This is a genomic window from Streptomyces sp. NPDC031210 (assembly GCF_055570395.1).
The window spans coordinates 4,241-60,057 of the sequence record NZ_JBVIHH010000023.1 but is presented as its reverse complement, the minus strand read 5'-3'; the positions used below and the strand labels follow the sequence as shown (position 1 = coordinate 60,057).

The following is a 55,817-nucleotide window of genomic DNA, read 5'->3' as shown; positions in this document are numbered from 1 at the left end:
CCCGCTGTTCGTGACCAACCTGCTGGACGGCAAGCAGGTCCCGCTCTACGGCGACGGCCTGCACATCCGCGACTGGCTGCACATCGACGACCATGTGCGGGGCATCGAGCTGGTGCGCACCCAGGGCCGCCCCGGCGAGGTCTACAACATCGGCGGCGGCACGGAGCTGTCCAACATGGCGCTGACCGAGCGCCTGCTGGACGCGTGCGGCGCCGGCTGGGACCGGGTCGACCACGTCGCGGACCGCAAGGGCCACGACCGGCGCTACTCGGTGGACTGGACGAAGATCCGCACCGAGCTGGGGTACGCCCCGCGCCGCGACTTCGACACCGCCCTCGCGGAGACCATCGACTGGTACCGCACGCACCGCGAGTGGTGGGAGCCGCTCAAGCGGCGCGCGGGACTGTGAGAGGGGCGGCGCGGCCCGGAGCGGGCGGGATCCCCGCGCCGCCCCGGCCGTCGCCGCCTCAGTTCCCGCCGGTCAGCGCCCGCCGGTCCAGCTTCCCGTTCGGGGTCCGCGGCAGCGCGTCCACCGGCACGAACTCCACCGGCACCATGTAGGCGGGCAGCGCGCTCGCCACATGGCCGCGCAGCTCCGCGGCGGCCGGCAGCGCAACCGCCCGCTCGGCCACGACGTACGCGACCAACTGCTTGTCGCCCGGCCGCACCTCCTGGGCCAGCACCGCCGCCTGACTCACCGCCGGGTGCGCCACCAGCCGCGCCTCCACCTCGCCCGGCTCGACCCGGAACCCGCGGATCTTGACCTGGTCATCGGCGCGCCCCACGAACTCCAGCACCCCGTCCTCCCGGCGCCGCGCCAGATCGCCGGTGCGGTACATACGCTCCCCACCCGGCCCGCCGAAGGGATCGGCGACGAACCGCTCGGCGGTCAGCGCCGGCCGGTTCACATAGCCGTGGGCCAGCCCGACACCGGCCACGTACAACTCGCCCAGCGCCCCGCTCGCCGCGGGCTTGAGCTCGTCGTCCAGTACGTAGGCCCGCTTGCCCGCGAGGGGCAGGCCGATCGGCAGGGCGCTGCCCGCCAGATCCTCCGGGACGACCGCGTGGTGGGTGGTGAAGCCCATGCTCTCCGCGGGGCCGTAGCCGTTGCCGACGCGCAGCCGCGGATGGTCCCGAAGGGCCTTGGCGACGTGCGGGACCGAGGCCGGCTCACCGCCGGTGATCGCGTAGCGCACCCCCTCGAACGCCTCCGGCACCTCGTCCACCAGGAAGTTGAACAGGCTCGCCGAGAGCTGGAGCATGGTGACGCCGTGCCGCGCCACCAGGTCACCGATCTCCAGCGGATCCGGGTTCTGACCGGACTGGAGCACACAGCGCGCGCCGAACAGCAGGGCGCCGAACAGCTCCAGACCGAAGGCGTCCCAGGACACCGGGGAACACTGCAGGAAGACCTCGTCCGGCCCGAACCCCGAGTAGTCCTGCCCGAGATAGGTGCCGGTCAGGGCGCGGTGCGGGGAGATCACGCCCTTGGGCCGGCCGGTGGAGCCGGAGGTGAACATCACGCAGGCGACGTCCTCCGGGCCGACCCGGCCGGCGGGATTCCCGGTGGGGGAGTCAGCCGCCTCCTCACCGTCGACGCACAGAGTGGTCCCGGCCGTGAGGCGGCCGCCGAGGGAACGCGAGGTGAGCAGCAGGGGCGCGCCGGTCTCCGCCAGCGCGAGAGACAGCCGCTCCGCCGGGAAGTGCGGGTCCAGCATGGTGTAGCCGCCGCCCGCCTTGAGCACCGCCAGCAGCGCCACCACCATGTCGAAGCCGCGCTCCAGATACACGCCGACCAGCGTGCCGGGCCCGACGCCGAGACAGGCCAGTCGGTGCGCGAGGTGGTTGGCCCGCTCGTTGAGCGCGCCGTAGGTCAGCTCGTCCGCTTCGTGGACGAGGGCGACGGCGTCGGGCGCGCGCTCGGCCCGCGCCTCGAACAGCTCGTGCACGCACCGTCCGGGGGGCGCCGCCTCCGCGCGGCGCCCGACGATCCGCAGATCGGTCGGATGACGCTCGATATGGGCCAGGCAGCCCTCCCGGGTGTCGGTGCCATGGGTCACCGACCAGCCTTCGGGTACGGCGATGCCGGCGGGCCACAGGCTCTGGTGGCCCAGGTGGTCGGTGAGGACCATGTGGCCGCCGTCGTACTCCTCGAACGGATTGCTCATGAGGGCTCCCTCGTCGCCGGCTCCGACCGCCGCTCGGCGGACGGCTGCGGCCATAGGTCCTGCGGGTCCAGGTCGGCCGCCGCGTACTTGCCCAACGCGCTCACCAGGAGCCGCAGTTCGATCTCCAGACAGGCGGCGAGACGGATCAGCCCGCGGTCGGGGTCCTCGTCCGCCGCCAGTAGCGCGGCCCGGCCCAGACCGGCCGCGCGAGCACCCAGGGCCAGGCTCCTGGCCACCCGCCCGCCCTCCCACATGCGCCCGCTGACCAGCAGCGGGTGCGAGCCCGGACCGATGCGGCGCAGGCACTCGCCCAGCGGTAGGCCGACCGCGTCGAGGAAGGCGTGGGGTGCCCAGCCGGAGCCGCCTTCGGCGCCGTCGACGGTCACCGCGTCGGCGCCGGCCTGCCACGCCACCGCCGCCGCCCGGTCCACGTCCCGGCCCGGGAACAGCTTCACCCACACCCGTACCCGCGGATAGTTGCTGCGCATGAAGCGGATCTGCTGGCGCAGGATCTCCTCGGTGACGGTCCCCGGCGCGCTGCAGCGCAGTACGTGTCCCTCCGCGCCGAGCGTGTCCTGGACCCGGTAGCGGTCGGCGAGGCGCCCCGCGTCCGCCGCGTCCACGACCGTCATCCCGCCCAGGCCCGGTTTGGCGCCCTGGCCGACCTTGAGCTCGAAGGCCAACCGCCCGGAGTCCAGCAGCGGTTGGGTGTGCGGGTCGCTGTGGAGGAGGTTCCACACCTCGGCGTCGGCGTCCTCGGTGCTCTGCTGTACGGCGACGCCGCCGGCACCGTCGGGCAGCTCGTCGGTGTACGCGCGGATGCGGCGCAGCAGGCCGGCGGCGGCTCCGGCGGTGTCGGGGGCCGCGCCCGGCCGCCCGTAGCCGCTGACCGGTACCACGTTCTCGCCGATGACCAGGGGCAGTCCCAGTCGCCCCGCCTGCCGGCCGACCGCCGATCCGAGGCCGTCGCCGGCGGCGCGGGTCGAGCCGAAGGCCGAGACGTACAGGGGCAGCGGCGCGCGGAAGCCCCCGATGTCGGTGGTCAGTTCCACATCGGAGTGCTGGGGCTCGCGGCCCAGCTCGATGAGCTTCTCCAGCCGCCGCGGCATGAACACCGGCGGTACCAGGCGCCCGGTGTCCAGCACGTCACCCGGCATGCCGTACGCGGCGCCCGCGTCGTGCGGCGCGGCGGCCGCGCCGAGCAGGGTGTGCCCGTACCCGGAGAGCGGCGGGAAGGCCGCGGCGGTGCCCGACCGCGCCCGCTCGCGCACCGCCGCCTCGGGGAACCCCGGCGCCGAGAGGCCCCTCGGCCGTGTCACAGCGACACCACGCCGGGAATCTTGGGGAAGGCGGTGGCCTCCCAGACCGCTTCCAGGCCGCAGACGTAGCGGGTCAGGCGCTCGATGCCGATACCGAATCCGGCGCTGGCCGGGAGGCCCCCGCGGGCCACGTCCAGGAACTGCGCGTACTTCCCCGGGTTCTCCCCGGTCTCCCGCATCCGCGTGATGATCCGCGCGTGGTCGAACTCCCGCTCGGCGCCGCTCATCAGCTCGCCGTACCCCTCGGCCGCCAGGAGGTCGAAGTTGCGCAGCGTGCCGGGCACTTCGGGGTCCTCGCGGTCGTAGAAGCCGCGGGAGCCCTTCGGATAGCTGGTGACGAAGAACGGGCGGGTGGCCTTGCGGGACAGCATCGCCTCGCCCTCCCAGTCGATCTCCGCGTCCGGGTTCTGCTCGTGTCCCAGAACGCCCAGGTCGGCTACGGCCGTGGCGTGGGTGATGCGGTCGAAGGGCCGGGCGAGCAGATCGGCGAAGGCGTCGGGGTCGCGGCCGAGGAGAGCGAGGTCCTCGGGCAGGTGCTCGGTGACCGAGCGCACCGCCGTCCGCACGATCTCCTCGGCGACGCCCATCGCGTCCTGCGCGCCGGCGCCCGCGATCTCCACGTCGAACTGGTGGAACTCCGCCAGATGGCGCTGGGTCGAGCAGCTCTCGGGCGGCTCCAGACGGACGTTGGGCGCCACACAGAAGATCTTGTCGAACGACAGCAGCGCCGCCTGCTTGTACATGATGGCGCTGGTCATCAGCTTGTAGCGGTGACCGTAGTAGTCGACGTCGACCTGCTTGGCGCCGCGTCCGCCCGGGTCGGTCGCCGGGCCGATGACGGGCGGCAGCAGCTCGACGAAGCCGAGCTCGCGCAGATGGTCGCGGGCCGCGCAGACGATCTGCTGCTGAACGCGCAGAACGGCGCGGGTGCGGGGGCTGTCGAGGTGCGTCCGGGGTGAGGGCGGCAACTGGCTCATGTGCCTTTACTCCGAGGGGTGCTGACGGGGCCGAGGCCCGCGCGTGGTGCGGCCGGTGGGGTGCGGAACGGGGTCGTGCGGGGCGCTCAGGGGCTGAGGGCGAACTCCGCCCGGAACCCGAAGAATCCGCTGGGCGCGTCCTGGACCTGGCTGAAGCGGACCTCGCCGCGGGCGCCGCGGTACTTGCCGGACCCGCCGGTGACCACCCCGTCGAAGGCGTAGTCGGCGGGCGGGGAGCCGGCGCTCTTCTCGGCGGCGCCGGTGACGGTGTCGAAGGGCAGCAACTGGCTCACGCTGAGCTGTCCGCCGGGCAGTCGCCACATGCTGGTGCACTGGGCCGCCCACATGCGGCCCTGGAAGTGGGCCTTGACGATGGCGCACTGGCCGCCGGTCTCACCGATCTTCTTCCTGGCGGTGTCGGTGATGTCGGCGTAACTGGTGAAGGACGTCCCCACCTTCGCGTCCGCCGGGATGGAGATATCGGTGATCTGCTCCTCCACCACCAGACGCGTCTTCGGGGCACCGGCTCGACCGGCGTGGGAGCCACCGGGGGCGGACCCACCGGGGTCGGCCACCGCCACACCGACGGTCGCGGCAAGGGCCAGGGCAGCGGCACCGAGGCCGAGGACGACTCGTTTCATGATTCCTCCGGGACGTCGAACAGGGCGTAGGGCGTACAGGGGCACGCCGCGAGCAGGCGGGGCGGGCACAGCGGGGGAGCGGTCGGGACGGTCGGGTCGGTCGGAGCGGTCAGGACACCAGGCGCGCCAGATGCGGCACCGTGTCGGCCGGCGCGGGCATGGCCTCGATCTCCGCCCGCACCTCCTCGGCGGCCACGCGGTACGCCGCGTCCTCCAGCAGCGCCGCAAGGTGGGCGGTGGTGAAGGCGTCCGGCTCGATGCCCACGCCGACTCCGCGGTCGGCGACCGCCTTCGTGTTGAGCAGTTGTTCGTTGCCGTGCGGCACGATGAGCTGCGGCACGCCCCTGGCCAGGGCGGTGAAGGTCGTACCGTCACCGCCGTGGTGCACCACCGCCGAACAGGACGGCAGGAGTTCGCGCAGGGGGATCCAGCCGGTCGGGCGGACGTTGCCGGGCAGATCTCCCAGCGCCGACAGGTCGCTGCCGCCCACGGCCAGCACGATCTCCGCGCCGGTACGGGCGGCCTCGTGCACCACCCGCTTGAGGTGGCCCACCCCTTCCACGCCGGGAACCACCGTGCCCAGCGTGAGACACACCCGGGGGCGCGCGGCCGGCCGGGTCACCCAGTCCGGGAGGACGCCGCCACCGTTGTGCGGCAGATAGCGCATGGGCCGGGCCGCCGGCTCCGGTGCGACGACGCTGGGCGGCGCCATGCTCAAGGAGACCGCGGGCGGTTCGATGGCGGGCACGCCGTGGTGCTCGGCCAGCCACTGGGTGAACCGCGGGTGGAAGAAGCGGTCCACGCCCTGCAGATGAATCTCGAGCTGCACCCGGGGAATTCCGAGCCGGGTGGCGATCAGGGGGGCGCCGATATGGGACGGCTCATGGACGATGATGTCCGGACGCCAGCGCCGGGCGATTTCCAGATCGCCGTCCAGGGTGAGCGCGGAGAAACCCGCGAAGGTCTCGGCGATACGGGCCGCATCCCGCGCGTCGATAATCTTCGCGGGGTCGAACATCCCCGCAAGATGAGCGATGCGCTCGCGTTCTTTCCCGCTTTCCCCTTCGGTTTCTCCGGGCGCCGGTGACCGCGTTCCGGGGCGGGTCAGGAGGACCGATTCCACGTCCGAATCCGGAGCCGTATCGGCCATCGAGAGCCCCGATTCGGCGACAACTCCCGTTCGTTGACCGGCCCCGGTGTAGAGAATCTCGTGGCCCGCCGACCGTAATGCCCAGGCCAACGGAATGGACGGAGAGATATGGCTGAAGCCGGACAGGAACATGAACAGCGCCCGCATTACGCCCCCGGAAAAAGATTGTCGCTCGTGGCGGCGCCGAAAGCGGCCGCGCACAATGCTGCCCCGATGTGTCGCCGACACTAGCAGCGATGTCAATACCCGGAATCTAGGGGTCATTAAGGGGGGCTAGGGGTTACGTCCATTGCGCACCCGGCATACCGTGAGTCCGGTGAATGCACGTAGGTACGCTATCGCTGCGAGAGGCCGATGACGACAGCCGATCCCCAAGCTCGCACCCTTTCCGCGACGCGGTGGCGCGTCCTGTTGCACGACGACTTCACGGGCCCGGCCGGCTCCCCGCCCGACACCGGACGCTGGCTGATACGCACCGGCCGGCCCTTCGGCGCCGGAGTCGAGACGCACGCCGACGACAGCGGCCATGTGGCCCTCGACGGCGCGGGACGGCTGAAGATGACCGCCACCCGCGACGCCGACGGCGGCTTCACGGCGGCCTGGCTCGAAAGCCGCCGGGAGGACCTGCTGCCGCCCAGCGGCGGCGCGTTGCGCATCCAGGCGCGGGTACGGACCGCCCCGGGCCCCGGTCTGGACTGCGCCCTGTGGGCCTGGGGCAACGCGATGCGGTATCCGGAGCCTGGTGAAGCGGAACTGGACCGCTGGTTCCGGGCGGGCGAGATGGACGTGTTCGAGGTGCTCGGCTCCCAACCGGACCGGGTCCACGGCTCGTTGCACTCGCCGGCCTGCGACCAGCTCCCGTCCTGCGGCATCGGCGGCCACGGCGCCTCTGTGGACGGCGTACCGCTGAGCGACGGCTTCCACACCTACTCGATGGTCTGGACCCGCGACCCGGACACCGTCACCTGGCACATCGACGCCCGCCCGTACCTCAAGCTGACGCCGCAGGACACCACGGAGGAGGGCTGGCTCTTCAACCAGCCGGCCCACCTGTGCCTGGCGATCATCATCGGCAGCCCGGGCGGCCCGGTGCCACCGGGCACCCCCGATCCGTCCGCCTTCCCCGCCGGCATGCTCATCGACGAGATCACCGTCGCCGAGCGCGGCCCCAAGGGCACCGACGCGGCCGAGGAGGCGGGGCGATGAGCGAGACGGCACCGGTCGCGGACGCCTTCGGCGACGCCGACTTCATGCAGGACCCGCACGGCGTCTACCGGCGCCTGCGCCGACAGGGCCCGGCGCACCGCACCACACTCCCCAAGGCCGTGCCGCTCTTCGGCGGCCTGCCGGTCTGGGTGGTCAGCACGTACTCCGCGGTACGCGCCGCCCTGACCGACCCCCGGCTGAGCACCGACCTCAAGCACACCAGCGCGCTGTTCGCCCGCCATGGCACCGACACCGCCGGCGGGGCGTTCGGCGCCGTCCTCGCCCGCCACATGCTCCACTCCGACCAACCGGACCACACCCGCCTGCGCAAACTGGTCAACAAGGCGTTCACCCCGGGCGCGGTGGACCGGCTGCGGCCCCGGATCGAGGACATCACCAGCGGCCTGCTGGACGCCATGAAGGGACGCGACCAGGTCGACCTGCTGGAAGAGTTCGCCTTCCCGCTGCCGGTCACCGTCATCTGCGAACTGCTCGGCGTCCCCGAGGCGGACCGCGCCGACTTCACGCGCTGGTCCCAGCTCCTGGTCTCCGGCCCCTCCGCCGAGGAGGTCGTCGCGGCCCAGACGTCGATGGTCGGCTATCTGACCGAGCTGACCGCCGCCAAGCGCGCCGCCCCCCAGGACGACATCCTCAGCGCCCTGGTACAGGCCCGCGACGCCGGCGACCGCCTCGCCGACAGCGAACTGGTCCCCATGGCGTTCCTGCTGCTGGTCGGCGGACACGAGACGACGACCAACCTCATCGGCAACGGAACCCTCCACCTGCTGCGCGACCGCGACAAACTGCGTGCCCTGCTCGACGATCCGGCCCTGCTGCCGGGCGCGGTCGAGGAGTTCCTGCGGTTCGAAGGGCCCATCAAGCACGCCACGTTCCGGTACACCACCGACGAGGTCGAGCTGGACGGCGTCCGCATCCCCGCCGGGGAACTGGTCCTGGTCTCGCTGGTGTCGGCCAACCGGGACGGCGAGCGCTTCACCGACCCCGACCGGCTCGACCTGACCCGCGCCCCCGGCGGCCACCTGGCCTTCGGCCACGGCATCCACTACTGCGTGGGCGCGCCCCTGGCCCGCCTCGAAGCGCAGATCGCCTTCCGCCAACTGCTGGAGCGCTACCCGGACATGGAGCTGGCGGCCGAGCCGTCCGAGCTGTACTGGCGGGCCAGCACCCTGATGCGGGGTCTGAACTCACTGCCCGTACGCCTGGGGGGCGGCGGATGACGACCACCGCCCCGCCGCGTCAGTCACCCGCCTTCCACGAGTGGTTCGCGGCCCGCGAGGGCGCCCACGAACACCGGGTCAGCCCCCTCGCACTGGACCGGCTCGACGGATGGCGGTTCGACCAGGGCACCGGCAATCTCGTCCACCGCAGTGGCGGGTTCTTCTCGGTGGAGGGGCTGGAGGCGTACGTCGCCGAGCAGGGCGGGGCACGCTGGAGCCGGCCGGTCATAGTGCAGCCGGAGACCGGCATCCTCGGCATCCTCCTCAAGCGGATCGACTCGGTGCCGTACTGCCTGATGCAGGCGAAGATGGAGCCGGGCAACATCAACACCCTTCAGCTCTCGCCCACCGTCCAGGCGACCCGCAGCAACTACACCCGTCTCCACCAGGGCAACCACGTCCCCTACCTGGAGCACTTCACCGCGCCCCGGCGCGGCCGGATACTGCTGGACGTCCTCCAGTCCGAGCAGGGCGCGTGGTTCCTCGGCAAACGCAACCGCAACATGATCGTCGAGGTGGCAGCGGACGAGGACATACCCGTCCTGGACGACTTCCGGTGGATCGAGCTGGCCGAACTGCGGAGCCTGCTGCACACCGACAACCTCGTCAACATGGACTCGCGCACCGTCCTGTCCGGCATGCCCCTCACGACACCGGCGGCGGCACCGGCCGGTGCCGCCGACTTCTTCCGGCCCGCTCGGGACGCCCGCGCACTGCACGACACCGCGTCCCTGCGGAGCTGGTTCACCGAGGCCAGGACCCGGACGCCGCTCGTGCAGCGCCGCGTCCCCCTGGCGGACCTGCCCGACTGGGAGTACCGCGACGGCCGCATCGTGCACCGGGACGGCGGACACTTCGCCGTCATCGGTGTCGACGTCGAGGCCGGCGGCCGCGAGGTGCCGCACTGGACCCAGCCCATGGTGGCCCCCGCGGACCGCGGACTGGCCGCCTTTCTCGTCCGGCGGATCGAGGGCATGCCGCATCTGCTGGTCAAGGCCCACACCGAGCCCGGCACCTTCGACGCGGTGGAGATGGGCCCGACCGTCCACTGCTTCCCCGCCCAGGGCGGCCGGGACGGCGCCGAAGAGCCGCCCGCGTACCTGGACCGAATCCTCACCGCCCCACCGTCCGCCGTCCTCTTCGACGCCGTCCACTCCGAAGAGGGCGGCCGCTTCCACCACGCCGAGACCCGCTACGTGATCGTCGAGGCCGGCCCGGACGTGGCAGCCGACGTCCCGGACTCCCACATATGGATGACGAGGGAGCAGCTCGCCGAGTTCGTCCGCTGCGGCGGCCATGTCAACGTCGAAGCCCGCAGCCTGCTGACGTGCCTGCACACCCTGGGATGAGCACCGTGGCCGATCCGCTGCACCACCAACCACCGCTCCGCTTCGGCGTCCTGGGCTGCGCCGACATCGCCCGCCGCCGGGTGATCCCGGCCCTGCTGCGGACACCGGGCGCCCGGCTGGCCGCCGTCGCGAGCCGCGACCCCCAGCGGGCGCGGCACGTCGCCGACGCGTTCGGCTGCGCCCCGGCGCCCGGATACCAGGACCTGCTCGAACGCGATGACATCGACGCCGTGTACCTGCCGCTGCCACCGGCCCTGCACCCGCGGTGGATCCGGCGCGCCCTCATGGCGGGCAAGCACGTCCTCGCCGAGAAGCCGCTCACCACGAGCGGCGCCGAGACCGCCGAACTCATCGCGCTCGCCCGCTCCCTGGGCCTCGTCCTGGCGGAGAACGTGATGTTCGTGCACCACCCGCGGCACCAGCGGGTACGCGAGCTCCTCGCCGACGGCGCCATCGGCACGCCGCAGACGTTCTCCGCCGCCTTCACCATCCCCCGACGGCCCCCGGGCGACATCCGGCACTCCGCCGCGCTGGGCGGCGGAGCGCTGCTGGACATCGGTGGCTATCCGCTGCGCGCCGCCCAGTTGATCCTCGGCCCCGCCCTGCGGGTCGTCGGCGCGGCACTGCGCACGGTCGAGGGCGCCGAAGTGGACTGGGGAGGCAGCGCGTTGCTGGTCGACGGCAACGGGGCGGCGGCCCAGCTCACCTTCGGCATCGACCACGCCTACGTGTGCGGGTACGAGATCCTGGGCAGCACCGGACGGATCACCGTCGACCGCGCCTTCACCCCGCCCGCCGATCACGCGGGCGAGATCCGGCTGGACCGCGCCGACGGCACCGAACGCCTGCGCACGCCCGCCGCCGACCAGTGCGTCAACACCCTCGCCGCCTTCCTGCGCGCCGTACGCACCGGTGACGTGACCGCCGGCCACGACGCGATGCTGCGCCAGGCGGAGCTGATCGAGGAGATCCGCCGCAGCGCCGGGACTCGGGACGGAGGACCGGACCGATGACGCGCCGTACGGACCCGGGCGGGCCCGGTACGCCCCCGGACGACCGCCCGCCCGGGCGCGTTCTGGTCCTGGGAGGCAGCGGCTTCCTCGGCCGCCACATCGGCGCCGCCTTCCACCGCTCAGGCTGGCAGGTGACCGCCGTCTCCCGCTCAGGGGGCGTCCGGCGATCGGCCGACGGCCTGCCGCCGGAGGCGGTGCGGTGGCTGTCGCTGGACGTCGCGGCCACCGACCCCGGAGCGCTGACCGAGGCCCTCTCCCGGGCCGCCCCGCACGTCGTGGTCAACGCCGCGGGCTCCGTGTGGGCGGCGACCGAGGAGGAGATGACCCATGGCAACGTCCACCTCGTCGACCGCCTGCTGACCGTCCTGCCGCGACTGCCCCGGCCGCCGCGGCTGGTCCAGCTCGGCACCGTTCACGAGTACGGGCCGCCTGCGGACGACAGCCCGGTGACCGAGGCGGCGGCCCTGCGCCCGGTCTCCGGCTACGGACGGACCAAGGCGCGGGCGAGCGAGGCCGTGCTCACCGCGGCGCGGGACGGCGCGGTCGACGCGACGGTGCTGCGCGTCTCCAACGTCGTGGGCGCCGGGCTGCCGCGGCCCAGCCTGCTGGGCGGGATCGCCGCCGCGCTGGCCGCGGCGCCGTCCACCGGCGCACCGGCCGTCCTCCGGCTCGGACCGCTGGCCACCCGCCGCGACTTCGTCGACGCCACGGACGTGGCCGAGGCCGTGGTCGCCGCGGCGACCGTGCCCGTCGCCGAACGGGTCGTCAACATCGGGCGGGGCACCTCGGTCGCCGCCGGAGACCTGGCACGGCGGCTGCTCGCGGTCAGCGGCCGGTGCGCCGAGATCGTGGAGCGGCCGGAGACGGCACCCGCCCCGACGGCACCGGGCGGCGGTGCCTACCCCCAGCGGATCGACATCACCCTCGCCGACCGGGCTCTGGGATGGCGACCGAGCAGAGAACTGGACGACTCCCTGCGGTGCCTGTGGCGAGCCTCCGGCGAGCTGCCGTGCGCGTCCGGACCAGGCGCGAGGAAATGAGGAAAAGGCCATGACCGACAGCAAGGCGCGAATCCTGGAGCAGGTGCGCGGCTACCACCGGGAGAACGAACGCCGGGGCTTCACACCGGGTGTCACCCCCATCTGGCCGTCGGGCGCCGTACTGGACGAGGACGACCGCGTCGCGCTGGTCGAGGCGGCGCTGGACATGCGGATCGCGGCCGGCGTCAGTTCCCGCAAATTCGAGAGGGAGCTGGCCAAGGCCCTCGGCCTGCGCAAGGCGCACCTGACCAATTCCGGTTCCTCGGCGAACCTCCTGGCGCTGTCGGCGCTGACCTCACCGCAGTTGGAGGACCGCCGGCTGCGGCCCGGTGACGAGGTGATCACCGTGGCGGCCGGCTTCCCGACCACCGTCAACCCCATTCTGCAAAACGGCCTGGTGCCGGTCTTCGTGGACGTCGAGCTGGGGACGTACAACACCACCCCGGAGCGGATCGCCGCGGCGATCGGTCCCCGCACCCGCGCGATCATGGTCGCGCACGCGCTGGGAAACCCCTTCGCCGTGGCCGAGGTGGCCGAACTCGCCGAGGCGCACGACCTGTTCCTCATCGAGGACAACTGCGACGCCCTCGGTTCCACCTATCGCGGGCGGCTCACCGGGACCTTCGGGGACCTGGCCACCGTGAGCTTCTATCCCGCGCACCACATCACCACCGGCGAGGGCGGCAGCGTCCTGACCGCCAACCTGGTGCTCGCCCGCATCGTCGAGCAGCTACGGGACTGGGGCCGGGACTGCTGGTGCGAACCGGGCGAGGACAACACCTGCTTCAAGCGATTCGACTACCAGATGGGGACGCTGCCGCACGGCTACGACCACAAGTACATCTTCTCGCACGTCGGTTACAACCTGAAGTCCACCGACCTCCAGGCCGCCCTGGGGCTGAGCCAGCTCGCCAAGCTCCCCTCGTTCGGCGAGGCCCGCCGCCGCAACTGGCAGCGCCTGCGGGAAGGACTGGAGGGCGTTCCCGGACTGCTGCTGCCGCGGGCCACCGACGGCAGCGACCCCAGTTGGTTCGGCTTCGCCCTCACCGTGCTGCCCAGCGCCTCTTTCAAGGTCAAGGAGCTGACCGACTTCCTGGAGCACCGCAAGATCGGCACCCGCCGCTTCTTCAGCGGAAACCTCACCCGCCACCCGGCCTACATCGACCGGCCGCACCGCGTGGTCGGCGACCTGGCCAACTCCGACACGGTGACCGAGAGCACCTTCTGGATCGGCGTCTTTCCGGGCCTGACCGAGGAGATGACGGACTATGTCGCCGCCTCGATCCGGGAGTTCGTATGCGGTACCGCGAACTGAGCGTCGAGGGCGGCCTCCTGCTGTCCCCCGACAAGATCACCGACTCCCGAGGCTGCTTCTACGAGGCGTACCGGCCCGATGAACTCGCCCTGCACGCCGGGCACCCCTTCACCGTCGCCCAGACGAACTTCTCCGTCTCCGCGCGCGGCGTCCTGCGCGGCATCCACGGCACGGTCACCCCGCCCGGCCAGGCCAAGATCGTCACCTGTCACCGGGGCGCCGTACTGGACGTGATCGTCGACATCCGCCACGGGTCGCCCACCTTCGGCCGCCATCACAGCCAGGTGCTGCGGGCCGAGTCCGGTGCGGCCGTCTACCTCGCGGAGGGCCTGGGGCACGCGTTCCTCGCCCTCACCGACGACACCTGTGTCGGATACCTGTGCTCCACCGCGTTCGTACCGGGCACCCAGATCGACCTCGACCCCTTCGACGCGGACCTCGCCATCGACTGGGGGCCGGCCGAGGACCTGTGCGTCTCGGAGAAGGACCGGCGGGCGCCGGGGCTCGCCGAGGCGGCGCGATCCGGGCTGCTGCCCGGCTACGACGACTGCCTGGCGCTCTACGAACAACTCCGCCGGGCCGGCGCCGAGGACCGGGCAGGCGCCCCCACGCGCCCCGACGGCGGCGACGCCCACGTGACGCACCGCCTTTCCCAGCCAGCACACTCCCGCCACCCGCGCGCCCGTCTCGCGTAGTGCGCGACATCACCGAACCGGAGGGTCGAAACAGCCGTGTCCCAGCAGCGCGTACCGACGCACCAGCCCCCGAACGCCCCCGAAGCGCCGGCGCGGGGCGATCACGAGGGCCACACCCTCAACTCCTTCTACGGCGCCTTCCCCTACCCCTGGTCACCGCACCAGTTGACCAGGCTGGACGATCCGGCCTTCTACACCCGCTTCCTGTGCCAGGACGTGGGTGACGACACCGCGACCCGCGTCCCCGTCGACGCCGACATCTGGGTCGCCGGCTGCGGTACGAACCAGGCGCTGATCACCGCCCTGCGGTTCCCGGGCGCCCGCGTCCTGGGCACCGACGCCTCCGAGAACTCCCTCGAACTGTGCGAGGCCAACGCCCGCAGCCTCGGCGTCACCAACCTGACGCTGCGTCATGAGGGGTTGACGAGGGCGTCGTACCGCGAGCGGTTCGACTACGTCCTGTGCACCGGCGTCATCCACCACAACCCCGACCCGTCGGTCTGCCTGCGGTCGCTGTCCGCCGCCCTGCGCCCGGACGCCGTACTGGAACTCATGGTCTACAACACCTACCACCGCCAGGAGATGATCGCCTTCCAGGAGGCGCTCACCCTGATGGGCATCGACGGCGTCGGGGAGCTGTCCCAACGGCTCGCACTCGCCCGCGGCCTGGGGGAGTCCGTACCGGCCGACGGGCTCCTCGGCCGCAAGATGGAGATGTTCGAGTACACCGACGAGGCGGCCTGGGCCGACAGTTGGATGAGCCCCCTCGAACACAGCTACACCGTCGAGCAGCTCGGGACGATGGCCGACGGCTGCGGCCTCGCCCTGGAGACCCCCACCGTCAACGCCTTCGACCAGGTCAGCGACACCAACCAGTGGGACGTCCCGGTGCCGGCCGGCGAGCTGCGCACCCGTTACGAGGCGCTGCCGGACCGGACGCGCTGGCAGCTCGTCAACCTGCTGCTGATGGACCGCTCGCCGATGCTGTGGTTCTACCTCGGCCGGGCCGGCCGGCCGCGCCGTACCGAGGCCGAGCGCGACCGCGCGTTCCTCGACACCGTCCACCGCCGCAGCGCCGCCCGCCAGCACCGCTGGATCCGGCAGCCCGACGGCGGCTACCAGGAGGCGGAGTTCACCACGGCCTTCCCCGCGGCCAAGCCGCCCACCGCCGTGCGCCCGCTGTACGAGGCCGTCGACGGCGAACGGACGATCCGGCAGATCCTGGCGGACCTGGGCGGCGAGCCCACCGCTCTGGAAGTCCGCCGGGCCCGGCTCCAGTTGACAACCAGCCAGTTCCCCTTCCTGGTCGCTGACCGGACACCCGCCCGGTGACGCCGCCGAGGAATGTTCGCGGAATGCGAAGAGCTGCCGAAGATCTCGAAGAACTCCCCCAGATGAGGCCCTCGTGAATACATCGCTGAACACGTCGGACGCACCCCGTGCGTCGGCTTCTCCCGCCCCGGACGCCTGGAAGGTGCTCAACGACGGTGGCCCCGGCGCTCTGGTGCTGGCCGTCGACTACGCCTCCACGGGCCGGCGCGAATCCAGCTTCCACGACATCGTCCCCCACCTGCCGGCGGCCCGGACCGTCTGGGAGACCACCCAGCCGGCCCTCGGGCAGGAGGCCGCGATGGGCGGAGCGGAGTACGTCGCCCGCTGGTCGCGTGCGGTCCAGGACTCCGGCCGGCGGGTCAGCGCCGTCATGGGGTACTGCGTGGGCAGCGTGTTCGCGGCGGCGCTGGCCGAGGAGATCGGCCGGTTCCAACCCGAGCCCCCCGCCGTGCTGATGTTCGACCCCTCCGTGCCCGTCTCCATCAACCTCCGGCACGACTTCTGCAACGTCATCGACCACTACGCGTCGATCCTCACCGAGGAGGAGGTGCGTCACTGCAAGTCCGAGGCGCACCGGCTGTTCGCCGAGGACGACGACTTCGACCGGCTCGGGGAGCGGTACTCCCGGATGTTCGAGGAGGTGGTGGAGACCGCCTTCCTCCGCAGCGAACTGGACGTCGAACTGGGCCGCGAACTGTCGGACACCTTCGTGTCGTTCGTCCGGTACCTGGTCGCCGCGCGGCAGGTGGACCCCAGCCGCGTCTGGGCGCGGGGCACCGCCGTCAGCTCACGGGACTCCACACCGGCCGCCGAACTCGCCGGCCACGAGATCCAGTTCGACATCGACCACCTCGACATCCTCCGCCACCCCGGCGTCGGCCGGGCGGTGACCGAGCTGCTGGCCGCACGCGACTGACCACCCCGCACCTCAACCGCACGTCACACACAGCAAGGAAGGGACCAACCGCGATGTCACTCTCGACGGGGGCCACAGCGCGCACCGCCTCCCCCAAGGAACGGTCGCTGTGGATGCTCGACCGGCTCGTACCCGGCGCGGGCGTCAACAACGTCCCAGCGGCCCTCCGCATCGGCGGACGGCTCGACCGCAGGGCCCTGCGGACGTCCCTGACCGCGGTGGTACGCCGCTACGACGCCCTGCGCACCGTGTTCCACGCGGACGACGACACCCTCACCAAGTCGGTGCTCCCACCCGGCGAGGCGGACGTGGACGTCCAGGAGATCCCGCCCTCGGCGGACGGCCCGCAGGCCGCCCTGACGTCCTTCGCCGCCAAGCCCTTCGCCCTCGACGGCCGCCCGATGATCAGGGCGGGCATCGTCCCGGACGGTGGCGACGACGTCCTCTGCTTCGTCGTGCACCACCTGGTCTTCGACACCGTCTCCGCGGGCGTCTTCACCCGCGCCCTCGCCGGGGCGTACGCCCGGGTGCTGCGCGGCGAGGAGCCCTACCCGGCCGAGGAGGGCGCCGGACCGGTCCCCGCACTGGAGGAACGCGCTCCCCGGCCGCAGAGCACGGATTTCTGGCGCGACCACCTGAGCGGCTTCGACCCGCGGGTGCTGGAGACGGGCTGCGGCACCGGCCACAACCCCGCCCACCCCACGCTGGCCGGTGGCCGGCTGGATCACACCCTCTCGCCGCAGGCGACGGCGGTGGTCCGCAAACTGGCCAAGGAGCTGCGCGCCCCCGAGGCCGTGGTGCTGCTCGCCGCCTACTACGTGCTGCTGGCGGCCCACGGCGCCGGCCCGGACCTCGTCGTGGGCTCGCCCGTCAACGTCCGCGGCGAGGGCGCGGCGGAGGCCATCGGCTACCACGTCAACACCCTGCCGCTGCGGACGGCGGTGGACCCCGACGAACCGTTCCGCGCGCTCGTCACCCGCACCCGCGGCGTCTTCTTCGGCGCCCTGACCCACGCGGACGCCCCCGTGGACGGACTGCTCGCACAGGTCGCCCGTCCCGGCGCGTCCTGGCGCGGCTCGCTCTTCCGCCATGTGTTCAACTACGTCCCCGACCCGGGGGACGCCGGACTGACCTTCGGCGACGCCCCCGCCCGGGCGGTGCCCGCCGAGACCGGTTACAGCAAGTTCGACCTGGAGCTGAACGTCCTCGCGGCGCCGGACACCCTCGGCATCAGGGCGGTCCATGGCACCGAGGCGCTCGGCGAGACGGACGCCCGGGCGCTGCTACGCCGCTACGACGCGCTGCTGTCCGGCCTCGACGAGGCGGCGGACCGTCCCGTGGGGGACATCGAGGTGGGCACCGAAGCGGACCGCGACGCGCTGCGGACCGGGTTCGAGCAGACGGTGCGCGACGGGGGAGTGGCCGGGTTCGTGGCCTCCTCGGACGGCCGGGAACTCCTGCCCGGCGTACGCGGCGAACTGTGCCTCGTAGGCGACGCCCTTCCCGAGGCGGCGGACGGGGACGCCGGGGCGAGCGGCGACGGCGAACACCCGGTGCACGGCCGCTACCGCCGCACCGGCGAACTGGCCCGCCGCGCCCACGACGGCACGCTGGAGATCATCGGACGGGCCGACCGCCGGGTCACCGTTCAGGGCACACCCGTCCAACTCGACCGCCTGGAAGCCCTGTTGGCCGCCGAGGGCGGCGTGCGCGCGGCGGCCGTCGTGCTGCGCCAGGGCGACGACACCGACGCGGGCGGACTGGTCGCCTTCCTGGCGGCCCCCGACGACCCGCAGCTCGTGGACCGGCTGCGCAAGCGCGTCCGCGCCGAACTGCCGGCCGCCGCCGAGCCGGGAGCCTTCGTGGTCCTGGACGCGCTGCCCTCGACCGCGGACGGGCGGCCCGACCTGGCGGAGCTGGAGCGCAGGGCCGCGGCCGGAAACGACACCGGCGCCGGTGCGCCCGACGACACCGACGCGCAACTGCTGGCCGACCTCGTCCAACTGTGGAAGGACGTCCTGGAGCGTGACGACGTGACCCCGCGGGCCAACTTCTTCGAGCTGGGCGGTCACTCCCTGCTCGCGGCGAAGGTGGCCCAGCGCAGCGGCAGGATGGCCGGCGTCCGGGTCCGGCTCGCCGATGTCTTCGCCAACCCGACCCCGCTCACCCTGGCCGAACATCTGCGCGCGGCCCGGTCCTGAACGGGGAACGGGGCGGCGTACCCGACCGGGTACGCCGCCCCGTGGTGGTTCCGGTCAGCACACGGGCCGCTCGGCCCGGCACCGCGGGCTGTCCGCCACCAGGTCCAGGTCCGAGGGAATCTCCGTACGGTGGCGCACATTGAGCTTGCGGTAGACCCGCGTCAGATGCTGCTCCACCGTACTGACCGTGATGTGGAGCTTGCGGCTGATCTCGCGGTTGGTGTAGCCGAGGGTGGCGAGGGTGGCCACCCGCCGCTCGGCACTGCTCAGCGAGGCGATGTCGGCCGGGCCGGCCTGGACGTGCAGCGGCTGGCCGAGGCCCTCCGCACTACCGCCCGGCTTGATCCTGCGCAGCAGCGGCTCGGCCTGGCAGTGCCGGGCGGCGTTCCACGCCTGCCGGGAGACCATCCGCGCCCGCCCGGAGGCCCCGAGCGCACGGTGCGCATCCCCCAGATCGGCCAGCGCCCGGGCCAGTTCGTAGGGGTTGTTCGCGGCCTGGAGTTCCTCCACCGCCTCGGTCAGCAGCGCCGGACGCCGCTGGAGTTCGAAGGTCGCGGCGAGCAGGCGCAGCGTGATGCCCCGGACGCGGGGGCCGTTCGCGCGGGGGCGGGCCAACTGCTCATCGAGAAGCTCGCGGGCCCGCGCCCGGTCACCGAGCTGGATCAGGACCTCCGCCGCGGCGGAGCGCCACGGCACGAGCGTGGGGACGTCCACCCCCCAGGCGGTCATCAGCTCGCCGCAGGCCAGGAAGTCGCCCAGGGCCGCCTGCAGGCGGTTGTTGGCGAAGTGATGCGCTCCACGGGCGTGGAGGTGATGCAGGCCGTACAGGGAGTCGAAGGCCGTCTCCGGCAGGGGCCCGGTGAGCTGCTCCGCCGCCTCCGCGTCCTTGCCCATGGCGGTGCAGGCGAGCGCCAGGGCGCTGGAGGCCAGGAAGCCGAACGGGCCCCAGGTCCGCCGCGGGATCAGGCGAAGCGCGGTGCGGGCATGCTCCTCGGCCGCCGACAGCTCCCCCTGCCGCAGCGCGATATGGGCCCGCAGCCCGGCGAACACCGCCTGCCAGGTGGGGGCCCGGCGTGCGGCCGCCCGCTCCTGGAGAGTCCGGCACCAGGCCGCCGCCTTGTCCTGCTGATCGGAGTGGAACAACGCCAGGATCGCGAAGGCCAGCATCTCGACGGTGCTGTCGCTCAGCGAGGAGTTCTGCAGGATGTGCTCGGCGTCGGTCACCACGTCCTTGCCGTGCTCGTCACTCAGCGCCGTGGAGAGCACCGTCGCCGCCAGGAGCTCCGGGTTGAGGGCGATCGTGGCCGGGGTGCTGCCGTCGGGGCCCGGCTCCACCGGGCATTCCGGGAAGTCCTTCAGCAGGGGCGGGAAGGTGCAGCCCAGCCAGACCCGGGAGATGTGCAGCTCGGTCGCGAGCTGCGGATCCTCCCCGGCACCGGACGGCCCCAGGCCCCGCAGCGCCTCGACCGCCTCCCGCTCCTCGACCGACCACAGCAGATGGCGCCGGATCACGGCGGTCACGCCGGCGGAGCGCAGGGCGCCGTTCTGTACCGGGGCCAGCAGGGACCGCAGATGGCGGGTGGAGGCGGGCAGGTTGACCCGCAGCTCGGCGCGGGCCAGGTCCGCGATGACGGCGGCACGCTGCCGGCTGTCCACGGCCGCACGGTGGGCGAGTTCCAGACAGCGGATGGCCGTCGCCGCGTCGTCGCCGGACAGCGCCTGCTCGGCCGCCTCGCGCAGCACGGGGACCGCCGCCGGATCGGGCTCGCCACCGGCGCCGATGAGCTGCCGGGCGATGGCCAGCGCCGGACTCCCGATGTCGTGCAGCAGCCGCGCGCACCGCTGGTGCAGCCGGGTCCGCTCCTCGGCCGGCATCCCGTCGAGGATCGCGGACCGCATCGCCGGGTGGCGGAAGCGCCCGGAGACCAGCAGTCCCGTCGCCTCCAGGATGCGCACCGCACGCTCGGCGCACAGCAGTTCGACACCCAGGGCCCGGCACAGCACATCGAAGGACCAGGCGTCGTCCAATACGGCCAGAGCCCTGGCGATCCGGCCGGTCTTGGCGTCGCCGCGCCGCAGACAGGTCAGTACCGCCTGCCGGAACGTCTCGTCGACCACCGGCTCGGCGGGCACCGGTGTCCGGGCCGTACGGCCCGCCCTTGCGGCCACGGTGGCATCGGCCAGCACGTTGGCCAGCAGAGGATTGCCGCCGGAGGCCGAGAGCACCCCCGGAGCCAGTCGCCGAGCGGCGGCGTCGTCCATCTGACGGCCGAGGAGTTCGGCGACCTCGGCCTCGCCCAGCGGCCGCAGTGGCAGATGTCCGACGTGCGGCTGCCGGGACATATCGGTGTAGGGCGTGAGGTCCGGCTCGGCCTCCAACTGCTTGCTCAGCACGACCATGATGCGGGCCGAGCGCAGCCGCCGGGTGAGGTGGGACAGACAGCGCATGGACGCCACGTCCGACTGGTGGACGTCGTCCACCGTGATCACCAGGGGCTTGTCCGCCGCGAGCCCCAACAGCACCTCGCACAATCCCTGGTCGATGTGCGCGGACTTGCCCACCGGGGCGACGCGGCCGCCGATCGCGGACGGCACCGCGCCTTCCGCCAGGAGCCGCTCGGCCCGTTCGGTCGCCGCCTCGTCCAGCGGCGCGCTCCGCAGCAACTGGCTCATGACCCCGAGGGACAGCAACTGTTCCGAGGAGCAGGCGGTGGCGCTGAGCCATCGGGCGCCGGACTCCAGGGCGTGTTCGGCCGCCGCGTGCAACATCCCGGTTTTTCCCAGAGCGGCGGACCCGGTGACAATGACGACGCTGCCTCTACCGCGTTGGACGTCCGAGAACATCCGTCGTAGGACGGTCATTTCTTCGTTCCGACCGATTAACGCCATCACGCTTCCCCCGACATAGTGCTTTTCGTTCAGGAGAACCTCGAGATGGCGTGATAATCCCCGCGCACCTGGTCGACGAGCATTCCCCCGAACGGCTCGGAATGATCAAACGATATCGAGCCACGTCCTTGGGCGGGTGACTTGTGACATAGGTAACAAGGGCGTATTGGGTGCAATGCGCAAGCCGCCGCGCGCCGCCGCACCACGCTGGTCATTGCCTTTGATACGGCGCGTCAGGGCCGGTAACGCAGCGAAAGGACCGCGGATACCTCCGGCGGCACGATCCGGTGGCCGCCCGGGCCGACGAGCTACCTCTCCAGGAGACCCCACGCCCCGCTACCTGGCGGCTCCGAACCCGGGCGCTTTCGGCCGAGCTCAGAGGTCGGGCGATGCCACGGATCCGCCGTACGCGCCGCGACCACCCACCTGGATACTGATCTCCATGCGCACAGACTTCGACCCCGCCGCCATGTCCCGCACCGAGTTCTACCGGCTGCTGACCGCGACGGTGGTGCCGCGGCCCATCGCCTGGGTCTCCACCATCGCCGACGACGGCACGGCCAACCTGGCCCCGCACTCCTTCTTCAGCATCGCCAGCGTGGCGCCGCCCGTCGTGCAGTTCAGCTCCGTCGGACGCAAGGACACCCTGCGCAACATCGAAGCCACCGGGCAGTTCGTCGTGAACTTCGCGCCCGAGGAACTCTTCGCGCAGATCAACGACAGTGGCACCGACTTCCCGCACGGCATCAGCGAGTTCGAGGCGGCCGGGATCGCCTCCGAGCCGAGCCTGCAGGTCAAGCCGCCGCGGGTCGCGGCCTCGCCGGTCGCCCTGGAGTGCGAGGTGCACAGCACCCTCGGCATCGGCGACTCCACCGTCGTCTTCGGGCGTGTAGTGCACGCCGCCGTGTCCGAGGACGTCCTGGTCGACGGTCACCCCGAGATCACGAAGCTGCGGCCCCTCTCGCGGTTGGGCAAGGACGAGTGGGGCGTTCTCGGAGAGGTGCGTGAGCTGTCCCGCATCCGTCACGCGGAGTGGCAGGGACCGGCGTCCTGACGCCACCGCCACCCTGGCCTCGTCGCCATCCTGACCTCACCGCCGGTACGCACCCGGCGCGCCACACTCACCACCTTCGCCGCACACGGCCGGTTTCCGAGCGATCACCTACCGGTGCGGCGCTCGTCGACCGCTGAACCTGGTCCGTGGCTGAACCCGGTCAGTGCCGGCGGGCGTGTGGCGGGTGGGTGTGGGACATCTCGCCGGGTGGCGGTTCGGTGGCCGGCGGGCGGGCGGCCGAGCCGCGGACCCGTAGGCCGTCGAGGAGTTCCCGCGTCGCGTCCGTCACGGCGTCCACGGCATGATCGAACACCTCACGGTTGTGCGCGGCCGGTGCGCGGAAACCGGACACCTTGCGGACGTACTGCAAGGCCGCGGCCCGGATGTCCTCATCGGTGACCTCGGGGGTGACGGGCGGACGGAGCGTCTTGATGCTGCGGCACATGAGTCCAGTCTGCCTCTTGCTGCCCCTTGGCGGCCTGGGAGTGGCGGGTGCGGGGAGTGGTCGCGGAGGACGGCTCACTCCAGGCCGGTGACCCGCATCGTGATGTTGAGACGGCCGCTGGTCAGGCCGGACGCCGGGTCGCCGGTGCCGGGTCGGACCTTGGGCACGCCGTGATACGCGAACCGCGACGGCCCGCCGAACACGAACAGGTCCCCCGAGGCCAGCTCGATGTCCGTATACGGCTTCGTACGCGTCTGGATATTGCCGAACCGGAAAACGCAGGTGTCGCCGATGCTGAGAGAGACAACCGGCGCGCCGGAGCGCTCCTCCTTGTCCTGGTGCATGCCCAGCTTGGCCTGGTCGTCGTAGAAGTTGATCAGCGCCGTGTCCGGCGTATAGCCCTCACCGGCCGACGGGTCCTGATAGGCGTCGACCAGCGCCCGCCGCCCCAACTCGACCATCCAGGAGGGGAATTCGGCGACCCGCGCGCCGTTCACATCGTCGGCGGTCCGGGTGTACGCGTACGGCTGCCAATGCCACCCGATACACACCGTCTGGACGGACATCACGCCGCCGCGCGGCAGCTTGGTGTGCCGGATCGGGGCGGGACCGCGAGCCCAGCCACGACAGGCGGTGACCAGTTCCCGCTGCTGCGCCAGATCCAGCCAGCCCGGTACGTGGACGGCGCCGGGCGCGAGAACTCTGCGGCCCCCGGTGTCCTGGCCTGCCGACGCCCCTTCCCGACCCGCAAGATCACCCTCAAACCCGGGAAGCGGCGTACTCATCTACTCCTCCACCTGCACAACGCTCAGTAATCGCCAACACTCAACAATCGACCAGCTCCCGCCCGCCCCGCCCGGCGCCCACTCGCCTCCCCCTCTCCTCGCCCTTCCCTTCCCTCCCCCTCCCAGCGTGTCACGGAGTCATTCGGGCCGACGGTGGCGCCGGACGCCGGGTGACCCAGTCGTGCTCGACGGTCCACGTGCCGCCGTCCGCCGTGGCGCCGCGCATGCCGTGGACGGCGTCCGGGCCGGCCAGCGCGGGGATACGGGAGTCGGCGAGCGCGGCGAAGCCGTACGTGCGGGCGGGGTCCCAGTGAGTGCTGTGGCGAAGCCGCCGGCTCATCTGCGCCCACCCGAGCGGTGCCGCGGCGACCACCCAGGCGTCGGGTTCTGCGGTGGTGAACCGCTGAGCCGCCCGTAGCCAGGACGCCGCCTCCTCCGGCCAGTCGACCTCTGCGAGCACCGACCGGCCCGTCGCACGCCACGCCGTCACGAACGCCGCCGCGGCGGCACGCGACGCGCCGTCCCGGCTGTGCCCCACCACCACCGAATCGATACGGGACCGGGGCACGGTCAACAGACCGATCAACGCCGCGAGTTCGGCCTCCGTATGCGGGACCGGCGAGGGCAGGTCCCCGTACGCGGTCGCCGCATCAGGGGGCAGGAGGGGTGAACGGGCCGTGGTCACCGGATCGGTCATACGGTTCATGGCGAAGGTCCGACTGCTTCCGTTGCAGAGGCACGAGGTCTCTCGATGTGACGTGCTTCTTGTCGTCTGGAGGGTTCGTCTCCCACTCTGCGGGATCGCGGCCACGGCGGCTGGCGGAAATCGGACGTGACGATGCACGCGCGGCGACCGGGACGGTCCGGCCGGCGGGGCGCTGGATGGCCACCTTCCTCGATCAGGCACTGCCCTTGCTGGCGGCTGTGTCGTGTCGTGTTCTATCGCCTTCTGCCGGCCGGCTCAGGAGTGGTAGCGCTCCACGATCTTGGTCGCGATGCCCGCCCGCACCGTGACCCGCACCTGGACGGTGCCGAGCTTCGCCGCCTTCTCCAACTGCGCCTCGGTGCACGGGGAGGTGCCGTATCCGCTGTCGTCCGCGGTGACGTCGCCGTTGGACGCGCAGAGAGCGGCCGCGCCCAGCGTCCTGGTCTGCGTGCTGACGAAGAATGCCTGCTCGGCGCCGGACGCGGGCGCCACCGTCAGCTTTCCGGGCGCCAGGTACTTGAGGACACCGTCCCATGTACCGCTGACGCCCTTCCCCTGTCCCGTCGCCCCGGATCCCTCAGCCGCCCCGGAACCACCGGTCGAGCCCGAGCCCGAGCCCGAGCCGGTGCCGGCGCCTCGCCCGCCGCTCTTCCCGCTCTTCGACGGAGCCCCGCCCTTTCCGGCCCCGGAACCGTCCCCGTCCCCGCCCCCGGCTGGGGTCGGGACCACCGCCCCGTCGGCCGATGTTTCACCCGAGGGTTCCGGGCTCGTCGCGACCTTGTCGGCCTTCGGGCTGTCGCCGCCGCCATCGCAGGCGGTCAACGTGAGCGCGGCGGCGGCGATCAGTGAAGCGGCGACGATCCGCCGCCCGCGACGGTAGCCCCGGCCGGCGAGGCAGGTTGGCGTGGGAATGGCGGCAGCATCAGCGGTGGCGGTGCCGTAAGTGTCGGTGGCCTGATTCCAGGACATGAGATCCCCCTCGGTGAACGGATGCATGAGATGTGCTGCCGTGCGGCTGCCGTGACGTTCGTCCGCACCGCCTCCGTGAGCGGTACATGCCTCACCCTGAGCGACCTCACTGCTGATCCACTAACGCACCGCTAACGCCCCGCCCACCAAACCCGCCGCCAATGGCACGGGACTCGGCTCTCCGACCCGGCCCGGGCCTGGGCAGTGTCCGGCCGGCCATCAGCCACCCTCTGCGGCACGGGCGAGGAGACCCCGACCAGTGAATTGCAATTCGCTCCGCCCCACGGCCTGCGAAACGCCGCCGGCTGTGACTTGGGCGGGCTTATTGCCTTGCTGAGTATCGGATTCGGACGCCTCGTGTTCGCCGGCCGCAATAGCGGGTGGCGTGTGTCCTCGGTCGTACTCTGCGCCACCCTTGCTCTGACCGGCATGCCCCCACAAGCGACGAGCAAGCCGCCAGAGACAGCCACCTACAGCTCACATCTCTCGCCTTCGAGACCCCACAACGGTTACGGACTTGGTCACCACCTACCGAGCCGGTCACCGTGCCGCGCCATCAACCGCACGTAGTGTCCTCGCCGGCACTCGGCGACCTTCTGCACCGGCTTCGCCTCGGGCACCTTTCCATCGCCAAGCTGACCGTGAAGCTCGACTCGCGTTTTCGTGACGGGATCGCACGCGAGCAGCGGCAGCGCGAGGGCACGGGTTGGCTGCGGACCCTCAATACAGGAGACAGACGCGACACGGGACGTGGCCTTTGTCCGCCTGACGAAGAAGCGCGCCATGCGAGCGACCCCCTGGTGATCATGAAGCACGCCCGGTCCAAGCCAGGTCGGCCGCGCCCGGGATGCGGGTCCGCTTCGTCGGACACGCCTTTAGGCCGCCTCCACAACCTCCGCGCGGACCGCCTGCGTCCAGACCTCCAGCAGTACCGCGTACTCCGCCATGTCCTGCGCCGTCCACGACAGACCGCGCCGGGCGCGCACGAACCGTCGGATCGATTCGTTCGCTTCGGAGGCAGGCACAGGCGCAGCCTTATGGGCAGAAGGAGCTGGGGACATGTGAAACATGCTAGGGGCAGACACTGACAATGCATCACTTCACGACCGCTCCCCACACCCCCGGCACCCTCTCCTCCCGGGCATCCGTCACCACCCCAACTCCCTGACCAGGAAAGACCGTCGGGCTCCACGCCGACCGACCTGTCCGCATGTGTCCAGTCCCACACGCTCCGCGTTCACCCGTTAGCCCATCCGGGTGGCGGCGCAGTTGATCACGCCGCCCGCTACGCGCCGTCGTCCGCTCCATGGAGAAAGAGGCAGAACGGGTGCCCCGCAGGGTCGAACAGGACCCGGACGTCGTCCTGCGGCTGCAGGTCCGCGCGCCTTGCCCCCAACGCGAGCGCCTGTTTCTCCGCCGCGCCGAGGTCATCGACTCGGATGTCGAGATGCAGCATCTTCTGTTGCTCACCGGAGCGTTCCGGCCACTGCGGGGGTAGATAGTCCGGCTCGGACTGGAACGACAGTCCCGTCCCGCCGCTCGGAGGTCTCAGCATCACCCACCCCGGTTCGGCGGCCTTCGTCTCCCAGCCCAGCAGCCGTTGATAGAACTGCGCCAGCGCGTGCGCGTCCGGGCAGTCCAAGACCACCGATGCGAGCGAAAAGCCGGAACCTGTGACCATTGCCGTTCCTTTCCGTTTCTGTCGACGCCCGCCGCCTTCTGTCGACGCCCGCCGCCGCGGTGCCGTTGCCCGGCGTTATCGGGCCGCCGGGCGGTGGACATGACGCGTTAGCCCGTTCGGGTGGTGTCGGGGATGCTCGTGCCAGTCGGGCCGGGCCGGGAAGGGGCGAGTCGGCACTGATAGATGAGGATCTTGCCGATCGACGTGGGGTCGGTTCGCGCGTCGCCGCCTGATCGCGACCTGTCGTTGTCAGTGGTCCCCCTTACCGTGGTCGTTGTCACTATCCGAGCTGCTGGCGCTTCTCGGACCCGCCCCGCCCCTGTGACAGCGCACGGGGGCGGGGCCCACACGCAGCCGAAGCCGTACGAGGGCTATCGGCCTGTCGGCGCCGGAAGGTCGTGTCGGACCGTGGGTAGTGCCTGTCGGTCGAGGGGGCGTATCGCGATGCCGGGTGCTTCCCGGCCGTGGGTTCCGCCCTTCCCGCACAGGGCCTGTACGAGATGCGTATCTATGGCCTCGTCTATCGGGCTCGGCTCGGGACGGCCGTTGGCATCGAGCTTTTGATAGCGCGTCAGGGTGAGCCCCAGGGATATCTGGCGCCGCCCGTCGGGGCTGGAAAGGGACCAGGTCGTGGCGCCGAGCACGAGGCCGTTGTGGCCCCAGAACTCTCCGCAGGGCATGGGCAGGCTGAACAGGCCCAGACCGTAACGCAGGGACGTGCCTTCGATCGGCACCGTCGTTTTCATCTCGCGCAGCTCGTTGGAGGGGAGGAGCTTGCCGCTCAGCAGGGACCGGTAGAACTGGTTCAGGTCAGCCATCGTGGACACCAGCGAGCCGGCCGTCCCCGCCCAGGACAGGTTGTAGACGCTGAAATCACGAGGCGGGTCGAAGCCTCCGTACGCGGCCTCGTACATCTTGGCGTGCGGCCCCTCGAGGTGGGCGGAACGCGGGAAGTAGGTGTGCCGCAGGCCGGCCTTACGGATGACGTGCTCGGTGATGTACGTTTCGGGGCTTTCGCCGGTGACCTTCCGCAGGAGCAGGCCGGCCAGGATGTAGTTGGTGTTGGAGTAGTGGTGAGCCGCGCCGGGCTTCCCCAAAGGCGCTGCCTTCAGGCCCAGTCGGGCCAGTTCGCGGGGATCGAACTCGTGGAAGCGGTTGTTCTCCACGCTCTCCGGTGTAGCGAAGATCGTCCCGGCGTAATCGCCGATGCCGCTGGTGTGCTGGAGCAGCATCCGGACCGTGATGGCCCGACCGCGCTGCCCAGGGACCAGGTCGGGCAGATAGCGGCCTATCGGCGCGTCCAGCCCGATGCGGCCCTTGCCGACCTCCCGGAGTACGCCGACCGACGTGAAGGTCTTGGTGATGCTGCCGATCCGGTGCCGCATGTCGGGCGTGGTGGGGCGCCCGGTGCCGACGTCCGCGACCCCCGTGGCGCCCCGCCATGCGTCCGTACCGTCCCGCACCGCCGAATAGGCGCCGTACATTCCCGCGTCGTGGAGGGCCTTCAAGGACCGCTCCAGGGCTCGACGGTCGAGCCGGGGCGGAGCGTCGGGCAGCGTGGAATGGGGAGTGCCGACGGTGCCCGCGAAAGGGGTGGGGCGCAGGATGTCCGTGCGGTGCGCGGCGCTCGTGGACGGGCCGGCCGAGGGCGCGGCGTGGGCAGGAAGGGCGGAGGCGGCGGGGATCGCCAGTGCGCATAACGCTGCGACGGCGACTCCGGCGGCGCGCCGTGATCCCCGGCGGCGGGGGTGTGGGTGTGGGTGTGGGTGGGATAAAGGCATGGGCTTTCTCTCCGTCGGTCAAGCCGCAGTCGGGTGCTCGGGTGCTCGGGTGCTCGGGTGCTCGGACGGGGGCGGGGTGCTCGGGTGCGGGGGCGATTAGGGGGTCTCGTGCTCGAACGTTCGGCGGGGGAGGGGTCGGGAGTTGGATCTTCGGTGATCTGATTCTCGATGAGGCGCGGCGCCCAGGCATCAGCCTCCGGGCGTAGTTTGATCCCCCGTCAATGTGAGGGATCCCCTTACGGGTTCGGTCCTGGAGGCATGGGGTCCTGGGGTCCTGGACCTGGAGGAGGGGGCGGGGAGGGCCGCCCCCCAGCGGGAGTCGCGTGATGATCAACCGGAGTCCGGCGTGCGTGGAAGGACGGGAGGGAGATCGTTCGATCGTTCGTGTGCGTCGATCCGGTCGTCGCTGGTCCACGGGCCGGAGCCACGGGCGGGCCCCGACGCGGCGGCACGCTCAGAGCGCCGACCTCGCGCTCCTCAGGCGGGGGGACCGCGTGTGGGCGACGATGGAAGGGCGGAGGAACGGCGGCGTGCGGCCGTCAGGGTAGCGGTGCCGTGGGCATCGTGCAGAGCCATGTCGGGAGGTCCCGATGGAGTACCCGGAATTTTACGAGCTGATTTTCCAAGCCCCCGCCGTCGAGGACGACGTGGTGACCGTCCGGCGGACCGAGAAGGCGGGAGCGGGCGGGTATCCCGTCTACGAAGACGAATCGGGGATCGTTCGGGCGGAGATCAGCGATCGGGGAGAGGTGCGCATGCTGGCCAGCGGGGGGCATCAGGTGCTCCAGACGCCGCTGCTGGCCCGTCCCCTCACACGCTGAGCCCTTCCTCGCCTCTGGAGGGATTCCAGCGGCGACCCGGGGCGTCGTCGTCATGGACACGCCGCCTAGGCTGCTGGGATGACTTCGCAGGCATACCTCTCCGAATTGTTTGCACTGGACGGCCGGGTCGCGGTGGTCACCGGCGGCAGTTCCGGCATCGGCCGGGCCGTAGCCGGCGCCCTGGCCCGTGCCGGAGCGGGTGTCGTGGTCGTGGCACGTAAGGAAGCGGAGCTCGCGGCCACGGTCGATGAGCTGGTCGCCGACGGTTGCCGGGCGGCGGCCGTGAGCGCCGACCTGAGCACCCGGGACGCCGTGCGGGCGGCGGCCGAGGAGGCCGCCGCCGCGTTCGGGGAGCCCGACATCCTCGTGAACAGCGCCGGAGTGAACCTGCGGCCCCCTCTGGGAGAGCTCAGCGAAGAGGTGTGGGACGCCACGATGGCGCTCAACCTGGAGGCGCCCTTCCTACTGGGGCAGCGGTTCGGGCCCAGGATGGCCGAGCGGGGCTTCGGGCGGATCATCCACATCAGCTCCCAGCAGGCACACCGGGCGTTCGTCCAGAGTGGTGCCTACGGGGTTTCCAAGGGGGCGCTGGAGTCCCTCGCCCGTTCGCAGGCGGAAGCGTGGTCGCCGTACGGCGTCACCAGCAACACGTTGGTGCCGGGCTTCGTGATGACGCCGCTCAACGCCCGGCTGTCGTCCGACCCAGAGAAGGTGGCGGGGCTGGCCGCGCGCACCCTGGTCGGGCGTAACGGGCTGGCCGAGGACTTCGCCGGGGCGGCGGTGTTCCTGGCGAGCCGCGCCTCCGCCTACGTGACCGGGCAGTCACTCTTTGTCGACGGCGGGTTCTCCGTCCACTGAGTCCGGCCCGGGCGGAGAGCCGCTTCCGCGATGGCGGATACCGCGCGGACGCTCCTCCAGGTACGGTTCACCGCCGCCGACGCCCTCGAAAACGACTGCTGATCCGCCGGCCGGCGGGGGGACGGAACGGCGCAACCGGCGAAAAGACGGGCGAGTCGGCGAGTCCGGCGTACTGCACCGGCCCACAGATCGCTCCGGCAGGCGCATACTGGTGTTAATGACGAAGCCAGCTGTTACCAAGCGCTTTCTGCCCACCAGTCCCTTCAAAGCCCCGGTCGCGCCGCCTCGCAAGAGTTTCGCCATAGGAAACCGGGTGACCCACGACGTGTACGGACTCGGCCGGGTCACCGGCGTCGAGGAAGGCATCGCGGTGATCGTCGACTTCGGCTCCATGCAGGAGCGGATCACCAGCCCGTACCCGAAGCTCACCAACCTCTAGAGCACCGCAGGCACGGCACGGCCCCGGCCGAGGGGCGCAGGCGATCAAGGATCACCTCCCCCTGGCCCGGCCACCGAGCGTGCCCCGCGCCGCATCATCCGAATACGAAACGGAGCTGTCTCATCGACGCCACCTCCCCGTTCTCCTCGCCCGAACCGGCGCCCCGCCAAGCCATGACGGGATCGCCGCCCCCTTCGAGGAACCCCTTCCAAGCCCCGGATTTCGGCGAGGCCACACCTGGAGCGGTGACGTCTCCGGCTGCGGACCACGGCCCCGTGGAGTAGTCACGCGAGCGGATTCTTCGCTCTCCGGTGTGGCCCCCGTCTCGGGCGGGGGCTTCGTCGTGCGTTTGCGTTAAAGATGGCAAAGGTGAAGTAAAGGCGTCGAAGGCGTGGAGATCGCCAAGGACGCGAAGGCTTCGAATACGCCAAGTGGCATCAAAGACGGCAAGTGGCATCAAAGACGCCAAGGGCGTCAAAGACCTCGCAGGTGGGACCGTCTCCGGCGCCCGGGCTCCGCGTCGGGCCCGGTGTCCTCACGCGCGCCAGCCGCTTCCCCGGCGCTCTGCGCCTCGGCCCTCTGTGCCTCGTCGGGATCCCGTACCGCGTCCAGCACCCGGCCGTCCTGTCCCGCGTCGGACTCCGCGGCGCCACCCTCAACTACGGCCCCCTCAGCCACGGCCCCCTCGGGCCCGCCGTCAGAATCGCCCGCCTCATCAGGCAGGGCGCCATCCGGCAGGGCGCCCTCAGCCAGGCCGCCATCGGCCAGGCCGCCCTCATGCACATCCCCGTCAGTGCCGGGCGTGGCGTCGAAGGGCCGGCCGGTGAGGGCGGCCAGTGCGCGTTCGAGCGTTTCCCCGGTGACCTGCATCCGGATCCTGGCCAGTCGTTCTAACTCGTTACCCGACACCGCGACAGAGTACCTGGACCAACGCCGCATCCTGGACCCGACCGCTCAAGGATGTGCCGTCGCAAAGAAGTTGGTGCCGACCGGTCGTCTACCGGCCGTCGGCGAGCGCCTGTGTGACGGCCGCCTCCGCGTGCAGGCGCGTCGTGGGGAAGACGGGCACCGGACTGTCCTGCGGCCCGATGAGCAGTTCGATCTCGGTGCAGCCCAGCACGATGCCCTCGGCTCCGGCCGCGACCAGGTCCTCGATGATCGCGGCGTACTCCGCACGGGACTCCTCGCGGACCACTCCGCGGCACAGCTCCTCATAGATCACACGATGGACGGTGGCGCGCCCCGCCGCGTCCGGTACGAGGACCTCCAGGCCGTGCGAGGCGAGCCGGCCGCGGTAGAAGTCCTGCTCCATGGTGAAGGCGGTGCCCAGCAGGCCCACCCGCCGCAGTCCCTCGGCGTGCACGGCGCCCGCTGTCGTGTCGGCCAGGTGCAGCAAGGGAATGCCGACCGAAGCGGCTACCTGGTCGGCGACCTTGTGCATGGTGTTCGTGCAGATCAGCAGCAGCTCCGCGCCGGCGGACTCCAGCGCACCGGCCGCCTTGGCCAGTACCGCGCCCGCCTCCTCCCAACGCCCCTCCACTTGGAGGCGTTCGATCTCCGCGAAGTCGACGGAGTACACCACGCAGCGCGCCGAATGGAGCCCGCCCAGCCGCTCACGCGTCAGGTGGTTCAGGAGCCGGTAGTACTCCGCCGTGGACTCCCAACTCATGCCGCCCAACAGCCCGATCGTTCTCATCGCGCCACTTTCGCACATCCGCGGGCGGCCCCCGGGCCCGGTCGGCTACTCCCGCGTCTCCCGCGTCTCCCGCGTCTCCTCGGTCCCCCGCGTCCCGGACCAGCGGACCGGCAGTCGCTGCGGGCCGCGGATGAGCATCCCGGTGCGCCAGGTCAGGGCATCGGGGTCGGCGTCCATGGCGAGGTCGGGGCAGCGGTCCAACAGGGCGCGGATGGCGATACGTGCCTCCAGCCGGGCCAGCGGGGCGCCGAGGCAGAAGTGGATGCCGTGGCCGAAGGCGGCATGGCCGCGCGTCTCGCGCCGGATGTCGAAGTCGTCGGCGGCGGGGAACCGTTCGGGATCGCGCGAGGCGGAGGCCAGCACCACCAGGACGGCGTCGCCGGCGGGGATGAGCGTGTCACCTATCCGGAGGGGTTCCCCGGCGAAGCGCCACGTGGCGGTCTCCACCGGCCCGTCGTAGCGCAGCATCTCTTCGACGGCGTTGTCCAGGAGGGCGGGATCGGCGCGCAGCGCGGCGAGTTGGGCCGGGTGCCGCAACAAGGCGCGCACCCCGTTGGCCAGCAGACTCACCGTCGTCTCGTGGCCGGCGACGAGCAACAGGAAGGCCATGCCCACCAGTTCGTCCCGGGAAAGCTGGTCTCCGTCCTCGTCGCTGGTCCGGATCAGCGCGCTGAGCAGGTCGTCGCCGGGAGCGCCGCGTTTGGCCTCGATCAGGCTCAGGAGGTAGGCGCTCATCGCCATGGTGGCTTCTTGCAGCGCCTCCTGGCTCGTCGGGGCGACGATCTCGTTGGACCAGCCGCGGAACGCCTCCCGCTCCAGGGCGGGAACGCCGATGAGTTCGCAGATGACGGTCATCGGCAACGGGAAGGCGAGCGCTTCCACGAGGTCGGCACGGCCGTCGGGGGAGTCGAGCATCGCGTCGAGCAGCTCGTCGGTGATCTGCCGCACGCGGGGACGCAGCGACTCGACGCGGCGGGAGGTGAACTCCTTGGCCACCAGCTTCCGCAGCCGGGTGTGATGGGGCGGGTCCGCGTCCAGCATGTTGGTGAACAGCGGCGAGTCCTGGGTGTCCTCGGTCGCCATCCCGGCGGCCCGCCAGTCCTTGTTGAGGCGGGCGTCGCTGAGCGCCGCCCGGACCACTTCGTGGCCCACCACCAGCCACGCCTCCTGGCCTTCGGGCAGGCGGACGCGGTGCACGGGCCCCTGGGCGCGCAGCTTGGCGTAGTAGGGATAGGGGTCCGACGTGAAGTCCGCACCGTAGGCGCCCAGATCGACAATCTCCGGCATGCTGTCCCGCCCCCGCATCGCTCGACGAATTCACGTCACGGTACGTACGCGGAGCCGGCCCGGGCATCGGTCCAGCGGAGGAGTCTCGACGGGGGACTCCTCCGCTCGTAGTGCGCCGCGGGTCGTCCTCAGGGCTGGTAGCGGAGCGGAGATCGGCCGTTCCGAACCCCGGGTGCCTCAGCAGCGGGCGTGTGCGGTGATGTCCGCGTCGAACTCGTCGATCATCGCGGGGGTGACCGTGGGCCGGCACTGGGCGATGGCGGCGAGATAGTCCTCGGTGCTCGCGCCCGGGCGGCCCTCGTCGCCCGCGCCGCGGCCGATCGACTCCAGGTCCCGCTCGAACGAAGCCTGGGCCGCGACCCTGGCCGCGTGCTCGATGTCGGCGGGCGTGAACAGGTCACTGGCCGCGACCAGCGCCGGCACGTCCACATCGGCCCGGCCGTCGGTGTACCGCGACCAGATCGCTGCCCGCGCGGCCTTGTCGGGGGTGCCGATCGGGATGAGGTAGTCGAACCGGCCCGGTCGCAGGAACGCCGGGTCGAGCGAGCGGATGGAGTTGGTGGCACACACCAGCAGCCGTTCGTCCCGCTCCCGGAACCCCGGTATCAGCTTGAGGAGTTCATTGGTCACGCCGTGCAGTCCGCCGGGCTGCGCGGGCTCCGAGCGCACCGGCGCGATCTCCTCCACCTCGTCGATGAAGACCAGTACGCGTTCGAGTTCCGCGATCCGGGCGAACGCGCTGCGCAGCGCCGCCGCGAGATTGCCCTCGTCGGCCAGCCGGGACGGCAGCAGCTCGACGAACGGCCAGCCGAGCTTGGAGGCGATTCCCCGCGCGAACGTCGTCTTTCCCGTCCCCGGCGGGCCGAACAGGGCGATGGCGCGCGGCGGCCGGACACCGTGCCGGGCGGCGCGCTCGGGCTCCGCGAGCGGCAGGACGACACGCCGCTCGATCAGGTCCTTCTCCGCCTCCATCCCGGCCACCTTGGCCCACAGGTCGGTGGGCAGGAACCGTCCGCCGAGATCCTCCAGGAGGTTGGCCGAAGGGCCGTGGTGCGGCTCGACCTTCTCGAAGTAGGCCACGGCGGGCTGCCGCGTGTAACCGGCGTTCAGCAGTCCCTCGCCGAGCAGGTCCTCCTCCGGGAGCACATACGCGATACGGCTCACGCGGGCGGCGATCAGCCGCCGCTCCAGCTCCACCAGGAGCGCGCTCGCCAGGCCCCGGCCCCGCCAGGCCGCCGAGATGGCGATCCGCATCACCCAGCCGCGTTCCCCCGCCACGCAGGCCAGCGCCGTCCCGATGGGAACTCCCTGGTGGACGGCCACGACGGCGGGCTGCCGGGAGGTCAGGGCGCTGATGCACTCGGCCAGCGAGAACACCGACTCCTGGCCGAGCTCGGCCGTGGAGTCGATCAGGTGGACCACTTCGGCGAGATCCTTCTCGCGGTAGTCGTGAATGAGCCAGTTCACCGGTGCCGCCCCTCGTTGGTGATGTTGCAGCGAGGCTAGGGGCGGCGGGCCGGGCGGTCTTGCTCCACGATGAACAATCCGAGCCGGCGGACCTCTCCGTTCCGTATGTAGCCAGATCCGTGGCCCGCGACGCGGTGCCGGCGGCCGGGTGAGCCGGTCGCCCGGGCGGTCTAGCGGTGTCGGCGCAGGTCAGGTGCCGTGTGGATCGCGTCGGCGCGGGTCAGGCGTCGTGCTGACCGTATCGGCGCAGGTCAGGTGCCGTGTTGACCGTGTCGGGGCAGGTCAGGTGCCATCCTGACCGTGTCGGCGCCATGTGGGGCGGTGGTGTCCCCGTCCGCGGGCGTCAGCGGCTCGCCCGGACGCGTCCGAGGCTCGCCAGGGCGCGTCGGATGCCGGGCGGCCGACACCGGGCGGCTCGTCGTCCTCGCCGGGCACCGAGTGCCGCGAGTCACCCAGCGTCAGCAGGCGTTTGATCTTGTCCGGCACCTTCATGCGTGCCCTCCTCGCTGGTCGGCGGCTCCACGGCTCCAGGATCAGGGCCGATCGGGTTACCCGCATCCGGGCGCCGGAAGGAGCCTTTCCGGGCCCCGGCCACCCCCGCCGGGAGCACCCCGCACGGCACCGACCTGGCGATTTGCCCCGTACCCGGAGCGGCCACCGGTCACCGTCTTCCCCGCCCGCGGCGCCCGCACCCCTGTCGCGGGTGCCGGGCGACTGTCGCAGAGTGGAGAGGACGGAAACGGGAAGGCCGAACGGCCGGGGCGCGGTACGGACCGCGCCGCGATGCGGGACAACCGATCGGAAGGCGTGAGTCGGATGGCTTCCCTTGCGAGGTCCAGACGCTATCCCCAAAAGGATCCCGATACCGCTGCCGCCTTCGCGGAGCTGACGGCGTTGCCGGACGGCCCCCGCAGGCAAGAGCTGCGGGAGGAGGTCGTACGGGCGTGGCTGCCGATGGCCCACCGGCTGGCCGGGCGCTACCGCGGCCGCGGCGAGAGCGAAGAGGACCTGCGCCAGGTGGCCGCGGTCGGGCTGCTCAAGGCCGTCGACCGTTTCGACCCGCGGGCCGGGACCCCCTTCGGCGCGTTCGCGGTGCCCACCATCATCGGTGAGATCAAACGCCACTTCCGCGACGCCCTGTGGGCGGTCCACGTGCCCCGCCGCGCTCAGGAACTGCGGGCCCAAGTCCACCGCGCCCGCGAGGAACTGGCCGCCCTGCCGGGCAACAAAGCGATCACCGTCCAGGACGTGGCCGCGCACACCGGGCTGTCCGTCGAGGACGTCGTGATCGGCCTCGACGCGCAGAAGACCTTCACCGCCCTGTCCCTGGAGCGCCCCATCGGCGGCGAGGAGACCCATACGCTCAGCGAGCGCGTGGGCCAGGAGGACCCGGCGCTCGGGCTCGTCGACGACCGGGAGGCGGCCGCGCCCGCCCTGCGCCTTCTGCCGGAGCGCGAACGGCGCATCCTCTACCTCCGGTTCTTCATGGGGCTGACGCAGAGCGAGATCGCCGCCCAGATCGGTCTGTCGCAGATGCATGTCTCCCGGCTGCTGCGCCGCTCCTGCGACTACGTGCGGGAACAGGCCACGCCTCCCGCCGCTGATCGCGCGGCGGCCCGGACAGCCCGCGCCCCCGCCGCCCCTGACCACGCCCCCCGCCGCCCCTGACCAGGCCGCTCACCTTCCGCCGGCGTGGCGCATCCGGCGGAATCCGTTCTCCGGCTCGTTAGCCGCTCCGGATGTCGGGAACGCGTCCTTTTGGCGCCCCGGGCAGGCCGGTTCGGCGCGACGTCACCAGGAGGCGTACTTCCCATGGCCCACGGCGGAGATGTCATCGAGGAACTGACCACCGACCACCGGGAGGTCGAATCCCTCTTCGAGCAGTTCGCGGCGGCTCCGTCCGGCAGTGCGGACCGCAAGGCCCTCGCCGACGCGCTGACCATCGAACTGGTGCGGCACGCCATCGCCGAGGAGGAGCACCTCTACCCGGCCGTACGCGAACACATCGAGGGCGGCGATGCCCTGGCGGACAAGGAAATCGCCGACCACAGCCGGGTGGAGCAGTTGCTCAAGGACCTCGAAGGGCGCGACGCGGACGACAGCGACTTCGACCGGATGGTCGCGAAGCTGAAGACGGAGGTCACCGCCCACGTGGAGGACGAGGAGGGCAATCTCTTCGTCCAACTGCGCCAGGCATGCCACCCGTACGTCCTGGAAAGCCTGGGCACCAAGATCCGTGACGCGAAGAAGACCGCCCCCACGCGCCCGCATCCGCACGCGCCCAGCACCCCGCCGGCCAACAAACTGCTGGCGCCCGGCGTGGGGCTGGTCGACCGCGCCCGTGACTACGTCACCGGCCGTGGCCGGTGACGCGGTAACCACCGGAACCATCCCGCACGCGAAGGAGAGGCGAAACCGTCATGCCAGTGGCACGCGACATCATGACCCCGGGAGCCGAGTGCGTCGGCGCCGAGGAGAGCGTCCTCGACGCCGCTCGCAAGATCACGGAAATGAGCGTCGGCGCCCTGCCGATCTGCGGCACGGACGACAAGCTCAAGGGCATGCTGACCGACCGCGACATCGTGGTGAAGGTGCTGGGCAAGGGCCGGGACCCGCAGCAGACCAAGGCCGGTGAACTCGCCCAGGGCGAAGCGGTGACCATCGGCGCGGACGACGACGCGGACGAGATCTTCGCGACCATGGCCCGCCACAAGGTCCGCCGCCTGCCCGTCATCGACGGGCACCGGCTGGTCGGCATGGTCGCGCTCGCGGACGTCGCGCGCGCACTGCCCGACCCGCAGACCGGTGACCTCCTCGAAGCCCTGTCCACCGACTGACCGCCGCCGCGCACCGTCGGCCGCGCGATCAGCGGCCGCGTGCCCGGCGCCCGGCCGGCTCTCCCGTGTCGCGCGCGGCGGCGTTTCGGCGTGGACTGGTAGATGCGGCCGGCGGCCGGGTGAAGACCACGGCGGCGCGGGTACGCGCTGAGTGCCGTCGAGCGCACTCAGCCCGCAGAGGCTGTCCGATTGCAAGGAGAGGTGTCATGCCGGCAGGTTCCAGCGGTAAGCGGGAGCGACAGTACGAGCACATCAAGGAGAGTGCCGAGAAGCGCGGCGCCTCCACGGGCCGGGCGAAGGAGATGGCCGCGCGCACGGTCAACAAGGAACGCGCGCGTTCCGGGGAATCGAAGTCCTCCAGCAAGTCCTCCACGCAGGACAGGAAGTCCGCGTCCCAGCGCGGTGGCGAGCGCTCGCGCGGCGGCTCCCAGGGGCGCACGAAGGAGCAGCTCTATGAGGAGGCGAGGAAGCGCAACGTCGAAGGGCGCTCCTCGATGAACAAGGAGCAACTGCGTAAGGCACTCGGGAGCTGAGCGGGCCACCGGCCACCGCTCGCCCGGCGGGCGGACCGCACCCCGCTCGCCGTAGTCGCCCCGGTCCCGGAGGCGGTCATCCACCGCCGGGACCGGGGCGCTCCGCGCGATCAGCGGCTGGCGGCGGTGGTCGTCAAGGGCACCGTGCCCGTGGGCGCCGGGGAGCGGATCCGGCCGCGCTCGACGAAGCCGGGCTCGGCCACGTCGGGCCATCGGCATGGACCACCGCCTGGGCCGCACTTCCTCAAGGCGGGACTGGGCTACGGCGGCGCGAGGCACCCAGTTCAGTCATCGCGGCCCGGCTGCTCGCCGAGGGCGCCTGGGTCCGCTGCCGGCCCCGCCGCCGCGCCACGGGCGGCGACCTCGGTGACGGTCCCTCACCGGTCAACTGCCGGCGCCTTGTTCGTGCGTCCCGTGCCACCACCTGGCGAGCCCCTCCTCAGGCACTCGGGTTCGCATACGGGATCACCGGGGCCGGTCGAAAACCCCCGACCCCGCCCGTGCGGCCGGGGCTTCCCGGAAGCACGCGCTTTACCAGCGGTAGCGGCGCGCGGGGCGGGTTCGTGCGCTCCCGCGTGCGCCCCATTGGCTGAAAACCGAAGGCATCGTTTCTTCTCCACCAGGTACTAATGGACATGCTCAGTGCGAGCTTAGAAATTTCAGTCGCGAACAGGGGCGAGCGTGATCCGGGTTCTGTTGGTGCACGACACTTGGCTGATGCGATCGGCACTCACCGCGTTATTGAGCGAGGAAGAAGACATCGACATCACCGCCGCCTGCTGGGGAGAAGCCCCTGGCCGGGCGCGCTCCTTCCGGCCGCAGGTCTGCATCGTCGACGGGGACACCGCCGGCTCGGCGAAGGCGTCGGTCCGGCCCGGCGGTCCGGTCTGCGCCCTCCTCGTTCTCGCCACTGCGTGCCGGCCGGGCGTGCTGCGCCGCGCGGTCGCGGCCCGGGCCCTGGGATTTGTCAACAAGGACGCCTCACCGGCCCGGCTGCTGCGCGCCATACGGCTGGTGGCGACGGGAAAGCGCTACGTCGACAGCTCGCTGGCCGCGGATTTCCTGGAAGCGGCTGACATGCCCCTGACCCCTCGCGAGTTGGGGGTCCTCTCGCTCGCCGCCGACGGCGCGTCCGTCCCCGAGATCGCGCGCGAGCTGCACCTGAGCAACGGCACGGTGCGCAATTACATGGCCGCGATCAACCGCAAGACCGGCGCCCGCAACCGGGTCGACGCCATCCGCATATCGCAAGGTGCGGGCTGGCTTTAGGCCTGTCCGGCGAGCTTCGCCGGCCCGGCGAGGCCCTCCTCACAGGCGCTCCGCGTGCCACCGTCCCACCAGGTCACGGTAGAGCGCCGACCGCTCGATCAGCTCCTCATGGGTGCCGCAGGTGGCACGGTCCCCGTCGAGCACCAGGATCCGGTCCGCCCGCCTGGCCGAACTGATGCGGTGGGCCACGACGATCACCGTCCCCGGCCGTTCGGCGAAGGCCAGTTCGGCCCGCGCCTCGGCCACCGGGTCGAGGTGACAGGTGGCCTCGTCCAGCAGGATGAGCGGCGCGGGGGAGAGGTGGGCCCGGGCGAGCGCGATGAGCTGCCGTTCGCCGTGGGAGAGGGACGCCGGATCGACCCGCGCCTCGAAGCCACCCAGCCGGCGCACCAGCGGGCCGAGCCCGACGGCTTCCGAGGAGCCCTCCAGAGCCGCTCGCGGTGCGCCGTCGGGGCGCAGATAGAGCAGGTTCTCGCGCAGACTGCCGGTGAAGACGTAAGCCTGCTGCGGGATGAGCGCCCGCAGCCCCGGTGCGCCGTCGCGGGCCGGCCGGCCGTCCACCCGTACGGCGCCCGCGTCGGGCTCCAGCAGGCCCGCGACCAGGCCGGTCAGCGTGGATTTGCCGATGCCGCTCGGGCCCACCACGACGAGGTGCTCACCCGGCTCGACGGTGAGGTCGAGGTCGCGCAGTACGGGTCGCGCGCCAGGGCCGTAGGCGAAGGTGACCGACCGCAGCGCGACCCGCGGTCCCTTCCCGGAGACCGGGGCGGCGGACCCGGCCGGAGCGCCCGGTGGCACGGCGGTGTCGGTCCCGGGGTCGGAGGGCGCCCCGGAGGTGAGCCGGCCGAGCACCACCAGCAGCCGGGTGCCCGCCGCCCCGAGCGCCGTCATCAGGGAGTGCAGGGCGGGCAGCAGGGACTGCGTGAGATAGGTGAGGGCGCCCAGCAGGGCGCCGGCGGTGAGGCCGTGGCGCAGCAACCACGGGGCGGCGACCAGGAGTAGCAGCACCGGCAGGTGTCCCGCCACGCCGAGGGCGAGGGAGCGGACGGCGGCCCACCGGGCGAGCGCCCGGGCCGCCCGCGCTTCCTCCTCGATCAGGGCGTGCGCCCGCGCGGCCGCCGGCTCACCCGCCCCGCACGCGACCACGTCGCGCAGCCCTTCCGCGAGCGCCCCGAACCGTGTGGCCAGGGCCTCGTCGGCGTGCAGGAAGGCGCGCTGGCGGGCGGCCATGGGACGGAGGGTGGCCAGGAAGAGCAGCAGGCCCGCGATCAGCGGCGGCAGCACGACGATCAGCAGCCGCGGCGCCAGGGAGGCCAGCCCCACCAGGGCCCCGGCGGCGGTGAAGACGAAGGAGCGGGCCACCAGCACCAGCCCCGCGAAACTGTCCCGGGCGATCTCCGTCTGGTTGGTCAGCCGCGAGACGACCGCGCTGTCGGCCGCCCGCGCCGGTTCGGCGACCGCCTGCGCCAGCGCCCGCGACACCACCGTGCGGACCAGGCCGTCGCGCAGCGGCTCGACCAGGTCGGCCAGGCCGCGGAAGACCCCACCGCCGGCCAGGCCGCCCACGACGATGGCCAGCGCGGCCACGCCCAGCCAGGCCAGGCCGGTGCCGGTGCGGCCGGCCAGGAAGCCCCGGTCCAGGGCCATGGCCACGCCGTAGCCACCGAGGAAGGTGTGCGCCGATTCCAGCAGCGACCAGCCGGCCAGCGTGAGCAGGACACGTTTGCGGCGGCCCAGGAAGCGCCCGGCCCGCGGCAGCAGCCCCTCGTGCGTCGGCGTCATCCCGCCGCCTCGGTGTCGGGCCCGGCGTCGGCGAACACCGCCCGGTAGCCGGCGTCCTCCCACAGCCGCTCGTGCGGGCCGACGGCACGCACCCGGCCGTTCTCCAGCCACGCGACCAGATCGGCGCGGGCGGCGGACGAGACCCGGTGGGCGATCAGCAGCCGGGTGCCCGGCCGCACGTCCCGCACCAGCGCCCGCCCGACGTGGAGTTCGGTGACGCTGTCCAGGCTGGAGGTCGCGTCGTCGAGGACCAGCAGCCGGCCGGCGTGCGCGAAAGCGCGTGCCAGTCCCAGGCGTTGCAGTTCGCCGCCCGACAGCGGGGCCTCCGCGAGCGGGGTGGCGTATCCGCCGGGCAGGCGCCGTACGAAGGTGTCGGCGCCCGCGGCGCGGGCCGCCGCCTCGACCTCCCGGTCCGCGAGCGGGGTGGGCCCGAAGCCGATGGCCGCCCCCACGGTGTCGCCGAACAACACCGGCCGTTCGAAGGCGTACCCGATCTCCCGGCGCAGCACGGCCGGGTCGAGGTCGCGCAACGGCACGCCGTCCAGGAGGACTTCGCCGCGATCGGGGTCGGTGAGCCGCCCCGCGACGGCGGCGAGCAGCGACTTGCCCGCCCCGGAGCGTCCGACGACGGCCATGGTCACACCGCCGGGCACGACCAGATCGACCTCCCGCAGCACGGGGGTGCCGGAGCGGGCGACGGTGACGGCGCGCAGTTCGAGCCGCCCGGCGCCGTCGGCGGGCAACTGCCCGGTGCCGTGGCGTACGGGGGTGACGGCGAGCAGTTCGGCGGTACGGCGGGCCGCGGCGCGACTGCGCGAGAGGGCGTTGAGCTGCCCGATCACGCCCCCCAGCCCCGCGGCCAGGGCGGCGTAGCGGGAAGCCGCCAGCAGCTCCCCGACGGACAGGTTCCCGTAGGCCAGCCGCACCCCGCCGACGGCCAGGACGGCGGTGGTCAGCAGCGGTACCAGAATGCCGCTGCTGACCACGGCGCGACCGTAGACCTGCCACATCTGCCGCCCGTGGGCGCCCAGTTCGGGCAGGGGTTCCAGTACGCGGGCGCGCTCGCGTGCCGTGGTGCCGGCCGCGGCGACGGTCCGGGCGCCGCCCAGCGCCTCGACGAGCCGGGTGGCGATCTCGGCCTGGACCCGCTGGTAGCGGGCGACGCTGTCGGACGAACCGCGGGCGAAGACGCGCAGCAGGCGCGCCAGGAGGGGGACCCCGGCGACGAAGACGGCGGCCAGCCACAGGTCGGTGAAGGCGAGAGCGACCAGGCCGCCTATCGGGGTGAGGAGCGCGGCCAGGCCGGTGGCCACGGTGGTGGGGGCCGTCGCCGCCTCGGCCGCGTTGCCGGTCAGCCGGGTCACCACGTCGCCGGGAGTGAAGCGGTCGGCGGCGCGGTGCGGGGCGAGCGCCAGGAGGTGGCCGATGCCGCGGCGGCGCAGCCACGCGGTGCTGCGGGCGGTCGTCACCCCGCCGATCAGTGCCGCCAGCGCCTCGCACAGCACTTCGGCGGCGAGGAGAACGGCGCACAGAGCTACGGCGGGGCCCAGGTGGGCGGTGCGGTCGAGAGCGAGGTCGAGGGTGTGGCCGACCGCGGCGGGCAGCGCGACGGCCGCGGCGGCGCCTGCCGTGCTGGCGAGGGCGAGGGCGGCGGTCCGGCCGCCGCTGTGGCGGACGGCACCGGCGAAGAGGCGGCCGGCGGTGTCCGGGACGGTGGGCCGCCGGAGCCCGGCGGGCCCGTGCGTGGGGGCCATGCGGTGCGGACCTCGACTCCGTAGGGCGGATACGGCGGAGCGGCCGCCCCGGACGGTGTACCGTCCGGGGCCGCCGCGACCGCGTCACGACGAGGCGGTGGCCTCGTCCATGACGGTGGGTCAGTGACAGGTGGTGACGCTGAGGCTGCTGTCACCGCAGAGCAGCAGGCTCGCCCGGCTGCCGGTCGCCAGCTCGCCCGTGTTCTCTTCCTTCGGAGTCTCCATCGACTGCAGGTCGAGAAGGGTCATGAGTGTTCCTCTCATAGGTGGGGACGGTGTTTCTCGTTCGACCCCCTAAGGGGCCGGCTTCAGGGCCGCTAGAGCGGCGGGAGGAAGGGCAGGTGCACGGGCCGGTCGTGCAGCGCGCTGCCCAGCGCGAGCAGGCATCCGGCGGTGCCGGTGCTCAGGTCCATGGAGAGACGCATCATCTGCTCCCCGGCGAAGGCCAGATGCCCCTGGTAGGGCACGGCGCCCCAGGCGAGCGAGTCGATCTGGCGGCGCAGATCCGCCGCGTGCGTACCGGGGCCGCCGGTCGTGGTGCGGCTCAGATGCAGCACCATGCCCGCCGCACCCCGGAACAGTCCGGGCTGCGCGTAGAACTTCGCCTGCGCGGCCCGTACGATCTCGCGCCGGGCCCGCTCGAACTCCTCGTCCGGGCGGTGGGCGAGATAGTCGTCGAGCACCATGCCGATGCCGACGCTGCCGGCCCCCAGGTAGGGCATGGTCCGCCAGCCCTCGTCGACCTGTAGGGCGCCGCCCACGCCGCGGACGCACCGGGCCAGATCGCGGCGCAGGGCGTCGGCGGCCAGGTCGAGAAGGGCAGGGTCGCCGGTCCGCTCGTACAGGCGCAGGAAGAGCAGCGCCGTGCCGGTCGCCCCGTACAGGAGCCCCACCCGGGGGGCGCGGACGCCGCTCGCGGAGGGCTCCGCGCCGGCCTTGTCGGCGATCAGGTGCGCGCAGCGCAGGGCTTGTTCGTGCAGGGCGCTCTCGCCGGTGGACGTGGCCAGGGAGTCGAGCGCGAGGCCGAGGCCGGCGAGCCCGCCGTGCAGGTCGGGGGCGAGGTCGTTCCAGCTCTGGGAGCCGACCGTGTCGGCGAGCGCCAGTGCGCGTTCCCGGTGGCCGAGCCTGTCCAGGACCCAGGCGACGCCGGAGAGGCCGTCGTAGAACCCGAGCGGACTGCCCGAGGCGGGCTTCTTCGTCCGCAGCAGCAACCACTCCTCGGCTTCGGGACAGCGTTCCGCTCCGGTCTCGGCCAGGGCGTAGAGGACGCCGGCCGCGCCGTACGCGAAGCAGGTGCCGCCGCCGGCCGTACCGAACTGCGCGATGTCACCGGGGAAGAAGCGGTCTTCCCGGTCGGGGGTGGCCGAGGCGAGCACCGCGCGGACCATCGAGTCGCGGCTGCGCGGCCAGTCGGCGAGAGGCACCGGAAGGTAGTCGTCCGCAGTGCTCCGGGGGCCCGGTGGGTCCGTGGCGTGGTGTCCGCGCAGGATCTCCTCGACCGCCTCGTCCAGGAACGCCCGCGGCACCGGGAACTGTTCGGCGGCGATCCGCGCCAGATGCGCCGCCTTCGCCCGGTCCACCGCGAAGAGGCTGGTCAGCGGCAGGAACAGCGCCAGACGCAGACAGGCCAGCGCGTAGCGGTCGACGGCGAACCCGCGGCGGTCCGCCGGCGCGACGAAACCGGGATTGGCGACCACCTGGCGGACGTTCTGGTCGTCCACGGCCGCGGCCTCGAAGTCCAGCAGCACCACGGACGACTCGTCCTCGGACATCATGATGTTGAACAGGTGCAGGTCGTTGAAGACCACGCCGCGGGAGTGGACGGCCTCGACCGCTTCCTCCACCAGGCGGTGGACGCGCAGGGCCCACTCCGTGTACGCGGCGAGGCTCGCGGCGTCCGGGTCCGCCTCGATCAGCGGGTGGCGGTGGGCGAAGAAGCTGTTCAGCGGGCGGCCCTCGATGTACTCCAGCGCCAGGAAGGTGTGCTCGCCGAGGGTGAACCAGTCGTGCACCTCGGGGGTGCAGCCGAGCCCGGACAGCCGCCGCAGGGCGTCGCGTTCGCGCTCCAGCCGGGTGACCGCGTCGGCCTCGTCGGCGGCCAGGCCGGCGTGCGGCCTGGCTTCCTTGAGCACCACCCGCTCGTCGGTACGCAGGTCCCGGGCGACGTAGACGCCGCCCCCGTTGGAGAAGTGCAGCGCACGCTCGATGCGGTAGGGGAGGTCGGCGACGGTGGTGGCCGAACGCGCCACCAGATGCGGTTCGAGGAAGGCCGGGGGAGTGATCCACGGCGGCACGTGGAACGCGGGATCCCGCCGGTCGGGGACCAATTGCCCGTCCGCGTTCTCGACCGCGGGACACAGTTCGCCCGTCTCGTCGTAGCAGTGCCGCTCGGTGAAACTGCCGTAGCGTACGTACACCGGCCCGGCGCCCCAGCGCAGATCGCTGAGGATGTACGGCCCCGGCTCGCCACCCAGCAGAGCGTCCAAGTCCTCCGCGATGGTGCGGCATTGCTCGTCGTCGGCCGGATAGACGGTGATGAATTTGCCGCTCGCGCCCCGGTCGGCGTATTTGGCGTTACGGGTATGGAGCAGATACCGGCTCGGCATGCATTTGAAGGCTATCGACCGCGGTAGGCAGTAGTCCCAGACCGCGGCCAGCACCTTTTCGGCGTTGTCCAGGCAGGCGGAGACGTGAATCTTCCAGCCCTGACTGGGAAGTTGGCCCGAGAGCGGACGGAACGCCAGCCAGTCGCCGGCGCGGTGACGCTGCCAGCCGTCGGGCAACTCCCGGCGCAGCGTCTCGTACAGGGCGGTACGGCCCTTGCCGGGCACGCCTTCCGGGCTTGCCGCGCCCTCCGCCGGAAGGCGGTGCGGAGCGTCGTAGAACTGCCGGTCGGCGTCGCAGAAGACCGCGTAGCCCTTGTTCATCCTCACTCCCTCCGCCTGGTGACGTGACGAACGTTGTCATGGGGCGGGGGCGGGAAACAGTCATGGTTGTCATGAAGGGACAGTGAGGAATGCACGGGTGCCGGACGCGGCGGGCGCGCGAACGAAGGGGCCCGCACCGTGCCGGTGCGGGCCCCTCTGCTTCGGCCTGTCAGCCTCGCGTGTGTCCGGGTCAGGCGAGAACGATGTTCTCCGCCTGCGGGCCCTTCTGGCCCTGGGTGACGTCGAAGGTCACCTTCTGGCCCTCCTGCAGCTCACGGAAGCCCTGGGCGGCGATGTTCGAGTAGTGGGCGAAGACGTCCGCGCCGCCACCCTCCTGCTCGATGAAGCCGAAGCCCTTTTCCGAGTTGAACCACTTCACGGTGCCAGTAGCCATGCCATATCTCCTTCGGGGCAATTCCCGGTGCCCGCACTGTGCGGACACCGTGTTGCCGCGATGATTACCCCGTCCGGAATACTCCGGAAATACAAAAGCACGCCTACCGGCACGGAAAGCCGTTAAGAGCACTTGTAAGTCTTTGGGAACCACAACCGCAACTGAGATCGACAGTAACACGGAGAAAGCGAACGGGCACGGTGGGTAATGGCGCACCGTGTGCCCTCGCTCCGACCGCGCCGGGGGAGCGCGGCCCGCGCCGTGGCGGCGCGGCGCCGCGACCGGTGAACCGGCTGCTCCTCGCGGTCAGGAGCCGACGGCGCCGTGGGGCTGCGAGGTGGAGCGCCGCAGCTCGGCGTTGATCCGCTGGGCTTCCTCCAACTGGTCTTCAAGAATGACGATGCGGCAGGCGGCATCGATCGGCGTACCGCCGTCGACGAGCTCGCGGGCGCGGGCGGCGATGCGCAGTTGGTAGCGGGAGTAACGGCGGTGGCCGCCCTCGGACCGCAGCGGGGTGATCAGCCGTGCTTCGCCGATGGCCCGGAGGAAGGCGGGGGTGGCGCCGATCATCTCGGCGGCGCGGCCCATGGTGTAGGCGGGGTAATCGTCATCATCGAGTCTGTCGGTGGCGGGCATGGGCGTTTCTGGGGGCATTTGCACCTCTTCTGGGACGCGTCGAGGGGCCCCGGCGCCATACGGCTCCGGGGCCCCGAGGGGTTTCAACACCATCTACCGGCGCCGTGCGCCGGCCTTCGTTTTCCGCATGTCCGCCTGGGAGGCCGGAGATGCGGGGATCGCGAAAGCGTGACCGGGGACCACCTTCCAATCCGGGGCCTGCGGTACCCGAGCGACTTGGATCCTCGCCCGGGCGATCCTGATGGCGTCTGCTCCTCTCTCTTTCCTGGCTGTGTTCCTTCGTCATTCCGTCAAGCGGTTCTGCGATGGCGGCCCTTGAGGCCCGCCCGGCCCGGCGGCCAGTCATGGGACCATCACGCACTTCTCGGCCCCATGGCTCCGCCGCCGTGCCGTCTGCCGCTCGCGGCAGTTCGTCTCTGCCGCGTATCGCTGACTTCGTGGCTACGAGAAGAACCCTAGCCGGGTCAGTGAGTCATGTCTACCGTCTCTGCGACAGATTTTCGCCGTGTCGGCGAGGAGGTTATCTGGCTCGGGCGTCCGCCCGGGCATGGGATTGAGTCATGGCTTGTCAACTTTGTCGCTGCCGCGCTATATAAAAAGGCGAAGGGCATCGCACGCAGTGCGACTGGAAGGAGTGACCTGTGATGCTCATGCGTACCGACGCGTTCCGTGAGGCGGATCGCCTCGCCCAGCAGATGCTCGGGACCACCGCACGCCCGGCCGCCGTTCCCCTGGACGCCTATCGGTCGGGGGACGAATTCGTCGTCCACTTCGACCTCCCGGGGGTCGACCCGGAAGCCATTGACCTGGATGTCGAACGGAACGTCCTGACCGTGCGGGCCGAGCGCCGCTCACGGGCGCCGGAAACCGCCGAAATGATCGCTTCCGAACGCCCGGTCGGCGTACACACCCGCCAGCTCCTGCTGGGCGACACCCTCGACGCCGAGCGCATCAGCGCCTCGTACGACGCGGGCGTCCTCACGGTGCGGCTGCCGGTCTCCGAGAAGGCCAGGCCCCGCAAGATCAAGATCGGTGGCGAGGCCGCCGCGACTCCCCGGCAGATCAGCACCTGATCACCGGGTCCCTCCCTTCGACGAGAAAGGCTCCATCACCTCGATGCGCGCACACGCGCAGGTCGGACAGCAGCAGGAGGTCGTCATGACGTGGGACGAGCTGATCGATGCCGTGCGGAAGGACGGCCTGTACCCCACACGCGAGAAGGCCGAACAGGTCACCCGCACCGTGCTCGCCGCCCTGGGCCGTCAGGTGACCGGCGACGAACGTGTCGACCTCGCCCGCGGCCTCCCGGAGGAAGCCGCCCGCGAATTCGCGGCCCAGATCCCCGCGCCGGAGCCGGTCGGCGCCCATGAGTTCGTGGAGGGCCTCGCCGCCGGCACCCCAGGCGCCACCGCGGCGACCGCCCGCTGGGACGCCGGATCCGTCCTCGGCGTCCTCGCCCGCTGCGCCGGACCCGACCTGTTGCGCAGGATCCTGCGCTGCCTGCCCAGCGGGTACGCCCTGCTCTTCGGCCAGGCACAGCTCACCCCCTCCGCCGCGGCCTGACGCGACCGGAACCGCGCACCGCCGAATCGCAGCCGAAACCGCGAACCGGCGACACGCATGCCGGTGCGAACGAGCGTGGCCCCGCACCTCTTGGCTTCTGGGCTTGGCGCCTCTGGCCTTGGTGCGGGGCCACCTTTGCGCCTCCTTCAGGCTCCTCCCCCTCCGGCTCGTTCGTCACGGCTTCCGGCGTCACGCCGAGCTCGCGTGCCGGGGCCGGTTCTTGTGGCGGGGCCAGGTTGGCGGTGGCGACCGGCGTCCCGTCATCGACAGATGTCGTGGTGGCAGGCGACCGCTGCGGCCTGCGGCGAGGGCGGGCGGGCGGCCCGACGAGTCGAGACGGGACCGTCCCGAATCAGGGCTCAGGGGTGTCTACCGGTGCGAGCAGCAGGAGGGCCACGTCGTCCTCGCGGTCCGCGTGTACGCGTTGGTGGTCGAGCAGGGCGTCGGCGAGGGGGCCGGGCGCGTCGTGCTCGGAGCGCGCGAGGCAGGTGGCGAGGTCGGTGAGGGCGTCGTTCATGTCGAGCCCCCGCCGCTCGACCAGGCCGTCCGTGTAGAGGACCAGCACCGCGCCCGGGGGCAGGTCGATCTCGGTGGCGGAGTACCGGGCATCGGGATCGATACCCAGCAGCAGCCCAGGCGGGACGCGCAGGATTTCGGTGTGCCGGCTGGGGTGGCGCAGCAGCGGCGGCGGATGCCCGGCGCTCGCGATGCAGGCCCGGTGTGTGCGCAGGTCGAGATGGACGTACAGGCAGCTCGTGAACCGGTCGGGGTCGAGGTCGGTCAGCAGCCGGTTGGTGCGGGACAGCACCTCATCGGGTGAGGCGCCCGCGGTGGCATGGGCGTGCACGGCCGTCCGGGCCTGGCCCATCAGAGCGGCCGCCGCCGCGTTGTGGCCCTGCACGTCACCGATCACGGCGGCGACGCTGTCCTTGTCCAGCCGGATCAGGTCGTAGAAGTCGCCGCCGATGTCCATGCCACGGGTCGACGGCAGATAGCGCGCGGCCACGGCGAGCTTGGGGACGGTGGGCAGGGTGTGCGGCAGCAGGCCGGCCTGGAGGTCGTGCGCCAGTTGCTGTTTGGTGTCGTAGAGGCGGGCGCGGTCCAGCGCCTGGCCGATCAGTCCCGCCAGAGAGGTCAGGACCTGGCGTTCTTCGGGGCTGAAGGTGCGGGAGCGGGTGTAGGACAGCACGCAGCAGCCGATCGGACGGCCGGAAATGATCAGCGGCAGGACGGCCCAGGCCGCCTTCTCGGTGATGTGCGGCAGCCCGGGATACGCCTTCTCCATCTCCTCGGCGGACGGGTAGAAGCTGGCCTGCCCGGTTTCGAGGGCGTGGACGGCCGGGTTCTGGGCCGTGGTGAGTGCGGCGCCTTCGTACACGTTGATCGCCTCGGCCGGATATCCGCGGTGGCCGATGGTCCGCAGCCGGGCGCCCTCCACGCCGAACATGAGCAGGCCCTGCGCCCCGAAGGCCGGCACGATCTGTTCGGCGACGAGGTCGATCACGTCCTGTACGCCCACGGCCTCCGTCAGCGCGGCGGCGAGGTGCAGCACGTGGTATATCTGCCCGGCCCGTACCGGCGTGACGTCCGAGGCGTGCGGCAGCGCGGGCCCGTAGTCCATGCCCGAGGGGCTGATCCAGACGCTCAGGCCCCTGGCGTCGGGGAAGAGCCGGAAGGTCAGCCACTGGTCGGGGGGCCGGCAGGCGGCGAAGGAGGTCGGCCGGCGGCTGATCACCGCGGCGCGATAGCGGTCCTCGAACACCGGGTCCCGCAGCCAGGGCAGGACCTCCCACGGCCGCGCGCCGAGCAACTGTCCCTCGCCGACGCCCAGCAGATCCATGGCGCCGCTGGTCAGCAGGGTGACGCGGCCCTCCAGGTCGAGGGCGCAGCAGCCGCCGGGCAGGCGTTCCAGGTAATCGAGGGCGGCCAGCGCCTCGCTGGAGTCGGCGGTCCGTATTCGGGGAGGGGAGACGACCCGCGGTATGTCGGCGGCCAGTGCGGCGGAGCCGGACGGGTCGTCCAGTTCCAGGAGCGCCGCCAGTCGCCGGCAAGCGGCCTCGATGGCCGCCTGCTCCCGTGCGGAAAGCTGGGGCGGATGGTCCGCGGGCCACAGCAGCAGAAGAGCACCCAGAGACCCGCTCCCGTCGGCGATCGGTGCCGCGCCGAGCGCGAACTCGTATGGCACCGCCACGGCCGTGCGGGGGAAATCCCGCGCCATCTGCTCGTACCCGCCGGCCCACACCAGGCGGTTCTGGCGGACCGCGACAGCGACCGGGATCGGGGCCGCCAGCGCCACCCGGCTCCACGGCTCAAGGAAGGGGGCCGGCACCCCGCTCATGACCGTCAGTTGGAGAACCGGCTGGTCAGACGCCAGAACGTACAAGCCGCCGGCGGAGGCGCCGGTCTCCAGCATCGCCCGGACCAGCGCCCGGTCCAGAGGATCGGCACCCGCGCCGCCGGTCATCTCGCACCTGCCCACTGCTGTCGTCCGGACATCGACTCCACTCCGGCCCACGTCGTTCCCGGTCCGAGTGCCCGGTCGGCCGACGGACGAGACCGCCGCCTCGGAACGGGCTTGAAGGGCTATAGCGGACAGGAAAGCTCAAAAGGCGCAACTATGACGTTACGCTGCGGGCGGTCGGGCCGCGGTGCGGCCGGATCGCGCGCGCCCCCGGCATGGCCCAGGCCCGCCCGCCTGCGGTATTCGGCCGCGTCCGTGATGGTGACCGGGCGTCGTTCCATGATGAAACCAGTCGATATCGGGCAAACTCTCGGTATGGACACTCAGAACCCGGATCCAGATTCCCAGCGCTTTCCCGGCCCGGGAGCCGGGCGCGGCGTGCCTCCGGGGGAGACCCCGCCCGGCGAGGACAGCACGGGCTCGGAAACCGGGCCCGGCCCGCGTGACCTGTCGCGCGGGTGGAGCAAGGCCCCCACGATCATCATCGGCATCCTCGTCCTCCTCTGCGCGGCCTTCTTCGTCGCCTACGCCGTGATGCTGGCGCGGTGAGGCCGGCGCTGTGACCGGCGGCTTTCGGCCGTGACCGCCGGTGGTTTCGGGCGTGCCGCCGAGCCCGCGCCGCACACCGCCGGGCCGGTCACAGCTTGCGCCTGTCGCGCGGTTCGACGTACGGCTCTTCCCCGGGCGGGTGGCCGGCTTCGATGGCCCGGGAGCGTTCGAGTTCCGCGTTGAACTCCAGGCCGAGCAGGATCGCCAGGTTGGAGATCCACAGCCAGATCAGAAAAATGATCACTGCGGCGAAGCTGCCGTACGTCTTGTCGTAGCTGCTGAAGTTCGCCACGTAGAGGCCGAACAGCGCGGAGGCGACGAGCCAGAGGAGGACGGCCAGGAGGCCGCCGGGCGTGACCCAGCTGAAGCCGTGCCTGACGTTGGGGGCGGCCCAGTACAGCAACGCGAAGATCAGGGAAACGAGGAGGACGAGCACCGGCCACTTGGCGTAATTCCATACGGTCACGGCCGTGTCGCCCAGCCCCAGAACCTGCCCCATTTTCCGGGCCAGCGGGCCGGTGAAGACCACGCCGATCGCGGTCAGTGCCAGCAGCACCACGACCACGACGGTAATACCCAGCCGGACGGGAAGCGTCTTCCACACCGGCCGCCCTTCCCCGATGTCGTAGACGACGTTCGAGGCGCGCATGAAAGCCGCGACATATCCGGAGGCCGACCACAGCGCGATGACGATACCGACGGCCAGGGCGATGCCGGCCTTTCCCTGACTGTCCTGGAGTTGTTCCAGCATGCTCCGGATGGTGTCGCGCACCGAGCCCGGGGCGAGACTGCCGAGGTTGTCGATCAGCGGATTGATCGTGGAATTCCCCAGCAATCCGAGAATCGACACGAGCGCCAACAGGGCGGGGAAGATGGCCAGCACACCGTAATAGGTGAGCGCCGCCCCCCAGTCGCTGAGATTATCGGCCTTGAACTCGCGCAGGGTGCGCTTGAAGGCGCCCGTCCAGGACTGCCGGCGCAGCGCGCGCGGAGCCTGCGGCGCGGATGGCTTGTCCGGCGCCGGTCCGGGCTCACCCTCGTGATCACCTTCGTGCGGCGTCGCCACGGTGCATCGCCTCTTCCTGAGTTCTGACGGGGCCCGGGTGGGCATGTGTGGGGAGGTCGACTCCAGCGTCCGTGGGCGCGCGACTCGGCGCCTGCGGGAATCGGCCGCCTGGACGACCGCAATGCCCCGGAGCGAGGGCCGCGGCGCACGGCCCTGTCGCCCCAACTTGAGCCGCGGCTTGTCAAGTTAACTCGGGTGGGCTATATAAGTATCCGCCGGGCATCCCATGAGATCCCGGGGCGGGACGCCGCACGGAATCCGGCGGCTCCGCAGCGGCGGCGCTCTTGCCGCCCAACCGGCCCGCTCCGCCCGGCACCTCGGCGATCGACAGGAACCAACCCTCGGAAGACGGGAGAACTATGCGCACCATGCGCCTGTCCGCCAAGCCGTGCGGGAAGCGGACGCGGGAGATGACATTCAGTGAACTCGTCGTGGCGGTAGCGGTGGCAGGCGGTTGTGAGACCGACGAAGAGGCCGAGCGGGTCACGCGCGTGGTGCGTCACGTGGAGCGGACGGGGGTGCGGTGTGGCGGCGTACGGATCGGGCAGGCGCCCGGCCGACGGCGAAACCGGGAAGCGGGCGGAGCGTGGGGCCCGCGTCGCCGGTGGCAGAAGGGTGGTCCACGTCGAGGAGGAAGCGATGACAGTCGCAGAGCACATCACGCCGGTGCGCGGCGCCCCGTGCTGGGTCAACCTGGTCGCCCGTGACCTGCGGACCACACAGGACTTCTACGCGGCCGTCCTGGGCTGGGACTACCGCCCCGGCAGCCTGGGGGAGGAGTTCACCGTGGCCCTGGCCGGCGGGCAACCGGTCGCCGGGATCGGCGCGGTGGCGTCGAGGCTGCAGGTGGCGGTCGCGTGGACCCCGTACTTCGCCGTGGACAGCGCGGACGAGACCGCGGACCGGGTCCGCGAGCGCGGAGCCACCATGGCGGTGGGGCCGCTGAGGTTCGGCCGGGGACGAGCCGCACTCGCCGCCGACCGGGACGGCGCGGTGTTCGGATTCTGGGAAGGCCGCTCGCTGCCGTGGTCGGTGGGCAGGGGCGACGCCCCGGCCTTCCTGGAACTGCGGACGCGTGACGCGCACGACGCCGCGATGTTCTATGGCGAGGTCTTCGGCTGGTCCCCGGAGCCGTCCGACGACGGCCCTCGGACGCACATGACCCAGGTGACGGAAGGCGACCGGATCATCGTGCGGGACGGCCCCCACACCGTCGCCGCCCTGCGGGGCGGTGGCATCACGGCCGCCCCGGACCCCCGGGTGCGTCCCCGCTGGAGTGTCCACTTCCACGTCCCGGACGTGGAGAAGGCCGTGGCGGCCGCCGCGGCTGCCGGCGGCAGCGCTACACCCTTGCCGCCCGCCGAGGGGACGCCCTCCGGTCCCGAGGCCGTGATCCGCGACCCGGACGGCGGGCTGTTCACGGTCTCGGCCGGCCGCGCCGGACCCGGCTCCGGCTCGGGTTTCGCCGGCGTGTGAGACGCGATGGTGACGATCGGGTTGCGGTGGGAGCAACGGTCGTTCCTCTCCCAGGGGTCCGTCGTTGGCGGTGGTATGGACCCTTTTGAGATGAAGCACGAGGAGCCGCTCTCTCACGCCGAGCTGCTCGGCGCGTACTGGCTGGAAGACGCCCGCCACGAGCCGGCGCCGTGCCCCTGGTGCGGGGAGCGCCCCGCGGTGATCCAGGCGGTGACCGGCGGTCCGGCGCGGGCCGCGGCGATCGGACTCGCCGTCGTGACGATCCTGGCGGCGGTGCTGTCGGCGTGGAGCGCGGGCTGAACGACGCCGTTCATCGGGTGCGGGGTGGCGGTCCGGCTGTCCTTCTTCGAAGGAGCCCGCTGGTCAATCGCCGAGTCGTCGTTGAGGCGTCAACGAGCCGGGTGTCGGAGCGTCGGGGAACCGGGTGCTTGGGCCCCGGTTTCAAGCCACGCCGAGCGGAAACCCGGTCGGACGGAGAGGTCGGCGAGCCCCTCGGAGCCGCGTTTTCGGTCCGGAACGGAGGCACACTCATGCAGCATGACGAGTTTGTCGGTCTGGTGCAGGCACGCGCCGCGCTCCCGGACCGCGGGGCGGCGGAGCGCGCCGTACGGGCGACCCTGGAGACGGTGGCGGAACGGGTGCCGGTCGGACTCGCCCAGCACATGGCGGCGCAACTGCCCCACGAGATCGGCGAGCATCTTCTGCGGGTGGCGGCGAAGGTCGACGACCCCCAGGAACACGCCAAGGCGGCGGAGCGCTTCGATCTGACGATCTTCGCCGCCCGTGTCGCCTGGCGCGGCGGCGTCTCGGAGGAAGCGGCCCTGAAGGAGGCCACCGCGGTTTTCGAGGTCCTGGACGCGGCCCTGTCCCCGGAACTCATGGAACGCCTGAGCCACACCCTGCCCCACGACATCCGCGAATTGCTGCCCACCAGCCGCGCGGAGGAGTACCGGTGAGTGGCGAGGCGGTGCTGCGGTAATGCGCTGACGTGGTGCGACATTCGATCTGTGAGCGGACGCGGGGGGGGGGGGGGGGGGGGGCCGCCCAAACGAGGTCGTACGGGGTGGGCACGGTGGGGGAGCCCGTTCCGGGGTCCGAAACCCCGGTCTCTTATACCCCCCGAACTGCGTTC

The 55,817-nt window shown here is 71.8% G+C and carries 52 protein-coding genes (1 of these 52 cut by a window edge); 27 read left to right on the top strand and 25 right to left on the bottom strand.

Translation table 11 applies throughout. The annotated features are described in order from the left end of the window. Nucleotides 1-409, top strand: the end of a protein-coding gene (gene rfbB, locus ACZ45Z_RS30835; RefSeq protein ID WP_468369409.1) for a dTDP-glucose 4,6-dehydratase. 578 nt of this gene lie to the left of the window's left edge; the window shows 409 of its 987 coding nt (coding positions 579-987); its start codon lies beyond the left edge, outside the window; its stop codon occupies nt 407-409. Nucleotides 410-467: 58 nt separating this feature from the next. Here rfbB and ACZ45Z_RS30830 read toward each other — a convergent pair whose 3' ends face one another. The 5 genes from ACZ45Z_RS30830 to ACZ45Z_RS30810 form a co-directional block, all read right to left on the bottom strand. After that, complete coding sequence (locus ACZ45Z_RS30830) at nt 468-2,168, bottom strand: amino acid adenylation domain-containing protein (RefSeq protein ID WP_468369407.1); 1,701 nt, start codon at nt 2,166-2,168, stop codon at nt 468-470. Continuing rightward, entirely contained in the window at nt 2,165-3,487 is a 1,323-nt protein-coding gene (locus ACZ45Z_RS30825; RefSeq protein WP_468369404.1) for a glutamate synthase-related protein, read from the bottom strand. Before ACZ45Z_RS30825 ends, ACZ45Z_RS30830 begins: the two co-directional genes overlap by 4 nt. Then, nucleotides 3,484-4,464 (bottom strand): asparagine synthetase A, encoded by a 981-nt coding sequence (locus tag ACZ45Z_RS30820; RefSeq protein WP_468369401.1) that lies wholly within the window; start codon nt 4,462-4,464, stop codon nt 3,484-3,486. Before ACZ45Z_RS30820 ends, ACZ45Z_RS30825 begins: the two co-directional genes overlap by 4 nt. A gap of 86 nt (nt 4,465-4,550) precedes the next feature. Then, complete coding sequence (locus ACZ45Z_RS30815; RefSeq protein ID WP_468369398.1) at nt 4,551-5,105, bottom strand: allene oxide cyclase barrel-like domain-containing protein; 555 nt, start codon at nt 5,103-5,105, stop codon at nt 4,551-4,553. A 109-nt stretch (nt 5,106-5,214) separates the two neighbouring features. Next, nucleotides 5,215-6,387, bottom strand: a complete 1,173-nt coding sequence (locus ACZ45Z_RS30810) for a nucleotide disphospho-sugar-binding domain-containing protein (RefSeq protein ID WP_468369434.1) — start codon at nt 6,385-6,387, stop codon at nt 5,215-5,217. 222 nt (nt 6,388-6,609) lie between these two features. Here ACZ45Z_RS30810 and ACZ45Z_RS30805 point away from each other — a divergent pair, with 222 nt between their 5' ends. The 10 genes from ACZ45Z_RS30805 (at nt 6,610) to ACZ45Z_RS30760 (ending at nt 18,560) form a co-directional block, all read left to right on the top strand. Further along, entirely contained in the window at nt 6,610-7,461 is an 852-nt protein-coding gene (locus tag ACZ45Z_RS30805) for a family 16 glycosylhydrolase (protein ID WP_468369396.1), read from the top strand. Further along, nucleotides 7,458-8,699, top strand: coding sequence for a cytochrome P450 family protein (locus ACZ45Z_RS30800; protein ID WP_468369394.1), 1,242 nt, complete (start codon nt 7,458-7,460; stop codon nt 8,697-8,699). The genes ACZ45Z_RS30805 and ACZ45Z_RS30800 overlap by 4 nt, the downstream gene beginning before the upstream one ends. Further along, nucleotides 8,696-10,048, top strand: a complete 1,353-nt coding sequence (locus tag ACZ45Z_RS30795; protein ID WP_468369392.1) for an NDP-hexose 2,3-dehydratase family protein — start codon at nt 8,696-8,698, stop codon at nt 10,046-10,048. The genes ACZ45Z_RS30800 and ACZ45Z_RS30795 overlap by 4 nt, the downstream gene beginning before the upstream one ends. Beyond that, complete coding sequence (locus tag ACZ45Z_RS30790) at nt 10,027-11,061, top strand: Gfo/Idh/MocA family protein (protein ID WP_468369390.1); 1,035 nt, start codon at nt 10,027-10,029, stop codon at nt 11,059-11,061. The genes ACZ45Z_RS30795 and ACZ45Z_RS30790 overlap by 22 nt, the downstream gene beginning before the upstream one ends. Next, a complete protein-coding gene (locus tag ACZ45Z_RS30785) occupies nt 11,058-12,101 on the top strand; it encodes an NAD-dependent epimerase/dehydratase family protein (protein WP_468369388.1) in 1,044 nt (347 codons plus the stop codon). The genes ACZ45Z_RS30790 and ACZ45Z_RS30785 overlap by 4 nt, the downstream gene beginning before the upstream one ends. 10 nt (nt 12,102-12,111) lie before the next feature. Continuing rightward, the gene (rfbH, locus tag ACZ45Z_RS30780; RefSeq protein ID WP_468369386.1) at nt 12,112-13,416 is read left to right on the top strand and encodes a lipopolysaccharide biosynthesis protein RfbH; all 1,305 of its coding nucleotides are present in this window, start codon (nt 12,112-12,114) and stop codon (nt 13,414-13,416) included. After that, entirely contained in the window at nt 13,398-14,111 is a 714-nt protein-coding gene (locus ACZ45Z_RS30775; RefSeq protein WP_468369383.1) for a dTDP-4-dehydrorhamnose 3,5-epimerase family protein, read from the top strand. Before rfbH ends, ACZ45Z_RS30775 begins: the two co-directional genes overlap by 19 nt. Before the next feature lie 36 nt (nt 14,112-14,147). Beyond that, complete coding sequence (locus ACZ45Z_RS30770) at nt 14,148-15,443, top strand: class I SAM-dependent methyltransferase (protein WP_468369380.1); 1,296 nt, start codon at nt 14,148-14,150, stop codon at nt 15,441-15,443. A 73-nt stretch (nt 15,444-15,516) separates the two neighbouring features. Beyond that, nucleotides 15,517-16,359 (top strand): hypothetical protein, encoded by an 843-nt coding sequence (locus ACZ45Z_RS30765; RefSeq protein WP_468369378.1) that lies wholly within the window; start codon nt 15,517-15,519, stop codon nt 16,357-16,359. Nucleotides 16,360-16,412: 53 nt separating this feature from the next. Beyond that, on the top strand, nt 16,413-18,560 hold the full coding sequence (locus ACZ45Z_RS30760; protein WP_468369375.1) for a condensation domain-containing protein: 2,148 nt from the start codon (nt 16,413-16,415) through the stop codon (nt 18,558-18,560). Nucleotides 18,561-18,614: 54 nt separating this feature from the next. Here the strand turns inward: ACZ45Z_RS30760 and ACZ45Z_RS30755 are convergent, their stop codons facing one another. Then, complete coding sequence (locus ACZ45Z_RS30755; protein ID WP_468369372.1) at nt 18,615-21,449, bottom strand: helix-turn-helix transcriptional regulator; 2,835 nt, start codon at nt 21,447-21,449, stop codon at nt 18,615-18,617. A 442-nt stretch (nt 21,450-21,891) separates the two neighbouring features. Here ACZ45Z_RS30755 and ACZ45Z_RS30750 point away from each other — a divergent pair, with 442 nt between their 5' ends. Beyond that, a complete protein-coding gene (locus tag ACZ45Z_RS30750; RefSeq protein ID WP_468369370.1) occupies nt 21,892-22,503 on the top strand; it encodes a flavin reductase family protein in 612 nt (203 codons plus the stop codon). A gap of 160 nt (nt 22,504-22,663) precedes the next feature. On the opposite strand, the gene ACZ45Z_RS30745 is transcribed toward ACZ45Z_RS30750, so the two are convergent. The 7 genes from ACZ45Z_RS30745 to ACZ45Z_RS30715 form a co-directional block, all read right to left on the bottom strand. Next, on the bottom strand, nt 22,664-22,948 hold the full coding sequence (locus ACZ45Z_RS30745; protein WP_468369368.1) for a DUF2277 domain-containing protein: 285 nt from the start codon (nt 22,946-22,948) through the stop codon (nt 22,664-22,666). Between the two features lie 74 nt (nt 22,949-23,022). Continuing rightward, nucleotides 23,023-23,733 (bottom strand): alpha-ketoglutarate-dependent dioxygenase AlkB family protein, encoded by a 711-nt coding sequence (locus ACZ45Z_RS30740; RefSeq protein ID WP_468369365.1) that lies wholly within the window; start codon nt 23,731-23,733, stop codon nt 23,023-23,025. 130 nt (nt 23,734-23,863) lie between these two features. Further along, nucleotides 23,864-24,439 carry a hypothetical protein gene (locus ACZ45Z_RS30735; protein WP_468369363.1) on the bottom strand — a complete coding sequence of 192 codons (576 nt, stop codon included), beginning with the start codon at nt 24,437-24,439 and terminating at the stop codon, nt 23,864-23,866. Between the two features lie 255 nt (nt 24,440-24,694). Then, nucleotides 24,695-25,408 carry a hypothetical protein gene (locus ACZ45Z_RS30730; protein ID WP_468369360.1) on the bottom strand — a complete coding sequence of 238 codons (714 nt, stop codon included), beginning with the start codon at nt 25,406-25,408 and terminating at the stop codon, nt 24,695-24,697. Between the two features lie 875 nt (nt 25,409-26,283). Further along, complete coding sequence (locus ACZ45Z_RS30725) at nt 26,284-26,433, bottom strand: hypothetical protein (RefSeq protein ID WP_468369358.1); 150 nt, start codon at nt 26,431-26,433, stop codon at nt 26,284-26,286. Nucleotides 26,434-26,693: 260 nt separating this feature from the next. Further along, nucleotides 26,694-27,089 (bottom strand): VOC family protein, encoded by a 396-nt coding sequence (locus tag ACZ45Z_RS30720; RefSeq protein WP_468369355.1) that lies wholly within the window; start codon nt 27,087-27,089, stop codon nt 26,694-26,696. Between the two features lie 371 nt (nt 27,090-27,460). Beyond that, nucleotides 27,461-28,597, bottom strand: a complete 1,137-nt coding sequence (locus tag ACZ45Z_RS30715) for a serine hydrolase domain-containing protein (protein ID WP_468369352.1) — start codon at nt 28,595-28,597, stop codon at nt 27,461-27,463. Between the two features lie 863 nt (nt 28,598-29,460). Here ACZ45Z_RS30715 and ACZ45Z_RS30710 point away from each other — a divergent pair. The 4 genes from ACZ45Z_RS30710 to ACZ45Z_RS30695 all read left to right on the top strand — a co-directional run bounded on the left by ACZ45Z_RS30710 (nt 29,461) and on the right by ACZ45Z_RS30695 (nt 31,882). Further along, a complete protein-coding gene (locus ACZ45Z_RS30710; RefSeq protein ID WP_468369349.1) occupies nt 29,461-29,691 on the top strand; it encodes a DUF6296 family protein in 231 nt (76 codons plus the stop codon). 78 nt (nt 29,692-29,769) lie between these two features. After that, nucleotides 29,770-30,549, top strand: a complete 780-nt coding sequence (locus ACZ45Z_RS30705) for an SDR family NAD(P)-dependent oxidoreductase (protein ID WP_468369346.1) — start codon at nt 29,770-29,772, stop codon at nt 30,547-30,549. Nucleotides 30,550-30,766: 217 nt separating this feature from the next. Continuing rightward, on the top strand, nt 30,767-30,988 hold the full coding sequence (locus ACZ45Z_RS30700; protein ID WP_468369344.1) for a hypothetical protein: 222 nt from the start codon (nt 30,767-30,769) through the stop codon (nt 30,986-30,988). A gap of 489 nt (nt 30,989-31,477) precedes the next feature. Next, entirely contained in the window at nt 31,478-31,882 is a 405-nt protein-coding gene (locus ACZ45Z_RS30695; protein ID WP_468369341.1) for a hypothetical protein, read from the top strand. A gap of 103 nt (nt 31,883-31,985) precedes the next feature. Here the strand turns inward: ACZ45Z_RS30695 and ACZ45Z_RS30690 are convergent, their stop codons facing one another. The 4 genes from ACZ45Z_RS30690 to ACZ45Z_RS30675 all read right to left on the bottom strand — a co-directional run bounded on the left by ACZ45Z_RS30690 (nt 31,986) and on the right by ACZ45Z_RS30675 (nt 35,930). Continuing rightward, entirely contained in the window at nt 31,986-32,684 is a 699-nt protein-coding gene (locus ACZ45Z_RS30690) for an aspartate/glutamate racemase family protein (RefSeq protein ID WP_468369338.1), read from the bottom strand. 45 nt (nt 32,685-32,729) lie between these two features. Then, nucleotides 32,730-33,971, bottom strand: a complete 1,242-nt coding sequence (locus ACZ45Z_RS30685) for a cytochrome P450 family protein (protein ID WP_468369335.1) — start codon at nt 33,969-33,971, stop codon at nt 32,730-32,732. Nucleotides 33,972-34,148: 177 nt separating this feature from the next. Further along, complete coding sequence (locus ACZ45Z_RS30680; RefSeq protein WP_468369331.1) at nt 34,149-35,438, bottom strand: ATP-binding protein; 1,290 nt, start codon at nt 35,436-35,438, stop codon at nt 34,149-34,151. 282 nt (nt 35,439-35,720) lie between these two features. Further along, nucleotides 35,721-35,930: a hypothetical protein gene (locus ACZ45Z_RS30675; protein ID WP_468369330.1), complete on the bottom strand. Its 210-nt coding sequence runs from the start codon at nt 35,928-35,930 to the stop codon at nt 35,721-35,723. A 324-nt stretch (nt 35,931-36,254) separates the two neighbouring features. On the opposite strand from ACZ45Z_RS30675, the gene ACZ45Z_RS30670 reads away from it, so the two are divergent. The 5 genes from ACZ45Z_RS30670 to ACZ45Z_RS30650 all read left to right on the top strand — a co-directional run bounded on the left by ACZ45Z_RS30670 (nt 36,255) and on the right by ACZ45Z_RS30650 (nt 40,077). Continuing rightward, nucleotides 36,255-37,106, top strand: a complete 852-nt coding sequence (locus ACZ45Z_RS30670; RefSeq protein ID WP_468369327.1) for a SigB/SigF/SigG family RNA polymerase sigma factor — start codon at nt 36,255-36,257, stop codon at nt 37,104-37,106. Nucleotides 37,107-37,250: 144 nt separating this feature from the next. Then, nucleotides 37,251-37,808 (top strand): hemerythrin domain-containing protein, encoded by a 558-nt coding sequence (locus ACZ45Z_RS30665; RefSeq protein ID WP_468369325.1) that lies wholly within the window; start codon nt 37,251-37,253, stop codon nt 37,806-37,808. A gap of 50 nt (nt 37,809-37,858) precedes the next feature. Further along, complete coding sequence (locus ACZ45Z_RS30660; RefSeq protein ID WP_468369322.1) at nt 37,859-38,275, top strand: CBS domain-containing protein; 417 nt, start codon at nt 37,859-37,861, stop codon at nt 38,273-38,275. Nucleotides 38,276-38,481: 206 nt separating this feature from the next. Next, nucleotides 38,482-38,808, top strand: a complete 327-nt coding sequence (locus tag ACZ45Z_RS30655) for a plasmid stabilization protein (RefSeq protein WP_468369320.1) — start codon at nt 38,482-38,484, stop codon at nt 38,806-38,808. Between the two features lie 717 nt (nt 38,809-39,525). Further along, nucleotides 39,526-40,077, top strand: a complete 552-nt coding sequence (locus tag ACZ45Z_RS30650) for a response regulator transcription factor (RefSeq protein ID WP_468369318.1) — start codon at nt 39,526-39,528, stop codon at nt 40,075-40,077. Between the two features lie 39 nt (nt 40,078-40,116). On the opposite strand, the gene ACZ45Z_RS30645 is transcribed toward ACZ45Z_RS30650, so the two are convergent. The 6 genes from ACZ45Z_RS30645 to ACZ45Z_RS30620 all read right to left on the bottom strand — a co-directional run bounded on the left by ACZ45Z_RS30645 (nt 40,117) and on the right by ACZ45Z_RS30620 (nt 47,588). Beyond that, entirely contained in the window at nt 40,117-41,859 is a 1,743-nt protein-coding gene (locus tag ACZ45Z_RS30645; protein WP_468369315.1) for an ABC transporter ATP-binding protein, read from the bottom strand. Then, nucleotides 41,856-43,613, bottom strand: coding sequence for an ABC transporter ATP-binding protein (locus tag ACZ45Z_RS30640; RefSeq protein WP_468369313.1), 1,758 nt, complete (start codon nt 43,611-43,613; stop codon nt 41,856-41,858). Before ACZ45Z_RS30640 ends, ACZ45Z_RS30645 begins: the two co-directional genes overlap by 4 nt. A 120-nt stretch (nt 43,614-43,733) precedes the next feature. Next, nucleotides 43,734-43,862 carry a SapB/AmfS family lanthipeptide gene (locus tag ACZ45Z_RS30635; RefSeq protein WP_468369311.1) on the bottom strand — a complete coding sequence of 43 codons (129 nt, stop codon included), beginning with the start codon at nt 43,860-43,862 and terminating at the stop codon, nt 43,734-43,736. 68 nt (nt 43,863-43,930) lie between these two features. After that, nucleotides 43,931-46,540, bottom strand: a complete 2,610-nt coding sequence (lanKC, locus tag ACZ45Z_RS30630; RefSeq protein ID WP_468369308.1) for a class III lanthionine synthetase LanKC — start codon at nt 46,538-46,540, stop codon at nt 43,931-43,933. Nucleotides 46,541-46,730: 190 nt separating this feature from the next. Then, nucleotides 46,731-46,934, bottom strand: coding sequence for a cold-shock protein (locus ACZ45Z_RS30625; RefSeq protein ID WP_468369305.1), 204 nt, complete (start codon nt 46,932-46,934; stop codon nt 46,731-46,733). A 306-nt stretch (nt 46,935-47,240) separates the two neighbouring features. Further along, on the bottom strand, nt 47,241-47,588 hold the full coding sequence (locus ACZ45Z_RS30620) for a MerR family transcriptional regulator (RefSeq protein ID WP_468369302.1): 348 nt from the start codon (nt 47,586-47,588) through the stop codon (nt 47,241-47,243). A 626-nt stretch (nt 47,589-48,214) separates the two neighbouring features. Here ACZ45Z_RS30620 and ACZ45Z_RS30615 point away from each other — a divergent pair. Continuing rightward, the gene (locus tag ACZ45Z_RS30615) at nt 48,215-48,643 is read left to right on the top strand and encodes an Hsp20/alpha crystallin family protein (protein ID WP_468369300.1); all 429 of its coding nucleotides are present in this window, start codon (nt 48,215-48,217) and stop codon (nt 48,641-48,643) included. Nucleotides 48,644-48,686: 43 nt separating this feature from the next. Continuing rightward, nucleotides 48,687-49,133, top strand: coding sequence for a DUF2267 domain-containing protein (locus ACZ45Z_RS30610; protein ID WP_468369297.1), 447 nt, complete (start codon nt 48,687-48,689; stop codon nt 49,131-49,133). A gap of 352 nt (nt 49,134-49,485) precedes the next feature. Here the strand turns inward: ACZ45Z_RS30610 and ACZ45Z_RS30605 are convergent, their stop codons facing one another. Next, complete coding sequence (locus tag ACZ45Z_RS30605) at nt 49,486-51,597, bottom strand: SpoIIE family protein phosphatase (RefSeq protein WP_468369294.1); 2,112 nt, start codon at nt 51,595-51,597, stop codon at nt 49,486-49,488. Between the two features lie 312 nt (nt 51,598-51,909). On the opposite strand from ACZ45Z_RS30605, the gene ACZ45Z_RS30600 reads away from it, so the two are divergent. Next, the gene (locus ACZ45Z_RS30600) at nt 51,910-52,143 is read left to right on the top strand and encodes a DUF6480 family protein (protein WP_468369291.1); all 234 of its coding nucleotides are present in this window, start codon (nt 51,910-51,912) and stop codon (nt 52,141-52,143) included. 88 nt (nt 52,144-52,231) lie between these two features. Here the strand turns inward: ACZ45Z_RS30600 and ACZ45Z_RS30595 are convergent, their stop codons facing one another. Then, on the bottom strand, nt 52,232-53,254 hold the full coding sequence (locus tag ACZ45Z_RS30595) for a YihY/virulence factor BrkB family protein (protein ID WP_468369289.1): 1,023 nt from the start codon (nt 53,252-53,254) through the stop codon (nt 52,232-52,234). A gap of 594 nt (nt 53,255-53,848) precedes the next feature. Here ACZ45Z_RS30595 and ACZ45Z_RS30590 point away from each other — a divergent pair. From ACZ45Z_RS30590 to ACZ45Z_RS30580, 3 genes are all read left to right on the top strand, one after another. Continuing rightward, nucleotides 53,849-54,685: a VOC family protein gene (locus tag ACZ45Z_RS30590; RefSeq protein WP_468369287.1), complete on the top strand. Its 837-nt coding sequence runs from the start codon at nt 53,849-53,851 to the stop codon at nt 54,683-54,685. Nucleotides 54,686-54,775: 90 nt separating this feature from the next. Then, nucleotides 54,776-54,985 carry a hypothetical protein gene (locus ACZ45Z_RS30585; protein WP_468369284.1) on the top strand — a complete coding sequence of 70 codons (210 nt, stop codon included), beginning with the start codon at nt 54,776-54,778 and terminating at the stop codon, nt 54,983-54,985. A 230-nt stretch (nt 54,986-55,215) separates the two neighbouring features. After that, entirely contained in the window at nt 55,216-55,641 is a 426-nt protein-coding gene (locus ACZ45Z_RS30580) for a DUF2267 domain-containing protein (RefSeq protein ID WP_468369281.1), read from the top strand. Nucleotides 55,642-55,817: the final 176 nt, after the last annotated feature.

Coding starts and splice junctions, on each gene's coding strand:
- ACZ45Z_RS30830 (WP_468369407.1), bottom strand. CDS start 2,168: ATGAGCAATCCGTTCGAGGAGTACGACGGCGGCCACATGGTCCTCACC.
- ACZ45Z_RS30700 (WP_468369344.1), top strand. CDS start 30,767: ATGACGAAGCCAGCTGTTACCAAGCGCTTTCTGCCCACCAGTCCCTTC.
- ACZ45Z_RS30615 (WP_468369300.1), top strand. CDS start 48,215: ATGCTCATGCGTACCGACGCGTTCCGTGAGGCGGATCGCCTCGCCCAG.
- ACZ45Z_RS30605 (WP_468369294.1), bottom strand. CDS start 51,597: ATGACCGGCGGCGCGGGTGCCGATCCTCTGGACCGGGCGCTGGTCCGG.
- ACZ45Z_RS30760 (WP_468369375.1), top strand. CDS start 16,413: ATGTCACTCTCGACGGGGGCCACAGCGCGCACCGCCTCCCCCAAGGAA.
- ACZ45Z_RS30755 (WP_468369372.1), bottom strand. CDS start 21,449: ATGGCGTTAATCGGTCGGAACGAAGAAATGACCGTCCTACGACGGATG.
- rfbH (WP_468369386.1), top strand. CDS start 12,112: ATGACCGACAGCAAGGCGCGAATCCTGGAGCAGGTGCGCGGCTACCAC.
- lanKC (WP_468369308.1), bottom strand. CDS start 46,540: ATGAACAAGGGCTACGCGGTCTTCTGCGACGCCGACCGGCAGTTCTAC.
- ACZ45Z_RS30635 (WP_468369311.1), bottom strand. CDS start 43,862: ATGACCCTTCTCGACCTGCAGTCGATGGAGACTCCGAAGGAAGAGAAC.
- ACZ45Z_RS30670 (WP_468369327.1), top strand. CDS start 36,255: ATGGCTTCCCTTGCGAGGTCCAGACGCTATCCCCAAAAGGATCCCGAT.
- ACZ45Z_RS30775 (WP_468369383.1), top strand. CDS start 13,398: ATGCGGTACCGCGAACTGAGCGTCGAGGGCGGCCTCCTGCTGTCCCCC.
- ACZ45Z_RS30650 (WP_468369318.1), top strand. CDS start 39,526: ATGCGATCGGCACTCACCGCGTTATTGAGCGAGGAAGAAGACATCGAC.
- ACZ45Z_RS30735 (WP_468369363.1), bottom strand. CDS start 24,439: ATGAACCGTATGACCGATCCGGTGACCACGGCCCGTTCACCCCTCCTG.
- ACZ45Z_RS30685 (WP_468369335.1), bottom strand. CDS start 33,971: ATGCCGGAGATTGTCGATCTGGGCGCCTACGGTGCGGACTTCACGTCG.
- ACZ45Z_RS30645 (WP_468369315.1), bottom strand. CDS start 41,859: ATGACGCCGACGCACGAGGGGCTGCTGCCGCGGGCCGGGCGCTTCCTG.
- ACZ45Z_RS30710 (WP_468369349.1), top strand. CDS start 29,461: ATGGAGTACCCGGAATTTTACGAGCTGATTTTCCAAGCCCCCGCCGTC.
- ACZ45Z_RS30815 (WP_468369398.1), bottom strand. CDS start 5,105: ATGAAACGAGTCGTCCTCGGCCTCGGTGCCGCTGCCCTGGCCCTTGCC.
- ACZ45Z_RS30600 (WP_468369291.1), top strand. CDS start 51,910: ATGGACACTCAGAACCCGGATCCAGATTCCCAGCGCTTTCCCGGCCCG.
- ACZ45Z_RS30675 (WP_468369330.1), bottom strand. CDS start 35,930: ATGAAGGTGCCGGACAAGATCAAACGCCTGCTGACGCTGGGTGACTCG.
- ACZ45Z_RS30820 (WP_468369401.1), bottom strand. CDS start 4,464: ATGAGCCAGTTGCCGCCCTCACCCCGGACGCACCTCGACAGCCCCCGC.
- ACZ45Z_RS30585 (WP_468369284.1), top strand. CDS start 54,776: ATGAAGCACGAGGAGCCGCTCTCTCACGCCGAGCTGCTCGGCGCGTAC.
- ACZ45Z_RS30800 (WP_468369394.1), top strand. CDS start 7,458: ATGAGCGAGACGGCACCGGTCGCGGACGCCTTCGGCGACGCCGACTTC.
- ACZ45Z_RS30590 (WP_468369287.1), top strand. CDS start 53,849: ATGACAGTCGCAGAGCACATCACGCCGGTGCGCGGCGCCCCGTGCTGG.
- ACZ45Z_RS30620 (WP_468369302.1), bottom strand. CDS start 47,588: ATGCCCCCAGAAACGCCCATGCCCGCCACCGACAGACTCGATGATGAC.
- ACZ45Z_RS30690 (WP_468369338.1), bottom strand. CDS start 32,684: ATGAGAACGATCGGGCTGTTGGGCGGCATGAGTTGGGAGTCCACGGCG.
- ACZ45Z_RS30750 (WP_468369370.1), top strand. CDS start 21,892: ATGCGCACAGACTTCGACCCCGCCGCCATGTCCCGCACCGAGTTCTAC.
- ACZ45Z_RS30705 (WP_468369346.1), top strand. CDS start 29,770: ATGACTTCGCAGGCATACCTCTCCGAATTGTTTGCACTGGACGGCCGG.
- ACZ45Z_RS30805 (WP_468369396.1), top strand. CDS start 6,610: ATGACGACAGCCGATCCCCAAGCTCGCACCCTTTCCGCGACGCGGTGG.
- ACZ45Z_RS30610 (WP_468369297.1), top strand. CDS start 48,687: ATGCGCGCACACGCGCAGGTCGGACAGCAGCAGGAGGTCGTCATGACG.
- ACZ45Z_RS30740 (WP_468369365.1), bottom strand. CDS start 23,733: ATGAGTACGCCGCTTCCCGGGTTTGAGGGTGATCTTGCGGGTCGGGAA.
- ACZ45Z_RS30745 (WP_468369368.1), bottom strand. CDS start 22,948: ATGTGCCGCAGCATCAAGACGCTCCGTCCGCCCGTCACCCCCGAGGTC.
- ACZ45Z_RS30580 (WP_468369281.1), top strand. CDS start 55,216: ATGCAGCATGACGAGTTTGTCGGTCTGGTGCAGGCACGCGCCGCGCTC.
- ACZ45Z_RS30640 (WP_468369313.1), bottom strand. CDS start 43,613: ATGGCCCCCACGCACGGGCCCGCCGGGCTCCGGCGGCCCACCGTCCCG.
- ACZ45Z_RS30785 (WP_468369388.1), top strand. CDS start 11,058: ATGACGCGCCGTACGGACCCGGGCGGGCCCGGTACGCCCCCGGACGAC.
- ACZ45Z_RS30595 (WP_468369289.1), bottom strand. CDS start 53,254: ATGCCCACCCGGGCCCCGTCAGAACTCAGGAAGAGGCGATGCACCGTG.
- ACZ45Z_RS30810 (WP_468369434.1), bottom strand. CDS start 6,387: ATGTTCCTGTCCGGCTTCAGCCATATCTCTCCGTCCATTCCGTTGGCC.
- ACZ45Z_RS30655 (WP_468369320.1), top strand. CDS start 38,482: ATGCCGGCAGGTTCCAGCGGTAAGCGGGAGCGACAGTACGAGCACATC.
- ACZ45Z_RS30730 (WP_468369360.1), bottom strand. CDS start 25,408: ATGTCCTGGAATCAGGCCACCGACACTTACGGCACCGCCACCGCTGAT.
- ACZ45Z_RS30720 (WP_468369355.1), bottom strand. CDS start 27,089: ATGGTCACAGGTTCCGGCTTTTCGCTCGCATCGGTGGTCTTGGACTGC.
- ACZ45Z_RS30625 (WP_468369305.1), bottom strand. CDS start 46,934: ATGGCTACTGGCACCGTGAAGTGGTTCAACTCGGAAAAGGGCTTCGGC.
- ACZ45Z_RS30665 (WP_468369325.1), top strand. CDS start 37,251: ATGGCCCACGGCGGAGATGTCATCGAGGAACTGACCACCGACCACCGG.
- ACZ45Z_RS30795 (WP_468369392.1), top strand. CDS start 8,696: ATGACGACCACCGCCCCGCCGCGTCAGTCACCCGCCTTCCACGAGTGG.
- ACZ45Z_RS30660 (WP_468369322.1), top strand. CDS start 37,859: ATGCCAGTGGCACGCGACATCATGACCCCGGGAGCCGAGTGCGTCGGC.